Here is a 54,775-nt window from a genome sequence, read left to right on the forward strand (position 1 = left end):
CAAGATCCCTTCGGGCGAATTCAGCGCCATGTAATTGGTAGACCAACTGCTTGAGTTTGGTTGAAGCAGTTGCGGGACTTCCCATGGCGGTGGCACTTTGCATTTGCAGGTGCTGTTGCCATGGGGAGTGTTAACTGAACCGCAGGGGCGGGCAGGCAGATCGGGCTCCCTTTGGGAGCCCTTTTTGTTGGCGCACGCGGCGTCGGCTGGCTACATGGCACTTACCGAGCTTGCCTGGCGCCTGCCGGAATGGACCATCCCTCAAGGCACCGGAAGCGCCCCTGCAACGTCGCTTACAGCGACGGGTCGATCAATACCTTGGCACCAGTATTGCGCGGGCCGTAGAACGCAATGGACTCGGCACTCAGCGCGCCTGCCAGCGACACGGTGCGCGCGTAGTGGCTGGCAAAGGTGGTCTTCAGCTCGGCCGCCACGCGCTGGCGCAGCGCCTGGGTGGCCTCTTCGCCAATCTTCTGCAGAAACGGGAACAGCAGCCATCCCCCCATGCCCCAGGCCATGCCAAAGGTGCGGTGCACTTCGGTCGGGCGCGTGTCCAGGTGGCCGTACAGATACACCTGCTTGTGCACGGCCGAGCCGTAGCGGCTGTATTCCTTGGCCTTGCGGTTGATGGCCGCCTCCATGCACTGCAGGATCTGCCCCGCCAGCGTGCCGCCGCCCGTGGCATCAAACGCAATGGTGGCGCCAGTGGCGGCCAGCGCGTCGGTCAGTTCGGCCATGAAATCGGGCGCACTGCTGTCGCACACGTACTGGGCGCCCAGTACGCGCAACAGTTCCGCCTGCTCGGGCTTGCGCACGATGTTGACCAGGCCGACACCATCCTTCTGGCAAATCTTGAGCAGCATCTGGCCCAGGTTGCTGGCCGCAGCGGTGTGCACCAGCGCGGTGTGGCCTTCGCGCTTCATGGTTTCGACCATGCTCAGCGCCGTCAGCGGATTGACAAAACACGACGCGCCCTCAGCCGCCGTGGTGCCGGGCGGCAGCGGCAGACACTGCGCTGCAGGCATGGCGCGGTACTGCGAATACATGGCGCCACCAATCACTGCCACCGTGCGGCCCAGCAGCGCCTGCGCAGCGGGCGATGCACCCGCAGCCACCACCAGACCTGCGCCCTCGTTGCCCACGGGCATGCTCTGGCCCAGGCGTGCCGCCATGCCGGGCATGGCGCGCTCGGGGATGCGGGCCGTGGCCACCGGCCGCTCGGCCGTGCCCGTGACCTGCACGGTGGACAGATCAGCCGGGCCCAGCAGCAGGCCAATATCCGATGGGTTGATAGGCGTGGCCTGTACCTGAATCAGCACTTCGTCAGGCCCTGGCGTGGGCACGGGTGTCGGCTCCAGGCTGATCTGCAAGGTGCCATTGGCTTGTACAAGCGAGCGCAGCTGCAGCGCGGTGGTAGGGATGGATGGGTTCATGGAGGACTCGCAGTGGGGTGATGGAAATGGAGCCGCGCACATGAAGCGGCGCGACGTGGGGGGAGGCTGGGGTGCCAGCAGGTCACAGCCTCTCCACCTGCCGCGCCATTTTTCACCAGGACGCCGGGTTTTGCTGTCCCCTCGGTTTTGCACCCCACATCGCCGTCAGTTTGCTGGCGCGCAATGCACGCGTTCACCCCATCTCCTTCAACCTTCAACTACCGACAAAAGCACGGCCCTCGGCCCTGCCAGAGCGCCAGGTCAGCAAGACCAGCAAAGCGGCCACCAGCAACAAAACAGCGCTGACGACAAAGGTGCTCTGGTATCCGCTGCGGTCAAACAGCAGGCCCCCCACCGTGGAGCCCAGGCCGATAGCCAGTTGGACCACCGCCACCATGAGGCCGCCTCCGGCTTCAGCGTCTTTCGGCATCGACCGGGTGAACCATGTCCACCAGCCCACCGGTGCTGCCGTGGCCACCATGCCCCATACACCCAGCAAGGCCGTGACAGCGGTGAGCTGGTCACCCAGACAGATCAGCGCGATGGCGATGAGCGCCATCAAGACGGGTGCCGTGAACAGCGTTGGGTAGAAGCCTCTGGCCAGCGCCGCGCCGACGAGCGTGGTGCCCACAAAGCCCGCCACCCCGATCACTAGCAGGATGAACGACAAGGTGAACCCACCCACATGCGTGACGGTCTCTAGAAATGGCCGCAGGTAGGTAAACAGCACAAACTGTCCCATGAAAAAGCTGCCCACTGCCAGCATGCCCACGGCAATCATCCGGCGCCGGAGCAGTCTGAAAACAAGGCCAGGGGCCCCAGAGCGCCGGGGCCCGGCAGGTATCGGCGGCAGGCTCACCCACTGCCAGATGAAGGCCAGTACCGCCACCGGCACCAGGCAAAAGAAAGCCCCACGCCAGCCAATCACGGCCCCCAGATAGCTGCCGAGCGGCGCCGCCACCACCGTGGCCAGCGCGTTGCCACCATTGAAGATGGCCAGGGCCCGTGGCACCTGCTGCGCGGGCACCAGCCGCATGGCCGTGGCGGCCGACATCGACCAAAAGCCTCCCACCACCACCCCAATGAGCGCGCGCCCCACCATGTACACCGCGTAGTTCGGCGCCAGTGCAATGACCGCGCCAGATAAGCACATCAGCGCCGTAAGGCCCAGAAGCAGGGTCTTGCGGTCCATCCTGCCTGCCAGCGCTGCAATGCTCAGGCTGGTGAGCACGGCGAAGGCGCCCGATATCGCAATGCCCTGCCCGGCCCAACCCTCACTGACACCCAGGTCTGCGGCCATGGGTGTGAGCAGGCTGACTGGCATGAACTCCGACGCGATCAGCGCAAACACGCAGAGCGTCATCGCAAAAACGCCGCTCCAGCGCGCGGGCTGCGCCGCCGCCCCGTCTTCACCGCCTGTGTGGTGCGGCGGGGCGTCGCAAACCTGGGTGGTCATTGCTTAAGCCAGGTGTTTGCCAAAGAACGCCGTCAACTTGCCCCATGGGATCAGGTTCACACGGTCATACAGATCCACATGGCCCGCACCGGGGACGATGTGCAGCTCCTTCGGCTCGGCAGCGCGCTTGAAGGCGTCTTCGCTGAACTCCTTGGAATGCGCCTGGTCACCCGTGATGAAGAGCATGGGGCGCGGAGAAATCGTCTCGATGTCATTGAACGGGTAGAAGTTCATGAACTTGACGTTGCTGGTCAGCGTGGGGTGGGTGGTGGTTTTGGCTGAGCCGCCCTTGGGCGTGACCTCGCCACGCGGGGTGCGGTAGAAGTCATAGAACTCCCGCTGAATGGGGTGTGTGTCTGCCGTCAGCTCGTGCACCGTGCCACCGGTGTACTGGATGGCCCCGCCACTGAACTCCACGTAGCGCTGCTCGGCAGCGGCGGCAATGATCTGCTTGCGCTGCTCCACAGTCTGCGAGTGGTTCAGCGCATCACGGTTGGCAGCACCCATGTCGTACATGCTGACGGTGGCGATGGCCTTCATGCGCGGGTCGATCTTGGCGGCGCTGATGACAAAGCTGCCGCTGCCGCACACGCCAATGGCCCCAATGCGCTCGCGGTCCACCATCGCCTGCGTGCCCAGAAAATCCACCGCTGCGCTGAAAGCCTCGGCATAGATGTCTGGCGCCACCGCGTTGCGCGGCTGGCCCTCGCTCTCACCCCAGAAAGGCAGGTCCAGCGACAGCGCGACAAAACCCTGCTCTGCCATCTTGGTGGCATACAGGTTGGCGCTTTGTTCCTTGACTGCGCCCATGGGGTGGCCCACAAGAATGGCCGGATTTTTCTTGCTGCGGTCCAGGTTCTTGGGCACAAACAGGTTGCCAGCCACCGCCATGCGGTACTGGTTCTTGAAGGTCACCTTGCGCACGGCCACCTTGTCGCTTTGGTAGAAATTGTCGGCGCCGATGAGCTTGCCGGGCGCTGGCTGCGGCCCCGCTGCCATCGCACTACCACCCGCGGCAGACAGCCCGCCCCATACCGCCGCACCGAAGCCCGCCCGGATGAGGAAGTCGCGCCGGTCCGAGGTGAGGGGGGCTGTGCCGGGTATTGGGTGCCGCGCGTGGATGGTGGAGAGTGTGTTGTGCATGTTCGATGCTCCTGGGGAGGTAGGAAATTGGGAAAGGACGAGAAATCGAGAAATGAAGGCGGGGGTCGAGGGCGCGCCTTCGTGGGACGCTCCAATGCTTTGTCTGCGCGTCAATCGCAGGCGCGTTCGATACGCACCTTCAAAGGCCCCTGGTGCTGCAACGCGGGCAGGCCCGTGTCCACTCTGCCCAGCCGCACCAGGCCGCGTGCATAGGCGTCATCGCCCACGAAAATCGCCAGATTGCCCCAGGGCGCGTAGTAGTTGATGTCACCTGTTTTGGGGGTGATGCCCGCCGGTGCCCCATCCACCGACAGCTTGCGCGGCAGGGTGGCGATGCGTTCGATCTCCGCGTAGTTCTGCAACGTCAGCGACAGCGGCAGTTGGGCCACAAAATCGCGCGCTGCGGCGTTGTTGTCCAGGGTGGCGGTGGCAATGGCACCATCGATATGCAGATGAATTTCCATGGGGCCCTGCTGTGCAAAGGTGGTGGCGGGCATCACCCCGGCTGCCAGGGTGAATGCCAAGGCGACACCCACCAGGGCGCGGCGTTGGAAGGGGTGGGTGCTGATGCGTTGTGCCATGGCAAGAAGTTTGCCCAGCATTGCTTGCGCCGACTAGATAATGAATGGCGAATGGGTTTATAAGGCTGGCTAACCAATCAATCCAGAGAATCAGACATGGCGAGACGCAACCTGAACGATCTGCTGGCCTTTGTCACCGTGGCGCGCGAGGGCAGCTTCACCCGGGCCGCAGCCACTCTGGGCGTCACGCAGTCCGCGCTGAGCCAGACCATCCGTGGCCTTGAAGAGCGCCTGCAGATCCGGCTGCTCACACGCACCACGCGCAGCGTCTCGCCCACACCAGCGGGCGAACGCCTGATGCAAGCCATCGGTCACCGCTTTGACGAGATTGAGGCCGAGCTGGATGCGCTGACCGCACTGCGCGACAAACCCGCAGGCACTGTGCGCATCACCTGCGGCGACCACGTCATGCACACTACGCTGCTGCCCAAGCTCATGCCACTGTTGCACGACAACCCCGACATCACGCTGGAGTTCGACATGAACTACGGCTTTCGCGACATCGTGGCCGACCGTTTTGACGCCGGGGTGCGCCTGGGCAACACCATCGACAAGGACATGATTGCCATGCCCATCGGCCCGCCGCTTCGAATGGCCGTGGTCGCATCGCCCAGCTACTTTGCCGCCCATCCCATTCCCAAAACCCCGCACGACCTGACGGCGCACCGCTGCATCAACCAGCGCATGCCTACCTCGGGCGGCCTGTACGTGTGGGACTTTGCGCGCAAGGGCAAACAGGTCAACGTGCGGGTAGATGGCCCGCTGATCTTCAACACCGCCCCGCCCCAGGTCGATGCAGCGTTGGCCGGGCTGGGCATTGCGCTGCTGCCCGAGGACGAACTGGCCACCCACATCGAAGACGGCCGCCTGGTCCGAGTGCTGGAAGACTGGTGCCCATCGTTCGCGGGCTACCACCTGTACTACCCCAGTCGGCGCCAGCCATCGCCTGCGTTTTCGCTGGTGCTGCAGGCGTTGCAGCTGCGGTGAAGAGACTGCTTGCAAGCACGCGGGCAGCTAGAGATCACGAGGCTGCGAATACGAACAAGGGTTAGACAGCGGCCTGTTGCGACCCCTTGTCACGTTGGAACGATTCAGTGCTTGACTTAGAGTGCACTCCAACTTTCAGAATCGTTCCCATGGCATCCCTCCTCACCATTGCCGAAGTCGCCGAACGCACGGGCCTGACCGCGCACACGCTGCGCTACTACGAGCGCGCGGGGCTGATTGCGCCCGTGGCGCGCGCGCCGGGTGGCCAGCGCCGCTATGCGGCTTCGGACATGGAATGGATCGGATTCCTGCTGCGCCTGCGCGAGACCCAGATGCCCATCGGGCAAATGCAGGCCTTCGCGCGGCTGCGCAGCGAAGGGAACACCACCGCCCCCGAACGGCGCGAGCTGCTGGAGCATCACCTTGCTCAGGTGCTTGCAACCATCACCGCCATGCAGCAAGCCGCACAGGCGCTGCAAGCCAAGATCGCGCACTACCGGGATCTGGAGGCTTCCCTTCGCCACACACCCTCGTCACCCCGCCAAGGAAGCACCCATGTCCCCCGAAACCAATCCCCGTTATCTCCAGGGCCTCGCCAAGCTGCGCGAAATCGACGGCCACGCGGGTGAGCGTGTCGTCGCCAGCCTGGCCGACATTGCCCCCGATTTCGCCCGGTACCTGATCGAGTTTCCGTTTGGCGACATCTATTCCCGACCCGGACTGGACCTGCGCAGCCGCGAAATTGCAGTGATCGCTGCTTTGACTGCGCTGGGCAACGCGACACCACAGCTCAAGGTGCACTTGCAGGCGGCGCTGAACGTGGGCGTCACCCGCGAGGAGATCGTGGAAGTCCTCATGCAGATGGCTGTTTACGCAGGCTTTCCGGCCGCGCTGAACGGACTGGCCGCTGCCCGCGAAGTGTTTGCGGCGGGCGATGCGGAAACGGTGGCAGCATGAGGTGCCTGAGCCGCTACCTGCTCCGCGCGACGTCTGCGGCTACTTCCCCGCCCCCACAGGCGGCGGCCGCACCAGCCGCACGGGCAGCTTGCTGGCCCGCGCCGCATCGCCCCGTGCCTCGCCGGTGGACAGGTTCACGGCCCAGCCGTTGATCATGGCAGCCTGCCGTACGCCATCGCCCGCGCGGCCTTGCGCGATGTTGCCGTAGGTGTATGGATTGACGCTGGGCGCGCTCACGTTGCTGGTAGACGACCAGTGCCATTGGCCTGGCGCGGCGGGGAACAGGATGGGGTTGAGGCCCGGGGGAGACAGCGACTTGTCCACCAGCCGCTGCAGTTCCGCCGCGCGGGGAAGGCGCCAACCCGCGCCCTCGGCCTTCCAGCGGTCGGTGGCCAGGGTGGTGGCTTCGGCGCGGTCCAGCAGCAGGGGCTTGCCGGTGCAGGTCTTGCCCGTCCACTGCATGCCTTCCACACAACGCGGCCAGGCCAGGCCTGCGCGCACATCAAGTACATAGGCGCCATCGGCCGACAGAGACCAGTCTTGGGCTGCGGTGGAGTCGGTAGCCAGCACCGGCAGGGCTGTGAGGGCGCAGGCCAGCGCGACAAAAAGCTGCGAAAGTGGTTTCATGGGTAAAAGCCTGGTCTTGGCAGGGTAGCGGAAGAAGGCGGGCAAAACGGACTGGGATGGCGACACCCTACCCGCACAGCGACACCAGCGCCACCCCGCAGATCAGGAAACCTGCATTGCGCTTTTACCCAGCTTACCCAGCTTACCCAGCTTGCCCGGCTTGGTCGGCTTGGCGGGCACAGCGGCCGGTGCCCCCGACGCTGCCAGCGCCTCGGCCAGAAACCCCACAAACGCCTGCACGCGGGTGGAGAACTGGTGCCGCTGCGGGTACACCGCATAGATATCGGCCGCCGGGGTCTGGTAGTGCGGCAGCACGGGCTCCAGCAGGCCCCGGGCCAGGTGGCGGTTCACGTCCCACTCGGCGCGCATCACGATGCCGTGGCCCTGCAGTGCCCACAGCACGGCGATCTCGCCGTCGTTGGTGGTCAGGTTGCCGGTGATCTTGATCGACTCGGTGTGCGCCTTGCTGCCGCGCCCGGTGGTCAGGCGCCACAGGCCATAGGCCTCATCGCCCTGGCGGATGCCGATGCACTGGTGCTCCATCAGGTCGCGCGGCACGCGGGGCCTGCCGTGGCGGTCGAGGTAAGCCGGTGCGGCGCACAGCACGCGCCGGTTGGGGGCGATGCGGCGGGCGATCACGCGGCCGTCGGGCGGCTCGCCGAAACGCACGCACACGTCGTAGGCATCGTCGGTGATCGGCGGCGGGTGCACCGACAGCTGCAGCTGCACATCCACCTCGGGGTACTGGCGCACAAAGTCCGAGATCACGGGGGCGATGTGCATGCGGCCAAAGCCCAGCGTGGCGTTCACGCGCAGCAGGCCCTTGGGGCTGGCCTTGGACTGCACGATGAGTTCATCGAGCGCATCGATCTCGCGCAGGATGCGGCGCGCGTGCTCCAGCAGCAGCTCGCCCTCGGGCGTGAGGCTCATGCGGCGCGTGGTGCGGTTGACCAGCACCACACCCAGGCGCTTTTCCATCTGCGTGAGGTGCTTGCTGACCGCCGCCGTGGAGACCCCCATTTCGCGCCCTGCGGCGCTCAGGCTGGGGCTGGCGGCCAGCGCAGAAAAGAAGCCCAGTTCTGCGGGCTGGATGGTGGAACTCATCGAATAGCTCTTAACTGCAGGTTAACGATGGATTCACTTTAGCGGCGTTCTTCAAAGGCGTCCAGGCCTACAGTCCCCCTACCGTTTGGTTTCTCCTGTGTCTCTCTTTCACGCCTGTGCCTTGCTGCACAGGCATTTCCAGACCCTTTCACCCAGGCATCTGCATGACAACCTATCAAATCGCCACCATCCCCGGAGACGGCATCGGCAAGGAAGTGATTCCCGCGGGCCAGCGCGTGCTCGAAGCCCTGGCCGCCCGCCACCCCGGCCTGCAGTTCGAGTTCGAAAATTTTGGCTGGGGCGGCGACTGGTACCGCGCCCACGGCGTGATGATGCCGGCCGATGGGCTGGATGCCCTGCGCGGCAAGGACGCCATCCTGTTTGGCTCGGCCGGTGACCCGGACATCCCCGACCACATCACGCTGTGGGGCCTGCGTCTGAAGATCTGCCAGGGGTTCGATCAGTACGCCAACGTGCGGCCCACGCGCATCCTGCCGGGCATTGATGCGCCCCTGAAGCGCTGCACGCCCAAGGACCTGGACTGGGTCATCGTGCGCGAAAACTCCGAGGGCGAATACTCGGGCGTGGGCGGCCGCGTGCACCAGGGCCACCCCATCGAGGCGGCCACTGATGTGTCCATCATGACCCGCGTGGGCGTGGAACGCATCCTGCGCTTTGCCTTCCGCCTGGCGCAGTCGCGCCCCCGCAAGCAGCTCACCGTCATCACCAAGAGCAACGCGCAGCGCCACGCCATGGTGATGTGGGACGAGATCGCCGCGCAAGTGGCGGCCGAGTTCCCCGATGTGAAGTGGGACAAGGAGCTGGTGGACGCCGCCACGGCCCGCATGGTCAACCGCCCCGCCACGCTCGACACCATCGTGGCCACCAACCTGCATGCCGACATCCTCAGCGACCTGGCCGCCGCGCTGGCAGGCAGCCTGGGCATTGCGCCCACCGGCAACATCGACCCCGAGCGCCGCTACCCCAGCATGTTCGAGCCCATCCACGGCTCGGCGTTCGACATCATGGGCAAGGGCCTGGCCAACCCCATCGGCACCTTCTGGTCGGTGGTGATGCTGCTGGAGCACCTGGGCGAGGTGGACGCTGCGCGCGCCGTGATGCAGGCCATCGAACAGGTCACCGCCAACCCGGCCCTGCACACCCGCGACCTGGGCGGCACGGCCACCACGGCGCAGGTGACCGATGCGGTGTGCGCGCTGATCAGCGACGCACCAGCCGCGCGCAAAGCCGCCTGATCGCCCCCCACGGCCCGCCAAGGCGGGCTTGTGAGAGCCCGGCGGGCAGAACCACAAGGCCGCACAGGCCACACACCCGCCGCACCACCATCCTTCAGGAGACAAACCATGCACCGCCCCAACCCCGGCCCCACCCACATTGCTCCCCCGCTGCGCCGTCAACACCTGATGGCACTGGCGGCGCTGGCCGCAGCCGCCTGCCTGCTGCCCGGCAAAGCTGTCCACGCACAGGCCTGGCCTAGCAAACCCGTCACCCTCGTCGTGCCGTTTGCAGCGGGCGGCACCACCGACGTGCTGGCGCGCGCGCTGGGCGAAAAGCTCAGCACCGCGCTGGGCCAGCCCGTGATCGTGGAAAACCGGGGCGGCGCAGGCGCCACCATTGGTGCCGACTACGTGGCCAAGGCCGCGCCCGACGGCTACACGCTGCTGATGGGCGCAGTGCACCACACCATTGCCACCAGCGTCTACAAAAAGCTCAGCTACGACTTTCAAAAGAGCTTTGCCCCCATCACCACCGTGGCCCTGGTGCCCAACGTGCTGGCCGTGAGCGCCACCACTCCCGCCAAGGATGTGAAGGAACTCGTGGCCCTGATCAAGGCCGCGCCCGACAAGTTTTCGTATGGCTCCAACGGCGCGGGCACGGCGCAGCACCTGATTGGCACGCAGTTCTCGACCACCATCGGCCAGCCTGTGCTGCATGTGCCCTACAAGGGCAGCGGCCCGCTGACCACCGACCTGCTGGGCGGCCAGGTGTCGATGTCGTTCGACACCATCACGCCCGTGCTGCCGCACATCAAGGCCGGCAAGCTGCGCGCGCTGGCCGTCACCACGGCCAAGCGGTCCTCGTCGCTGCCCGACGTGCCCACGCTGCAGGAGAGTGGTTTTGCGGGCTTCGACATCGGCACCTGGTTTGGCGTGCTGGCACCGGCACGCACACCCGCCGATGTGGTGGCCAAGCTGAACGCCGAGATGGTCAAGGTGATCCAGTCGCCCGACTTCAAGAAGCGCATGCAGGACATTGGCGCCGAGCCGATTGGCAACACACCCGCGCAGATGGCCGAGCAGATAGCCGGCGACACCACACGCTTTGCCAAGCTGGTGGCCGACCACAAGATCACCACCGACTGACTACGTGCCCGAGGGGTGGGTTGGTATAACACCTGCCATGACGCCCACCACCATCGAGCCCACCGTCCCCGCAGCCCTGATCCGCGCCCTTGAAGAACGCGCCTTCAACGCCTGGCCAGCGCGCCAGACGGTGTTCCACCGGGGCTGGGTGTTCCGGCTGTCGGGCGGCTACACCAAGCGTGCCAATTCGGTCAACGCGCTGTTGCCCGGCGCGCCGTTTGATGGGGTGCGCGAAGCGGCTGCAGTGCTGTACGCACGGCACGGGCTGCCCGCCGTGTTCCGCATCTCGCCCCTGGCCCCGCCCGAGGCCGACCTGGAGCTGGCCGAGGCGGGCTACCAGCACTTCGACCCCTCACTGGTGTTGCACCGGCCGCTGGCCCTGGGTTCGGTCGGCAAGCCCGATGGCAGCACCCATATCAGCACCACGCCCACTGCCGCCTGGCTGGAGGGCTTTGCCGCCGCCAACAGCGTGCCAACGCACCACCGCGCGCTACACAACAGCATGCTGGACCACATCGCCCACCCTGCCGCGTTTGCCCTGCAGCACGACGCCCAAGGTCAGCCCGTGGGCTTTGGGCTGGCGGTGCTGGAGCGCGGCGCCGTGGGCCTGTACGACCTGGCCGTGGCGCCCGAGCACCGGGGCGGCGGGCGCGGGCGCGCGCTGGTCACCGCCTTGCTGCACTGGGCCGCCGAGGCCGGGGCAGCCAGCGCCTACCTGCAAGTGCGCGCGCAGAACACGCCAGCGCTGGGGCTGTACCAGTCGATGGGGTTCAAGACGGCGTATAGCTACCACTACCGGGTGCCGGGTTGAGGGGGTTTTTCAGGCTCCCTCGCCCCTCGCGGGAGAGGGTTGGGGAGAGGGGGTAAATCGATGCACTGTGCCTATGCACCCCCTCTCCCCCGCCCTCTCCCACAAGGGGAGAGGGAGTAAAGACCAGCGCCGCCGTTGGCTCAAAGCAAAGGGGCAAAAATATGTATTAAATTAGCCCTTGGCGCTTAAATATCAAGCACCGGCAGCTATCTATTCAATAGCAAAAAAAATGCAAATCAACGGTGGCTCAACCTGCGCACCGCCCAGTCGCCCATGCTCTGCACGGCCTGCACAAAGAAGATCAGCACCAGCACCACGGCCAGCATGATCTCGGGCAGAAAGCGCTGGTAGCCGTAGCGGATGCCCAGGTCACCCAAACCACCGCCGCCAATCGCACCGGCCATGGCCGAGTAGCCGGTCAGGCTCACGAAGGTGATGGTCAGGCCCGCCACGATGCCGGGCAGCGCCTCGGGCAGCAGCACCTTCCACACGATCTGGCTGGTGGTGGCGCCCATGGCCTGAGCAGCTTCGACGAGGCCGTGGTCCACCTCGCGCAGCGCGGCTTCAACGAGGCGGGCCACGAAGGGTGCGGCAGCAATCGTCAGCGGCACCACGGCGGCGGCGGTGCCGATGGACGAGCCCGTGATGAAGCGCGTGAAGGGGATGATGGCCACCAGCAGGATGATGAAAGGCGTGGAGCGCACGGCATTCACCAGCCAGCCTACGAGCTTGTTGACGGGGCCGTTCTGCAACACGCCGCCGTGGTCCGTGAGGCGCAGGAACACGCCCAGCGGCACGCCGATGAGGCCACCCACGATGCCGGAGATGCCCACCATGATGAGCGTCTCCCACAACGAGGAGGCAAAGAGGTCCAGCATGGCCGGAGTGAAATGGTCGAACATGGCTTTCCTCCTCAGATCTCGATCGTGACTTCTTGCACTGCCACGCCGCCTGCGCGCAAGTGCTCCACCGCGCCGCGCACCTGCATGGGCTCGCCGCTGGCGTACACGGCCAGCGAGCCGAAGGTCTCGTCTTGGATCTCGTCCACCTGGCCATGCAGGATGCTCATGTCCACACCAAACTCGCGGATCAGCTGCGACAGGATGGGCTGGTAGGCGCTGTCGCCCGAGTACGACAGCCGCAGCAGCCGCCCCGCGTGGCCGGGCGCCGTGGTGGCCAGCTGGCGGGTGAGCTTGCGCACATGGTCAAGCACGCTCGCAGGCAGCTCTTGCGGCAGGATTTCGTCGATCAGGCTCTTGGTGATGGCCTGCTGCGGGCGCGTGAACACATCGAGTACGCGGCCCTGCTCCACGATGCGGCCCGCCTCGATCACGGCCACGCGGTCGGCCACCTGTTTGATGACCTGCATCTGGTGGGTGATCAGCACCACGGTGAGGCCCAGCTCGCGGTTGACCTGGCGCAGCAGGTCGAGGATGGAGCGGGTCGTCTCCGGGTCCAGCGCCGAGGTGGCCTCGTCGCTCAGCAATACCTTGGGGCGGCTCGCCAGCGCGCGCGCAATGCCCACGCGCTGCTTTTGCCCGCCGCTGATCTGCGCGGGGTAGCGGTCGGCCAAGTGGGCCAGGCCCACCAGTTCGAGCAGCGGGTTCACGCGCTCGCGGATCGCGGCCTTGTCCATGCCCGCCAGTTCCAGCGGCAATGCGGCGTTGTCGAACACGGTGCGCGACGACAGCAGGTTGAAGTGCTGGAAGACCATGCCGATCTCGCGCCGGGCCTCGCGCAGTTGCGCGTCGTTCAGCTGGGTCAGGTCACGGCCGCCCACGATGACCTGGCCCGTGGTGGGCCGGTTGAGCAGGTTGATGACGCGCACCAGCGAGCTTTTGCCCGCGCCGCTCTTGCCGATGATGCCGAACACTTCGCCCGGCTGGATGGTGAGGTCGATGCCACGCAGGGCTTCGACGGGGCCTTGTGGGCCCTGGTAGGTTTGGGTGATACCCCGTAAATCGATCATAGAAAGCAGTGCGCGGCAGCGGCCCCACAGTGAGTGGCCGCTGCCGCGCGGGTCTGGAAAAGGATGGGCGACTGTATCGGCGAATCGTAAGTTCACAAACGATTTAAAAATCGGGTGATTAGATCGCCGAGTTATGAAGACCGTGGTACACAGACTTCAGTAACTATGAAATTCATAGCTATCAGGGCAATACCATAGCGCGCAGACTGCCATTTTTCCTTGAATTTTCCTGACGACTCCAGAAACTTCCCCAGGCCATACTTCTATATTTCAACTTTTGTTGTATGATCGAACCATGCAAGAAACCGATGTCATCCGATCCCTCGCCGCCCTCGCCCAGGAAGTGCGCCTGCGGGTGTTCCGCGCCCTGGTGGTGGCGGGCCAGGAAGGGCTCACGCCCGGCGGGCTGTCCGAGCAGCTGGGCATTGCGCCCAACACGCTGTCGTTCCACCTCAAGGAGCTGACCCACGCGGGCCTGGTGAGCCAGGAGCGCCAGGGCCGCAACCTGATCTACCGCGCCTCGTTTGCCACCATGAACGACCTGCTGGCCTACCTGACCGAGAACTGCTGCCAGGGCGCTGCCTGCCTGACCGACGAGGCCACCGCCGCCTGCCAGTGCTGATCGCCCCCCAACAACTTCCACCCCACGACCCACAGCCGAAAGGAAACCACCATGAAGCGATTCCACGTCCACATGCATGTCGATGACCTTGCCAAGAGCATCGCGTTCTATTCCAGGCTGTTCGCGGCCGAGCCTGCACGTGTCGAGACCGACTACGCCAAGTGGATGCTCGAAGACCCGCGCGTGAACTTCGCCATCTCCACCCGGGGCGACAAGCCCGGCGTGGACCACCTGGGCTTCCAGGTCGATGAGGCCGACGAACTGGCCGAGCTCAAGGCCCGCGCCCAGGGCGCCGACATGGCCCTGCTGGACGAAGGCGCCACCACCTGCTGCTACGCCCGCAGCGACAAGCACTGGATCACCGACCCGCAGGGCGTAGCGTGGGAACACTTCCACACGCTGGGCAACATTCCCGTGTTCAACGAAGCCGCTGCACAGCAGCCAGCCAAGACCACGCAGCAGCCAGCCCAGGCCGCGTGCTGCCCCACGGGCGCGCCGTCGGCCCCCGCGCCAGGCCAGGCCGCGTGCTGCGGCCCCACCGCCAACAACCCCAACAAGTGCTGCTGAGCCTGGAGCCACGATGAACGCCACCCCACAACGTCCTCCTTTGAACGTGCTCTTTTTGTGCACGCACAACTCCGCCCGCAGCATCCTGGCCGAAGCCCTGCTCAACGCCGTGGGCCAGGGCCGCTTCAAGGCTTACTCTGCTGGCAGCAGCCCGCGCGACAACCAACAGCCCCACCCGCTGGGCCTGCAGGCGCTGGCCCACGCGGGCATCCCCACCGAGGGGCTGCGCAGCAAAAGCTGGGATGAGTTTGCCGCCCCCGGCGCGCCGCACATGGACCTGATCATCACCGTGTGCGACAACGCAGCGGGCGAGGTCTGCCCCTTCTGGCCCGGCCACCCGGCCACGGCGCACTGGGGCTATGCCGACCCGTCAGCGGGCGATGGCTCGGACGCCGACAAGGCCGAGGCCTTCCGCAAAACCCTGCACGCCATCAAGCAGCGCCTGGAGCTGCTGGTGAACCTGCCCGACGACAAGCTCGCCGCCACCGCGCTGCAAGCCACGGCCCGCAACCTGCCCACGCAATAAGATGAAACACCCCCTGAGTCGCTTCGCGCCTTCCCCCTCTCTCGCCTCGCTGCGCGAGCCGGGAGGGGGACGCCCCCAGCGCGGCGGGGCGGCCCTTGCGCGGGGGCGCTGGTTTAGAGCGCGCCAGTTGCATGCATCGGGGGTGGCGCGCAGCGCAATGGATAACTGAATGGACCACTGAAATGACCCTGCCACCAAGCCCTTTACAACGTGCTGCTGTCAGTGCGCTGCCCCCCTCCCCGGCCGCCGGCATGGCGGTGTTCGAGCGCTACCTCACCGTCTGGGTGCTGCTGTGCATCGTGGTGGGCATTGCGCTGGGCCAGTGGCTGCCCGGCGCGGCGCGCGCCGTGGGCGCGCTGGAGGTGGCGCGCGTCAACCTGCCGGTGGGTCTGCTCATCTGGGTGATGATCATCCCCATGCTGCTGAAGGTGGACTTTGGCGCGCTGGCCGAGGTGCGCCAGCATGTGCGCGGCATTGGCGTGACGCTGTTCGTCAACTGGCTGGTCAAGCCGTTTTCGATGGCGCTGCTGGGCTGGCTGTTCATCCGCCACTGGTTTGCGCCGTACCTGCCTGCCGACCAGATCGACAGCTACATAGCAGGGCTCATCCTGCTGGCCGCAGCGCCCTGCACGGCCATGGTGTTTGTGTGGAGCCGCCTCACCGGCGGCGACCCGCTGTTCACGCTGTCGCAGGTGGCGCTGAACGACAGCATCATGATCGTGGCGTTTGCGCCGCTGGTGGCCTTTTTGCTCGGTTTGTCGGCCATCACCGTGCCGTGGGACACGCTGCTCACCTCGGTGGTGCTGTACATCCTGATCCCCGTGGTGATCGCCCAATGGCTGCGCAAGCGACTGCTGCGCAAGGGCCAGGCCGCCTTCGACGCCGCCGTGGCGCGCACCGGGCCCTGGTCCATCGCCGCCCTGCTGGCCACGCTGGTGCTGCTGTTCGCCTTTCAGGGCGAAGCCATCCTGCAGCAGCCGCTGGTCATCGCCCTGCTGGCCGTGCCCATCCTCATCCAGGTGCTGTTCAACTCCGCCCTGGCCTATGGCCTGAACCGCGCCGTGGGCGAAAAGCACAGCATTGCCTGCCCCTCGGCGCTGATCGGAGCATCCAACTTCTTCGAGCTGGCCGTGGCCACGGCGATCAGCCTGTTTGGTTTCCACTCCGGTGCGGCACTGGCCACGGTGGTGGGCGTGCTGATTGAGGTGCCCGTGATGCTGGCGGTGGTGGCCGTGGTCAATCGCAGCAAGGGCTGGTACGAGGCGCGGGGCTGACAACCACTGGCGGGGTGGTCACGCGCCTGCCACCACCCCACGCGCCTGCACCCGGCGCGAGATCAGCAGCCCCAGCACAAACACCCCCACCGCCGCCGCCGTGAACACTGGCGGCAGCCAGCCCCGGTCCACACTGAAAGCCACCAGCAGCACGCCCGTGGACTGGCCCAGGAACAGCAGGCACGCGAACAGCGTTACTGCTGTGCCCCGCGCCTCGGGCGCCATCTGCGTGGCCTGCACCTGCAGCGTGTTGTGCAGCATGTAAAAGCCGATGCCCGCCAAGAAGCAGCCCAGCATGGCCCAACCCACCGCAGGCGCCCAGGCCAGCGACAGCAGGCCGATGGCAATGAAGCTGGCCCCCAGCACGGCCAGCCCCCGCTCGCCCAGCGCCGCCAGCCAACGCCGCGCAAACACGCTGTAGATCAGCCCGCCCACGCCATACAGCACCATCACGCCGCCAGCGGCAGAGGCCGACAGGCCAAACCCATCGACCATGCGCGCAGGCACAAAGGCCAGCGTACCAAACGCCAGTGCGCCTTCAATCGCCACCACCGTCAGCACCCAGCGCACGCGCGGGATGCGCAGCAGCGCCAGGGTGCCCGCCAGGTAGTTGGCCAGCGAAAACGCTGGTGCACCCAGCACCACCACCCTGAGCAGCGCCCCGCTGGCGCGCGCATGGCGCAACAGCAGCGTGGCCGCCGTAAAGAAAAGCACGGCCAGCACACCCAGCGCCGCACGCCAGCCCAGCGTTTCGGTGGCAAAGCCGCCAAACCACTGGCCCGCCATCATCCCGGTCACCGTGGCCACCATCAGCCGCGCCAGGGTCTCTTGCCGCTGCTCGTAGGCCACCTCGTCGCCAATCCACGCCATCGACAGCGGAATGATCCCGGCCGCCGCCGCCCCCATGGCCGCCCGCGCCACCACCAGCACCGAAAAGCTGGGCGCCAGCGCCGTCATGGCGCTGAATACCGCACAGGCCGCCGTGGCGCCAATGATCACGCGCACCTTGCCCACCCGGTCGCCCAGCGGGCCATATACCAGCTGCAGCACGCCATAGGCCACGGCAAACGCGGCAATCACCGCCGAGGCGTCGCCCGTGGTGATCTGGTATTCCACAGAAAGCGCCACCAGCATCGGGTCGCACACGCGCATGGACGCCATGCTGCAAAAGGCCGCCAGGCTGATCAGCCGCAGCATCGTCGAAGAAGAAGTCATGGGCCCGATTGTGGTGCGGCACGCGCCTGCGCGCTGGCGGGGAGCACCATGCACCCTGGGGGTTGAAGGCCACAGGACACGCATGCCACACGGCACACGCAGAACGCGCGGCACGTCCACACAGGTACTGACACTTTTTTGGGTGGCAAGCGCCAGTCCTGCGCTTACCATGCGCCCCGGATTGATGCGCCCATCCATCGATCAACCAACCAAGCAAGCATCACACGAGGAGAAACCGAGCATGAACAAAAGAAACTTTGTGGCTGCCAGCGTCGGCCTGGCAGGCCTGTGGACCGCCACCACCAGCAGCCACGCCGCCCCACCCGCCAAAACATCCGCCAGCCCCGCCCTGCTCACCATCAGCGGCGCCATCACCCAGCCCAACCGGGGCGCGCTCGATGCCACCATCGACCAGATGATGGGCAAACACGGCATCCAGTTCGACAAAGCCCACGCGCTCGACGCCGCCGCCCTGCAGCGCATGCCCGCCGTCACCATCAAGCCCACGCTCGAATACGACAGCAAGCCCCACACGCTCAAAGGCCCTCTGCTCACCACCGTGCTGGCCGCTGCCGGTGTGGCCGCTGGCAGCCCCGTGCAGCTGGTGCTGCGCGCGGTGGACGGCTACAACGTCACCATCAGCATGGCCGAGGTGCAGGCCTACCGCATGATCGTCGCCACCCACATCGACGGCCAGCCCATGGCCCTGGGCGGCCTGGGCCCGCAGTGGGCGGTGTACGACGCGGACGTGCTGCCCGCCTTCAAGGACAAGCCGGTGAAGGAACGCTTTGGCCTGTGCCCCTGGGGGCTGTACCACATTGAAGTGAAGAAGGCCTGAGGCCACCGGCAAGGTAGCCAGCAAAAAAAGAAAGAGCGGCTCCCGGGCCGCTCTTTTTTTGATAGCTACTAGCGCCTACCCATCAGGCGGCAGAGCCTTTTTTATTCAAATCATCCTACCCGCCGCGCCACCCGCACCCCCAGGGCCGCCAGTGACGACACGGTGGCCAGCCCCACCACCCCCAGCCAGCCCCACTGCGCCAGCACCAAAGCGCCCAGCGCCGCCCCGGCCGACATGCCGATGAACATGCCCGTGAACAGCAGCGCATTGAGCCGGCTGCGCGCTGCGGGGTCGATGCCATACACGATGGTCTGGTGCGCCACCAGCGTGGCCTGCACGCCAAAGTCGAAGCCAATGGCACTGACCACAATGAGCCCCAGCTGCGCCTGCGCAGGCAGCAGCGGTGCCAGCGCCATCACCGCAAACGACACGGCGGCCAGCCCGGCGCCGTAGCGCGTCACCACCTCGGGCCCGCGTTTGTCGGCCAGGCGCCCGGCCAGTGGGGCAGCCAGTGCACCCGCCGCCCCGGCCAGACCAAACGCGCCCGCCGCCGCCGTGCCCAGCCCAAACTGGCTGTGCAGCATCACCGCCAGCGTGGACCAGAACGCGCTGAAGCCCACGGCCAGCAGCCCCTGCGCCCAGGCCGCACGGCGCAGCGCCGCGTGCTGGCGCCACAGCGCCACCATCGAGCCAATCAGCGCGCCATAGCCCAGCTGCGTGGTGGGCGCAAAGCGCGGCAGCCCGCGCCACACCGCCACCGTCAGCAGCGCAATGGCCACTGCCGCCGCCACATACACCGTGCGCCAGCCCCACTGCTGTGCCACAAAGCCGCTGACCACGCGCGACAGCAAAATGCCCAGCAGCAGCCCCGTCATCACCGTGCCCACCATGCGCCCGCGCTGTGCGGCCGGGGCCAGCGTGGCGGCGGCGGGCACCACGTCTTGCGCCACCGTGGCCGCCAGGCCCACGGCCAGGCTGGCCGCCAGCAGCGCACCCATGCCGGGCGCCAGGCCGCTCAGCAGCAGCGCCAGCATCAGCGCGATGGACTTGATGACGATGATGCGGCGCCGGTCAAACCGGTCACCCAGCGGCGCCAGCAGCAAGATGCCCAGCGCATACCCCAACTGCGTGAGCGTGGGCACCAGCCCCACCACGCGGCTGTCGGCCTGCATATCGGGCCCCAGCACGCCCAGCATGGGCTGGCTGTAATACAGCGACGCCACGCTCAGCCCCGCCGTGGTGGCCAGCAGCAACAGCAGCGGCGCGCTCACCGCGCCTGCCGCACTCTCTTCAGCCAGCGCCACCGGGGCCCGCCCCGCCACACCCCTTGCATGCACATTTTGAATGGAAGACATCACAACACCATCGGTTTAAAAGGAATGGTGCGATTGTTCTATCCCGTCGCCGCGCTGGGTAGTAGGCTGAATTGCAGATTCGTTATACGCTTTGCGTATGACCAACACCCTCCCGGCCCTCCCGACCCAGCCGCCCGGCGCCGACCGCATCGAGCTGATGCAGACCTTTGTCCGCATCGTCGAGGCCGGCAGCCTGTCTGCCGCCGCCCAGCAGTTGGGCACCAGCCAGCCCACCGTGAGCCGCCGCCTGCAAGCGCTGGAGCGCAGCCTGGGCATCAAGCTGCTGCAGCGATCCACCCATGTGATGAAGTTGACGGAAGACGGCGACCGCTGCTTTGCCCACGCCAAAGCCCTGCTGGAAGACTGGCGCGCCATGGAAGACGACCTGCGCGGCACGGCCGACACACCGCGCGGCACCTTGCGCGTGCTGGCGCCCCACGCCTTCGGGCAAAACCAGCTCATCCCCCCGCTGATGGACTACCTGCGCCGCTACCCCGATGTTTCGGTGGAATGGATGCTGCACGACCGCCGCCCTGACTTCATCGCAGAAGGTATCGACTGCGCCATCCAGGTGGGTGCGGTGGAAGACCCCTCGGTGGTCGCCATTCGCCTTGCCGAAGTGCCGCGCATCGTACTGGCATCGCCCGCCCTCATGGCAAGTCGGCCCACACCGCAACACGCGCAGGATCTGAAGGATCTACCCTGGCTGGCGCTCAGCACCTTCTACCAGCGCGAAGTCACATTGACCCACCAGCACAGCAGCGAGGCCAGCACCTTCGCCATCACCCCCCGGCTGGCCACCGACAGCCTGTACGCCCTGCGCAGCGCCGCCCTGGCCGGGCTCGGCGCGTGTATTGCATCGGCGTGGATCGTAGATGCGGATCTGCGCGCAGGCGGCTTGCTGCACTTGGTGCCCACCTGGCAGGCCCCCTCGCTACCGGTGTATCTGGTGTATCCACATGCGCGGTTTTATCCGGCGCGGTTGCGGTTGTTTTTGGAGGGGATGCGGGGGGCGATGCCGGGGTTGGCGGGGATGCGGGGGGTGGTGTCTTGAGCGGACGACGACTGCCGGCCAATAGCGGACATCGCATTGGTCCCGCTTGATTCAAAAGCTATGTATCAGCGTCTGTTATGTCAAATCGTTTGCGCTTGGTAGTCGCAGTCTTAACTCTCACTCTCGTTTTCGGCGGCTCCATTGCCTTTGAGCAAATGCTCGCTGACAAAACGGTTGAAGGGACCGAAACGCATATTCATTTGGCGGAGCACAAGATGCGAACGTGTGGCGTAGAGACGCTTCGCTCTAGTGGGAAAGCGGTCGCGATTACTGATGATGGGATGGGTGGACTTATCGTTTCATTCTCGGGAACGACGCACATGACGCTGCACGTTGTGGCGATATCTGAGGACAGGATAGGAATTCGCTCATCTTGGCCAGCTTCGCAGGCCTCCCCGGATCTCCGCAATTCGTACGAAAACCTTAGCAGCCAAGTTGCTGAACTCCTTCTTCAATGCAGCCACAAGTGAGCCTGTTGCCGATGTGATACCTGCCCTGACTGACTTGCCATCTACAGCTATATACGTAGGTGATGCCGTGGCCGCAGCTGCGTAGACTTGCCCATTTTGAAAGGCCGTAGGACCGCTTGGGAGAAAGCCCTGCGACCGCTTTGGGCCCGTTGCCGTCGTTCAGCACTCGCGTGCAACTGTCTGCTTTGCAGAGGTTGCTGTCATCCGATCTGCGTCGTTGAACGCGTACTGTCGGCCAAAAAGCGGCCACTCCTGGTGGCAGTCAGTAGGCTAGGCGCTTCCAGCGCTGCGATCACAAGGCGGAGGACACCCGCTCGATGAGCCCACGCATCCACGCCTGCGCCGCGTTGGCGTCGGCCCGGCGGTGCCAGATCAGGTTAAGAACGATTTCCGGCAAGGCGACCGGCGGAGGGAAGAAGGCCAGTTCCTTGCTGGCCAGCGCATGCGACGCCACACGCTTCATGACCGTGGCGGCCAAGTCGGTGCGGGCGATGACGGCCGGCAGGGCGAACATCTGCGGCAGGGTCAGGCTCAGGGTGCGTTGCTTGCCGTGCAGCGCTAGTGCCTCGTCAACCAGTCCGTGGCGCTGGCCTTCCGGCGAAGCCAGGGCATGGGGCAGCGCGAGATAGGTTTTCAAGTTCATGCCGCGTCTTGCCGCCGGGTGGTCGCGGCGGAGAATGGTGATGAACTCGTCCCGCAGGATGGGGCGCGCCAGGATGCGTTCTTCCGACTGGGTGGGCGTGATACCGATGGCCGCGTCGATGGCACCGGCATCGAGCAGACTCACCGCATGGTCCCGGTCGTGGTAGCCATGCACTTGTACGCAGATGTCCGGCGCCTCGGTGCCCAGCACCTGCATCAGCGGCGGCAACACGACGAAGGCAGCGTAGTCGGTCAGGCCCAAGTTGAAGGTCAGCCGGGCCTCCGACGGCACGAAGCCCGGTTGACGCACCAGGGCAGCCCGGATGACGCCCAGCGCTTCCTGGATAGGCGCTGCCAGCTCGCGCGCCCGCGGTGTTGGCAATAGGCCGTCGGAGCTGCGGTGGAACAACGGGTCGCCCAACAGCAGGCGCAGCCGGGATAGGGCTGCGCTCATGGCCGGCTGGCTAACCCCCACATGCGCCGCAGCACGGGTCACATTCCGCTCAGCCATCAGTGCGTCGAAGGCCACCAGTAAATTCAAATCGACGCCATGAAAATCCATAAATCAAATAATCATATATATCAGATATCTGTTGGACAGATTTTATCCTGGCATCAAAACTACAGGTCTTCCAAACCTGAAAGTAATAGCCATGATCACCCAAGACCTCGACATGACCGAACGCCTGCGCACCGAACGCCTGGCCGTCGAGACCCTGTACCGCGCCTTCAGCGAACAATCTCCAGACCTCGTTGACACCGTGCTCGCCCCGGACTGGGACGACATTCCGCTAGCACCCGGCCAGGAGTCCGGCCCCGCAGGCATCAAGCCCATCATCCAGAGCGTGGCCAAGGCCTTCCCCGATGTGCGCGTCGTCATCCATGACGTCATCCAGGCGCCCGGCCGCGTTGGCGTGCGCGCCGAGATCACCGGTACGCACCTGGGCGAGCTGTTCGGCATTGCCGCTACCGGCAAGAAGGTCAGCTTCCGCCTGCACGAGTTCCACACAGTCGAGAACGGCTTGGTCAAGACGACCTGGCACATGGAGGACTGGTTCGGCCTGTTCCTGCAACTCGGCCAATTCCCGCTGCAGGCCTGAGCCTAGGAGTACCCCCATGAAAGCAGCCATGATTTCCAGCTTCGGCGGACCTGATGTCATCACCACCGGCGAACTGTCGTTGCCCAGCCTGCAGCCTGACGCGGTGCACATCCGCATCGAGTCCGCAGGCCTCAACCCGCTGGACGTGAAGATGATCGCTGGCTACCTGCAGCAGGTCTTCCCGGTCACCCACCCCTACGTACCGGGCACTGACTTCAGCGGCGTCATCGTCGCCGTTGGCGCCCAAGTGCAGCACCTGCAAGTGGGCGAGCGCGTCTACGGCCGCACGTCCCCGGTCGTCGGCGGCGCCTTCGCCTCCGAATTGATGATCGCGGCCACCGAGGTTTGTCCCATCCCGGCTGACATGTCCTTTGAGCAGGCCGCATCCCTGCCTACCACCTTCGGCACCGCCCACCAGGCGCTGTTCGCTGTCGGAGAACTGGCCGCCGGCGAACGAGTGCTGGTACACGCGGCGGCCGGCGGCGTCGGCAACATGGCAGTGCAACTAGCTCGCCAAGCCGGCGCCCATGTCATCGCCACGGCCTCGGAGCGCAATGTGGAGCTGGTCAAGAGCCTGGGCGCCCACGAGGTCATCGACTACCGCACGCAAGACTTCAGCGCCCTACGGGACATAGACCTTGTGCTGGACCCGCTGGCTGGCGAGACCCTGGAAAAGTCTTGGGCGGTTTTGCGTGCGGGTGGCCGCATCGCCAGCCTAGTGGAGTTCGGCATCCAGGACCGCGACGGGAAGATCGGACGCTCGGTGTTTTTCGTCAGCGCGGCACCGACCCTCGCACTGGCCGTGGTGCACTTCCAGGCCGGTCAACTGCAGATCATCATTGACTCCGTCTACCCGCTGGCCGAAGCCCGCGCGGCGCTTGAAAAGCAGGCCACCGGCCACGCACGGGGCAAAGTGCTGATTCGCACCCCCGGCTGAACAAGGAGGTCAACCATGACAACCAAGAATCCGGAAGTGGTTTTGGTCACCGGCGCTGGCTCCGGCATCGGACGTGCCATTGCTCTGGCACTGGCGCGCGCTGGACACAAGGTGGTCGCCAGCATGCGGGAACCTGAAGGCCGCAACGCCGGGCGCAGCCTGGCTCTGCGCCAGTTGGCCGAGACGGAGGGGCTACGCCTGCAGGTACTCGAACTCGACGTGCTGTCGGAGACAGCGTGTCGCGCCGCAGTGGACGCCATCGAGGCCGAACACGGTCGGCTCGACGTGGTGGTCAACAACGCCGGCATGCTGATGACCGGCGTTACCGAAGCTTTCTCGGTGGAGCAGGTGGCCCGCATCATCGACACCAACGCTCTGTCCTGGCTGCGGGTCAACCGCGCGGTATTGCCGGTGATGCGGCGCCAGGGCCGTGGTGTACTGATGTATGTCGGCAGCACCACCTCGCGCCTGCACGAGCCCTTTATTGGCCCTTACGTGGCCAGCAAGGCTGCCGGTGATGCTTTGGCCGAAGCCATGGCGATGGAGGTCCGGCCCATGGGTATCGAGAGCATCATGCTGGTTCCGGGCGCGTTCACGCAGGGCACGGAGCATTTCGCAGATGCTCATAGTCCAGCCTATCCTGCCATCGTCCGGCAATACGGCCCCTTGGCTGAACGTCTGCAAACGCTCGGCGGCAAGCTAGACGCTATAGACGCAAAACTCGGCGGTGCACTGGATGTATCGGCCGTCGGCAGGGCGGCCGTGCATGCACTGGCCCATCCGCGCGGCAGCCGACCGTATCGCGTCACTGTGGATGGGCAGCAAAAGGGCACGGAGGCCATCGATCGCGTTTACCACGAGAAGCAAAGCGCATTTCTGCAGCGACTCGGCCTGGGAGATATGGTCCTGCCATGCGCCTAGGCACCACTCCTAAACCAACCAAATTTACAAGAAGTTCTCCATGAGCCCACCCTCCACCCGCGCCGCCATCGTGACCGGTGCGTCACGCGGCATCGGCCGTGACATCGCCTTGCGGCTGGCGCAAGACGGCCATGCCGTGGCTGTCGGCTATGCGCACGACCCGGCAAAGGCACAGGAAGTGGTAACCGCCATCGTAAACGGCGGTGGTCGTGCCCTCGCCATTCAGGCCGACGTGTCCGCGCAGGACGATGTCGAACGCCTGTTCTCAACCGCTCAATCGGCCTTCGGCCGGCTGGATGCGGTGGTCTGCAGTGCCGGCGTCATGGGTATGGCAACGGTGCGAATGGAAAACGTCGCGGATTTCGACTCCATGATGGCGGTCAACGCCCGCGGCACCTTCCTGGTGCTGGCGAAGGCTGCGGAAACGCTGGCCGAAGGCGGACGCATCGTGGCGCTCTCAAGCAGCGTCATTGCCAAGGCCTCGCCCGGCTATGGTCCATACATCGCGTCGAAGGCTGCCGTGGAAGGCTTGGTCCATGTGCTGGCCAACGAGCTGCGCGGGCGCGGCATTACCGTCAATGCCGTGGCACCTGGACCGGTCGCCACCGAGTTGTTTTTTAAGGGCAAGACCGAAGAGCAGGTGGCGATGCTGTCCAAAATGGCGCCGCTGGAGCGGCTGGGTGAACCCACAGACATCGCAGGCGCCGTCTCGTTCCTTTTGGGCCCTGACGGCGGCTGGGTGCATGGGCAGGTGCTGCGGGTAAACGGCGGATTCGCCTAAAGCCGCGCCCGTTCGCCCACTTCACCAATGTCTGCTTTGGACCGATTGCGTATGTCCAATGACAGCTGATCAACGACAGCAATCAGCCTGTAGCAGACAGTCGAACGGGTAATGCGACCGACTGCTCTTGGCCGATAGTAAGCGTTCAACGACGAAGCGCGGATGACAGCAACCGCTGCTGGGCGATCATCTGCCGGATCTCCTCCATGGGCCGTTTCGGGCCGAAAGCGCCCCACCTCTACCCTTCGTCAGAGAGCCCTCTTACCCCGCCACCACCCGATTCCGCCCCGTGTTCTTCGCTTCATACAGCGCCGCATCCGCCCGCGCCAGCAGCTTGTCCATCGAGTCGTTCTGCGGCAGGCTCAGGGTGACGCCGATGCTGACGGTGCAGCCCACCTCGTTGCCCTGGGGCACGCAGGCGGCGCGGATGCGTTCGGCCACCTGCAGGGCGGCGTCCAGGGGGGTGTTGGGCAGCAGCAGGGCAAACTCTTCGCCACCAAAGCGGCCCAGCAGGTCTTTGCTGCGCAGGCAGCGCTGTACCTTGGCGGCAAACTCCACCAGCACGCGGTCGCCGGCCTGGTGGCCGTGGGTGTCGTTGATGGTTTTGAAATGGTCCAGGTCCAGCATCAACATGGCCAGGGGCTGGCCGGTGCGGTGGCTGCGCTCCAGCTCGATGGCGCAGGCTTCGTCCATGTAGCGCCGGGTCAGGGTGTTGGTGAGCGAGTCGCGGGTGGCCAGCAGCTCCAGCTCGGCCCGCAGGCGGTCGCCAGCCATCAGCACGGCGCCCACCGAAAACAGCAGGACGGACACGGAAAAACTGGCGATGAACAGCACGTGCTGCGGCGTGCCGCTCAAGATGGTGTCGCCCATGGGCAGGAAGAACGTGGTGGCAAGCCGCACCAGCTGAATCACGGCGATGTACACGATCACCCCCACCGTGAGCCAGCGCGAAAAGCTGCCCATGCCCTGCCGCACGATGAACCAGGCGTGCATGGCAAACATCACGGCCAAGAGTGCCGTCACAAGCCGCAGGCGGGCTGTGTAACTGGGGTCGCCCAGGGCAAACCAAAGGGTGCCCAGCGTGACGGCGACAGTCACTGCCAGCCAGCGCCAGGTGGCTGGGCGCACGCCGTAAAAACGCTGGGTGCCCGCATACAGGCCATACACGCCCCAGCACAGCAAGAAATTGGGCACGGCCGTGGTGAGGATTTCAGGCAGTTGCCCACGCGAGGCCGCCAGGATGCCGCCCACCACAATGATCAACAGCGCCTGCGCCCATTGGCCCAGACCCTGAATGCTAGGCGGGTAGCTGCGCTTGAGGGCCCACAGCACCAGCGCCATCAGGGCACTCATGGCGCTGATCAACACGATGGCGGTGCGCGGGTCTATCACGTTCATGGTGGTGCCAGTTTGCCGGAATCGTTCCAGTTTGGGGGATGGGCTGCACAGGCCAAGGCGACAGAGCATGAGGGGCGCCATGCACCACCACTTGCAGCCTACGCCCCGCTGCGGATGACGTTAAGGGTGTGGGCAGGCGCAATGGGCAGCAAGCGGGTAAACCACGGGCCGTTGCGGCCCGGCCGGTGTTCTGCATATGCCCAAGGTCGATTGCTCACTATTTGATAGCTTCTGGCGCTTGTCCATCAAGCGCCAGAGCATATTTCAACCAAATTTTCGGCGTTTTACGGCATGCGCCCCGGCCTTCAAGGCGTGAAGGCACGCACGCACCGCGTCTGCAGGTTTTGGGTCTTGGGGATGGTCACCGGATTGCCGATGGAAAAATCATTGATCCATGCGTCGGTCAGGGGCGAAGCCGAGCCCTCGGTGGAGCTCCAATAGAGGGCGTTGGCGAAGCCGCCTACCGCCACCCTGTTGGTATACAGCGCCGCGAGCTGGTTGCGGGCGGGCAGGAACCAGTCGTTGTAGCAGGTGTTGCCCGCCTGGCAGGGCGTATTGCCTTGCGAATCGACCTGGTAGGTGCTGCACAGTTGCGCGGCATAAACGCCCGCACCCAGGGCCACTCCGACGGCGGCGGTGTTGCTGGCGCCGTCGGTGTCGCTTTGCGCACCCGGCCCCACGGCCGTGCCGAAGCCACCCCACCCGATCCCGGTGCTGTTGTCTGCGGTGGCCGCAATCAGGTTGTTCAGCCCGCCGCCCAGCGCAGCAATCACGCCGCCGCCACTGCTTTGCCCCACAGCGGTGGCCAGGTAGGTATAGCCATTAGCGAACTGAGCGGCCCCGGCCGGGGTGAAAACCGCCACATTGGCGGCACCCGCTGCATGCGCTGGCGTGACCGCCGTGATGGTGGTGGCGTTGACCACGTTGACCGAGGTAGCGGGCACACCGTCAAACGTGACGCTGGTGGCGCCGGTGAGCCCGGTGCCGGTCAGCGTGACGCCGACCCCACCCGATGCAGTGCCAGAGGTGGGGCTGATGGCGGTCAGCGTGGCGCCCGAGACGTAGAGGCTGCGGCAGATGGCCTCGACATCCACCCGGCAGGTGGCACCATTGGCCAGCATGGCCCCCACGCCGCAGGCGGGATGGGGCGATGGCGTGGGAGGCCCGGGGGGCAGCAAGGTGTTGGCCGGGTTGGTGGCAAAACACTGGGCCAGGTCGGGCGGGTCGATGGCGGCAATTCGCAGCGCAGCGCCGGAGTTGTTGCTGAAGTCCGCAGGCTGAAAGCCTGTGAAGCCACCCGCCGTGATGGGGCTGACGGTAATGGGCAGTGTCTCGCCCGCAGGTTGGGTGAAGGCACTGACAACCTGCGCCATCAAACCCGCCCCCTGCCCCGCCAGGCCCACCACTGCGGCCACCAGCAGCAGCGAAGCCACACGCCGCACGCCGTGACTGCGGCGCAGCGACCACCACCCGGCCAGCGCAACAGCCACCAGCAAGGCGCCCAGCGCCAGGGGGTTGTCCACCGGCACATTGGCCACGGCAGGAGCGCCGCTGGAGATCGTTTGGGCCGACGCGGCAAAGGGCAGCGTGGACAGCAGCATCAGCATGGCCAGCGGTGCAAACGGACCAGCGCTTCCAGGTTGGGTGTTCTTCATCGGTTGATCGTCCCTGCGGGGTGGTTGAGGTGGCGGTCGGATAGTTGCAAATTATCACAACCTCAGCAGGGCGGACGGGGGCGCATGGGGGTGACCGAAGGCAACAGCCCGAGCCGTCCTGAACCAGGCTTTTGCAGGGGCCGCTGCCCCGCCAGACTGGCATCATCATGACCCCATGAAGTTGTTGGAACCCTCCGAGTACCAGGCAGCCGCTGGTGCCGTATATCTGTCCGTAGTGCAAGAGATCGCCCAGCTCCTACCCCATGCGCAGGTGGAGCACATTGGTGCCTCCGCCATTCCTGGTGCGGTGTCCAAGGGCGATCTGGACATTTGTGTGCTGCTGGCGGCTCAAGAGCACGCGCGGGCCGTTCAGGTGCTCCAGGGCGCAGGCTACGTGGCCAAAAAGGACACCTTGCGCACGCCAGAGCTGTGCATGCTGCTGTCGCCACGCACAGACACGGACGTGGCATTGCAGGTGGTGGCCAAAGGATCGGAGTTTGAGTTCTTTCTGCACTTTCGCGATGCCTTGCGTGCAGACCCGTGCCTGGTGGAGCAGTACAACCTGCTCAAGCAGCGTTTTGCGCCCTTTGGCATGGAGCGCTACCGTGAGGAAAAATCACGCTTCATCACCAACGTTCTGACCCCTCAGGTGCTACCCGGCCGCTGCGCGGAATCTGCACCGGTTGCAGGCGGGGCTTGCAACCTTGACTGACCAGGAGACCTCATGAGCACTGCAAAAACCCCCGAAGGCCCGCCCGCATCGGTGCTGATCGACCAGCGCATCGCCGACCTGAACGATTGGCGCGGGCAAGCACTGGGCCGCATGCGGCAGCTGATCCATGAGGCGGCGCCCGAGGTGTTGGAGGAATGGAAGTGGAACGGCACGCCCGTGTGGTCGCTGGGCGGGATTCTGTGCACGGGCGAGTCGTACAAGTCAGCGGTAAAACTGACCTTTCTGAAGGGCGCTTCGTTACCAGACCCGGCGAAGCTCTTCAACGCCAGTCTGGACGGCAACGCCCGGCGTGCCATAGACATCCACGAAGGGGACACCGTGGACGCGGAGGCCTTCAAGGCGCTGATCCGCGCAGCGGTGGCCCTGAATGCCGGGGGTGCGAAGGCCAAGGCGAAGTCGGCACGGGGTGCACGCACGGCCAGTTAGGTGCAGAAAGCCCGTGGAGCCAGCTGTGTCTGAAAACTATTATTTCGATAGCAAACAACCGATAACCATTAAGCGCTAGGGCCAATTTCAATCAAAATCTACTGCCCCACATCCACCTCACTCACGCAGCTGCTGTAGCGCCACTGCACGCGCAGCGCCATCGATTCCCCCTGCGCCAGCGTGCGCAGGCCGGGCTGCCCGGGCTGATGGAAGGCGTCGATGGGTTGTGTGATGGGCTCAAAGCAGAATGCCGGGCCCTGTGGCGGTCGGTAGATCAGGCAGTAGTGCTGGTCGGTACCGCCGTCTTGCGCAAAGTCCGGCATCTGGGCGGTCAAGCGCAGGCCCCGCTCGGGCCAGTCGATCTGGGCCGTGCCGCCCCAGCCGGTGTAGGCGTTGTCGATCAGGCCGCCATTGGCGGGAGCGCCGCTGTTCAAGTCCCAGCCGGGCGGGAAGTGCTGCGTGTGCTGTGTGGGCAGAGGGTCATCGCCACACAGCCACACGCCCTGCACCGGCGCCGTGATGCGCGTGCGGGGCGTGCGCGGAAACCAGGGGTGCAGGCCCAGGCCGTAGGGCAGCGGCTGCGCGCCCAGGTGCCGCACTTGCACCGACTGGTCCAGGCCGCCGTCCATCAGGCGGAAGGTCTGTACACATTCGTACTCGTAGGGGTTGTCGTCAAAGCGCTCGGAGCGAAGTTGCATCTGCAGCGTGTCGGGTGCGGGCTGGGTAAGTTGCCAGGGCTGCAGCCAGCCATCGCCGTGAATAGGGTACGGCTCGCCCACGCGGTTGGTGCGCATGGGGTGGAACTGGCCCGCGTGCTCAAACCCGCCGCCGCTGATGCGGTTGGACCAGGGCACCATGGCAAACGACGCGAGCTGGTACAGGTCGGGCGTGGCGCCGTCCCACGGGCGCCACAGGTCGATGCGTGCGCCAGCCTCTTGCGGGTCGTCGATCTGCCAGGCTGCCACGCTGCCGCCCAGTGTGGGCACCAGGCCCAGGTGCTGCCCCGCGTGGTGCAGCCAGACGATGGGGTGGGAGGATGCGGCCTCGGTCATGGGCGGTGTGCTTTCTTTGGGGTGTTGACAGGGATTGCGGGTTGGCAGAGCGCGCGGGGCTGCGTTCGGTGCTTGGAGCGGATAACAAAACCCAGCGAAGCGGTTCTGGCCAGGCGCCGCATCGCAGGCAGTACGAGTAGTACGACAAGACGCGGCAACGACGCCAGAAGGGTTTTGTGAGCCGCTCTCAGCCGCCAAATGGATGGGCGGGCAGGCCCAGGCTGTCGGTGTCCACCGCAAACAGCGCCCCGGCCAGCGGCTCGGCCGCCAGTTGCTCGGGCGTGAGGCCTACCCGCGCGGAGCTGATGAACAGTGTGCGCAGGTCTGCGCCGCCAAACGCGCAAGTGGTGACCTGGCTGACTGGCAAGCGCACGCGGCCCAGTTCGGCGGCGGTGACCGGGTCGTGGCAGGTCACGCACCAGCCGCCCCAGTGCGCAATCCACAGGCGGCCCTGCGCGTCGGTGGTCATGCCATCGGGCAGGCCGTCTTCGGGTAGCCAATGCTTCCACAACGTTCTGTTGGACACGGTGCCTGCGGCCAGATTGCTGTCGTAGCGGTAGGTGTTGCCTTCGATGGTGGCGTTGAAAAACATGGCCGCGCCCTGCCCCGTGCCAGACCAGGTGGGGCCGTTGGTCACGGCAAAGCCGTCGTCGTGGCGGGTGCAACTGCCGTCAGGGTCATAGCGGTAGAGCGCGCCCGTGAGGGCCTCGCACGCAAAGTCCATGGAGCCCGCCCAGAAGCGCCCTTGTGCATCGCACTTGCCGTCGTTGAAGCGGTTGCCCGCGCGGTCGGGCTCGGGCTGGTGCAGGTAGCGCGGGGCCATGTCGGTGGCCGGGTCGAACAGCGCAAAACCCCGGCGCAGCGTGACGATGAAGCCCGGGGCGTGCGCGCGTTCGGCAATGGCGGAGATCTCTTCGTCAAACGTCCAGCCCTGGTGGGCGCCGGTGGCCGGGTCCCAGCGGTGCAACTCGCGACCAAGGATGTCCACCCAGTACACGGCCTGCTCGCGCACCGACCACAACACGCCTTCGCCCAGCGCGTTGCCCAGTGCGATCACGCAGCGCACGGCGCCGGTGATGGGCGCGTAACAGGCAGCGCCCTCGGGCGAAGAGAAGGGGGTATCCAGCAAGGGGCGCATGCGTGTCTCCGGTCTTTTTTTGTATCGGCCTGCCGCCAGGCACTTGACGAACGGCATCTTATCAACGCCAATTGATGCTTGAAATGAAATTTTTTTCAATTGATTGATTGCAATATTTATATGTCAAAGGTTTTTACCCCCTCCTCTTCCTCGACCGATGCCACCGGCGCCCCCCAGGGCCTGGCGAAGTTCCCCAGCCTGCAAGGCCGTGCCGTGTTTGTGACGGGCGGCGGCAGCGGCATTGGCGCGGCCATCGTTGCGGCGTTTGCCGAACAAGGCGCCCGCGTGGCCTTTGTGGACGTGGCGCGCAACGCCAGCGAAGCCCTAGCCCAGCACATTGCCGACGCAGGCCTGCCCCGCCCCTGGTGGCGTGTGTGTGACGTGCGCGATGTGAACGCCCTGCAGGCCTGCGTGGCCGAAGCGGCGGCCGAGCTGGGCAGCGACTTTGCGGTGCTGGTGAACAACGTGGCCAGCGATGACCGGCACACGCTCGAATCCGTGACGCCCGAGTACTACGACGAGCGCATGGCCATCAATGAGCGCCCCGCCTTCTTCGCCATCCAGGCCGTGGTGCCAGGCATGCGCAGGCTGGGCGCGGGCTCGGTGATCAACCTGGGCTCCACCGGTTGGCAGGGCAAGGGCACGGGCTACCCCTGCTATGCGATTGCCAAGTCGTCGGTGAACGGCCTCACGCGCGGGCTGGCCAAGACGCTGGGGCAGGACCGGATCCGCATCAACACGGTGTCGCCCGGCTGGGTAATGACGGAGCGGCAGATCAAGCTGTGGCTGGACGCCGAAGGCGAGAAGGAATTGGCGCGCAACCAGTGTTTGCCAGACAAGCTGCGGCCGCATGACATTGCGCGGATGGTGTTGTTTTTGGCGTCGGATGATGCGGCGATGTGTACGGCGCAGGAATTCAAGGTGGATGCGGGGTGGGTTTGATTTTTTTGAAGTCTTTTTGGGCTCTGGCGCTTATCCATCAAGCGCTAGCAGCTATTGTTTTTGCAGTCCTGATGACTCCCGCCCGTTCGGGCTGAGCCTGTCGAAGCCGGGGGAAGCTCGTTCTCTGGTTTGGGCGGCGTGCTTGGGTTGGAGGCGGAGGCCGGGTTGTCGCCCCGGCGGGCGAGTCCCTTTCTTTCGCATCGCCGAAAGAAAGGAACCAAAGAAAGGGCGACCCTGCTGTCTGCGACCCCTGCGCTGCGCTCCGGGGCAACCTGGGGTGCTCGGTCACGGGGTGCACCGCAGAACTCGCTGCGCGCCTGCGGCGCTCCGCTCGAACAACTGCGGTGAGTCAGTTCACGAAGCATGCGCGCTCCGACGCGCATGCCACCCCGCGCCCTGCGCGCCCCAGGCGCATCCAGAAGGGAACCCGCGAGTCGGACATCCACACGGGCCATTGCTGCGCCCGGCCCAGCCTGCGCAGCGCGAGGCGCTTGCGCCCGCGAGATGGGGCCGAGCAAAGCAAAGGCCCGTGGGGCTGTTTGGATGTTCGGCTGCCCACCCCCTGCTGGCTGCGCCTGCGGCGGGGCGGTTGTGGGGTGGCACATGGGCGTCGAAGCGCCCATGCTTCGTGAACTGACTCGCCGCAGTTGTCCGAACGGAGCTGCGAAGCAGCGCAGTGAGTTCTGCGGCGCACCCCGCAACCGCCCCGCCGCAGGTTTGCCCCTTCGCTCCGCGAAGGGGTCGCAGACTGGGGGTCGCCCTTTCTTTGGTGACTTTCTTTCGGCGACGCGAAAGAAAGTAACTCGCATGCCGGGCGACTCCCGGCCTCCGCCCTGAACCCAAGCATGCTTTTCCGACCAGCACACCAAGGCTTCGACCAGCTCAGCCCGAACGGTTCGCAAGCCACATGAACTTCGACAGACCCGCCCCTCACAACCAGAAGGTATCCACTACAAAAACAATAGCTATCAACGCTTTACCAGCAGGCGGCGGAAGCGATTTTCACCCAAAAATCAATCCCCCACCTCCAACCTACGCCCGTACTGCACCAGACTCGTCTGCTTCAACGCCTTCATCATCACCTTCGCCGCCGGCGACAACAGCCTGTCCGACCGCGTGATGATCCCGAACGCATCCATATGGCACGGCATCGCCAGCGGCAACACCGTCACGATCCCATGCGCCGCGTAATAGCGCGCCACATCCTCCGCCACCACCGCAATCATGTCGCTCTGCTGCAGCATGCGCGTGATGAACAGCAGGGCCGATGTCTCCACCGTGTGCAGCGGCGGCGCCAGCCCGTCCTGCTGGAACATCAGGTCAAACCGGTGGCGCAACACGCTGCCAGCAGGCGGCACGATCCAACTGGCCGACACCACATCGCGCAGCGTCAACCCGGTCATGCTCGACAGCGGGTGGCCCGGGCGTGTCATGGCGCAGACCAGTTCTTCCGTCAACGACTCGTAGCGCAGGTTCTCCTTGTCGTGCTCCTCGTACAGGCGGCCCACCACGATGTCGAGCTTGCCCTGCTCCAGCCGCTCCAGCAGCACGGGGCTGGTTTCGATGTCGAGCGAAATGCGCAGGCTGGGGTGCTCCTGCTTGACCAGCGCCACGGCGGCGGGCAGCAGGCTCAGCCCGGGTGAGGTGATGGCGCCGATGCCCACCTGTCCGTAGTGCCCGCGCTTGAGCGCACCGATCTCGTCGTGCGCCTGGTTCAGGTTGGCCAGGGCCATGCGGGCGTGGCGGATCATCGTTTCGCCGTACCAGGTGGGGCGCATGCCACGCGGCAGGCGGTCAAACAGCGACACCTCCAGCACGTCCTCCAGGTCCTTGAGCAGCTTGGAGGCGGCCGGCTGCGTCATGCTGAGCACCTGGGCGGCGCGGTGGATGTTGCCCTCTTCGGCCAGGGCCACCAGCAGCAGAAGCTGGCGCGTCTTAAGGCGGGCGCGGATGAACCAGTGGTTGTAGGTGCTCATGAATGGGAGGACGGGAAAAGGGAGGGGTTTTCCAGAATGCAAAGAACGATATGTATTTTGTCTAAAAAACGATTGGATTGATATCTAAACCTTCCATAGACTTCGCCGCAACTGCAACAAAGGCCTCTCTCCATGAAGCTCGGCGACCTCCAGCTCAGCCCCCGGCACCTGATCAACGGCCGGTGGGAAATCGGCACCACCACCGGCATCAGCACCAATCCGTCGGACACCCGCGAGGTGGTGGCCGAATACGCCCGCGCCGACCGCAACCAGACCGAGCTGGCCGTGCGCGCTGCGGCCGACGCCCTGCCCACCTGGAGCCAGAGCACGCCCCAACGCCGCGCCGACGTGCTGGACATGATCGGCAGCGAGCTGCTGGCACGCAAGGACGAGCTGGGCGCACTGCTGGCCCGTGAAGAAGGCAAGACGCTGCCCGAAGGCATCGCCGAGGTGGCGCGCAGCGGGCAGATCTTCAAGTTCTTTGCGGGCGAGGCGCTGCGCATCCAGGGCGAGCTGCTGGCCTCTGTGCGCCAGGGCGTGCAGGTGGACGTGACCCGCGAACCTGTGGGCGTGGTGGGCATCATCGCGCCGTGGAACTTCCCGTTCGCCATCCCGGCCTGGAAGATCGCCCCGGCCCTGGCCTACGGCAACACCGTGGTCTTCAAGCCCGCCGAGCTGGTGCCCGCCTGTGGCTGGGCGCTGGCCGAAATCATCAGCCGCAGCGGCCTGCCCGCCGGTGCCTTCAACCTCGTCATGGGCAGCGGCCGCGAGGTGGGCCAGACGCTGGTGGACCACCCGCTGGTCAATGCGCTGAGCTTTACCGGATCAGTCGCCACCGGCGACCGCATCCTGCGCGCAGCATCAGCACGGCGCGCCAAGGTGCAGCTGGAGATGGGCGGCAAGAACCCGCTCATCGTGCTGGCCGATGCCGACCTGGACCAGGCGGTGGACTGCGCGCTGCAGGGCTCGTATTTTTCCACCGGCCAGCGCTGCACCGCATCGAGCCGCCTCATCGTCGAGGCCGAGGTGCACGACGCCTTTGTGGCCCGCCTGCGCAACCGGCTGGCCAGCCTGAAGGTGGGCCATGCGCTGGAGCGCGGCACCGAGATGGGTCCGGTGGTGGACGACAACCAGCTGGCACAAAACCTGGATTACATCGACATTGCGCGCAATGAGGGGGCGGAGCATGTCTGGGGTGGCGAGCGCCTGGAGCGCCCCACCCCAGGCCACTACATGAGCCCCGCCCTCTTCCTGGCCCGCCCCGAGCACCGCGTGGCGCGCGAGGAAATCTTTGGCCCCGTGGCCTGCGTGCTGCGGGCTGACGACTACGAGCACGCACTGGCCTTGGCCAACGACACGCCCTTCGGCCTGTGTGCGGGCATCTGCACCACGTCGCTCAAGCGCGCCATGCACTTCAAGCGCCACGCCGCAGTGGGCATGACCATGGTGAACCTGCCCACGGCGGGTGTGGACTTCCATGTGCCTTTTGGCGGCCGCAAGGAATCGAGCTACGGCGCCCGTGAGCAGGGGCGCTACGCCGCTGAGTTCTACACCACGGTCAAGACGGGCTACATGCTGGCTTGAGCCCTGCCCTTTTCGAGCGTTCCTTCTTTCCATCCCGCAACCATCGTCAACCAACCATTAAAGACAGGAGACAAGATGATGAAAATGAACCGCCGCACCGTTGCTGCCGCCTTGGCCAGCGTGCCCGTGGCCGCCTTGCTGCCCGGCGCCGCCTGGGCGCAAAAGCCCGTCGTGCTGGGCTTCAGCCAGGTGGGGGCCGAGAGCGAATGGCGCACCGCCAACACCGAGTCCATCAAGTCGGCCGCCAAGGAGGCGGGCATCGAGCTGAAGTTCTCGGACGCGCAGCAAAAGCAGGAGAACCAGATCAAAGCCATCCGCTCGTTCATCGCGCAGAAGGTGGACGTGATTGCGTTCTCGCCCGTGGTGGAGTCGGGCTGGGAGCCCGTGCTGCGCGAGGCCAAGGCCGCCAAGATCCCCGTGGTGCTGACCGACCGCGCGGTGAATACGAAAGACACGTCGCTCTACGTGACCTTCATGGGCTCGGACTTCGTGGAAGAAGGCCGCAAGGCGGGCCGCTGGCTGGTGGAAAAGATGAAGGACCAGAAGGGCGAGGTCAACATCGTCGAGCTGCAAGGCACCGTGGGCTCGGCCCCTGCCATCGACCGCAAGAAGGGCTTTGAAGAAGTCATCAAGGCCGACCCCAAGTTCAAGATCATCCGCAGCCAGACCGGCGACTTCACCCGCGCCAAGGGCAAGGAAGTGATGGAAGCCTTCCTGAAGGCCGAGGGCAAGAAGATCAACGTGCTGTACGCGCACAACGACGACATGGCGATTGGCGCCATCCAGGCCATCGAAGAGGCCGGCATGAAGCCCGCCAAGGACATCGTGATCATCTCCATCGACGCAGTGAAGGGCGCCTTCGAAGCCATGATCGCCGGCAAGCTCAACGTGAGCGTGGAATGCAGCCCCCTGCTGGGCCCGCAGCTGATGAGCGCTGTGAAGGACATCAAGGCAGGCAAGGCCGTGCCCAAGCGCATCGTGACGGAAGAAGGCATCTTCCCGATGGAAGTGGCGGCAAAGGAATTCCCGAACAGGAAGTATTGATCCATTGCCCCCTGAGCCGCCTGCGGCGTCTTCCCCCAAGGGGGACGCCACCAGCGCGGCGGGGCGGCTCTTGCGCGGTGGCACTGGTACTAGATCGCGCCAGTTTCATACGGCCTCCAAGCTACCTAAATTTAGAACAACACCAGGAGACAGACTCAAATGAAGCGTGCAATTTTCAAGGCCGTGTTGGCCACCATGGCCTTGGCTGCCATGGGCGCCACGTCCGTGGCATCGGCCCAGGACAAGGGCACCATCGGCATCTCGATGCCCACCAAGTCTTCGGCGCGCTGGATTGCCGATGGCGACAACATGGTCAAGGTGCTCAAGGACCGGGGCTACAAGACCGACCTGCAGTACGCCGAAGACGACATCCCCAACCAGCTCGCGCAGATCGAGAACATGATCACCAAGGGTGCCAAGGTGCTGGTGATCGCGTCGATTGACGGCACCACGCTGTCCAAGGCGCTGCAAAACGCGGCCGACAAGGGCGTAAAGGTCATTGCGTACGACCGTCTCATCAAGGGCTCGAAGAACGTGGACTACTACGCCACGTTCGACAACTTCCAGGTCGGCGTGCTGCAGGCCACCTCCATCGTGGACAAGCTGGGCCTCAAGCAAGGCAAGGGCCCGTTCAACATTGAACTGTTCGGCGGCTCGCCGGACGACAACAACGCCTTCTTCTTCTACGACGGCGCCATGAGCGTGCTGCAGCCCTACATCGACAGCGGCAAGCTGGTGGTGCGCAGCAAGCAGACCGGCATGAACAAGGTGGGCACCCTGCGCTGGGACGGCTCGGTGGCCCAGGCGCGCATGGACAACCTGCTGTCGGCCTACTACGGCAAGGACAAGGTGCATGCGGTGCTGTCGCCCTATGACGGCATCTCCATCGGCATCCTGTCCTCCCTCAAGGGCGTGGGCTACTGCACCGCCCAGCAGCCCTGCCCCGTGGTCAGCGGGCAGGACGCTGAGGTTCCTTCCATCAAGTCCATCCTCAAGGGTGAGCAGTCTTCCACCGTGTTCAAGGACACCCGCGAGCTGGCCAAGGTGGCCGCCAACATGGTGGACGCCGTGCTGACAGGCAAGCAGCCCGAGATCAACGACACCAAGACCTACAACAACGGCGTGAAGGTGGTGCCCTCGTACCTGCTCAAGCCCGTGTCGGTGGACGTATCCAACTGGAACACGGTGCTGGTCGGCAGTGGGTACTACAAAGAGTCCCAGATCAAGTGAGCGGGGCGCGGCTCAAAAAACTCTTCTGGCGTTGTTGCTGCGTCTTGTCGTACTGACCGTACTGCCTGCGACGCAGCGCCTAGCCAGAACCGCTTCGCTGATTTTTGTGAGCCGCTAAGTGCAACGTGTGGAAGGGCTTAGGAGCGCTGATCGATGCTCCTGCCCCCTCCCCTCTGAGATTCCAGAGGACATACCCATATTTCCCCAACGAGCCCGAGCAATGCTTCTTGAAATGCGGAACATCCGCAAAACCTTCCCCGGCGTGGTGGCGCTGAACCAGGTCAACCTGCAGGTGCAGGCCGGGGAGATTCATGCCATCGTCGGCGAAAACGGGGCGGGAAAATCCACGCTGATGAAGGTGCTCTCGGGTGTGTACCCGCACGGCAGCTACAGCGGCCAGATCCTGTTCGACGGGCAGGAGCGCGAGTTTGCGGGCATCCGCGACAGCGAGCACCTGGGCATCATCATCATTCACCAGGAGCTGGCGCTGGTGCCGCTACTGTCGATTGCCGAGAACATCTTTCTTGGCAACGAAACCGCACGGCACGGCGTCATCGACTGGATGGCCGCCCACAGTCGCGCCCAGGCGCTGCTGCACAAGGTGGGCCTGCGCGAGTCGCCCGACACACCGGTGGGCCAGCTGGGTGTGGGCAAGCAGCAGCTGGTGGAAATTGCCAAGGCGCTGTCGCGCAAGGTGCGCCTGCTGATCCTGGACGAGCCCACCGCCAGCCTCAACGAGAACGACAGCCAGGCCCTGCTCGACCTGCTGCTGGAGCTGAAAGCCCAGGGCATCACTTGCATCCTGATCTCACACAAGCTCAACGAAATCTCGCGCGTGGCCGATGCCATCACCGTGCTGCGCGACGGCAGCACCGTGCAGATGCTGGACTGCCGCGAAGGCCCGGTGAGCGAAGACCGCGTGATCCAGGCCATGGTGGGCCGCGAGATGAGCGACCGCTATCCGCAGCGCCAGCCGCAAGTGGGCGACATTGTTTTTGAGGTGCGCAACTGGCGCGCCCACCACCCGCAGCGCAGCGACCGCGAGCACCTCAAGGGCATCGACCTGAATGTGCGGCGCGGCGAGATTGTGGGCATTGCAGGCCTGATGGGCGCAGGCCGCACCGAGCTGGCCATGAGCATCTTCGGCCGCTCGTGGGGCCAGCGCATCAGCGGCGAAGTGCGACTGCACGGCCAACCCATCGACGTGAGCACGGTGGAAAAGGCCGTGCGCCACGGCCTGGCCTATGTGACCGAAGACCGCAAGGGCAATGGCCTGGTGCTGAACGAAGACATCCAGTTCAACACCTCGCTGGCCAACCTGCCGGGCGTGTCGTTCGCCAGCGTGATCGACAGCGGTCAGGAACACCGCGTGGCACAGGACTACCGCGAGAAGCTGCGCATCCGCTGCTCGGGCGTGGACCAGAAGACGCTGAACCTATCGGGCGGCAACCAGCAAAAAGTGGTGCTGAGTAAATGGCTGTTCACCAGCCCCGAAGTGCTCATCCTCGACGAGCCCACGCGCGGCATCGACGTGGGCGCCAAGTACGAGATCTACACCCTCATCGCCCAACTGGCGGCCGAGGGCAAATGCGTGATCGTGATCTCCTCCGAAATGCCCGAGCTGCTGGGCATCACGGACCGCATCTATGTGATGAACGAAGGCCGCTTGGTGGCCGAGATGCCAACTTCAGATGCCTCGCAAGAAAAGATCATGCGAGCCATCGTGAGTGCCCCCCCTGAGGCGCTTCGCGCCATCCCCCCCAAGGGGGACGCCGCCCGTGCGGCGGGGCGGCCCTTGCACGGCGGCCGCGCGTAGCTGCAGCGCCCCTCTTCAGCGCCTGATGAACCGCACAACGCATTGAACTGATGACCGAAATGAGCCAGACCACCCATCCCCCCGCCAGCACGCTGGCCGACGGCAGCCCGACAGCAGCGGCGCGGCACGACAAATCGCTGTTGCAGCACCTGCAGCACAACCTGCGCGAATACGGCATGTTGATCACGCTGGTGGCCATCATGGCCTTTTTCCAGTACATGACCGAGGGCACGCTGATGCAGCCCTTGAACCTGACCAACCTGGTGCTGCAGAACAGCTATATCGTCATCATGGCGCTGGGCATGCTGCTGGTCATCGTGGCCGGGCACATCGACCTGTCGGTGGGGTCGGTGTGTGGCTTCATCGGCGCACTGGCAGCGGTGCTGATGGTCGAATACAACTGGCACTTTGTGCCCGCCACGCTGGTGTGCCTGCTGTGCGGCGGCCTCATCGGCGCCATTCAAGGCGGGTTTGTGGCCTTCTCGCGCATTCCGTCGTTCATCGTCACGTTGGCGGGCATGCTGGTGTTCAAGGGCCTGGCGCTGGCGCTGCTGGCTGGTCAGTCGGTGGGGCCGTTCCCCTCGGCGTTCCAGATGCTCAGCTCGGGTTTTATCCCCGACCTGTTCAGCGTGGAGGGGCTGCGCCTGACCTCGCTGCTGCTGGGCGCGGCCGTGGCAGCGGCCCTGGCCGTGGGCGGCCTGCGCCAGCGCGCCAACCGGCTGCGCCACGGCGTGCAGACAGAGCCTGCAGGTCTGTTCATCGCCCGCACCATCGTTTTTGGCGGGCTGCTGGTGTACTTCAGCTACCTCCTGGCCTCATACAAGGGCCTGCCCAACGTACTCATCGTGATGGCGCTGCTGATCGTGCTGTTCGACTTTGTTACCAGCCGCACGACCATCGGCCGCCGCATCTACGCCATGGGCGGCAACGAGAAGGCGGCCAAGCTCTCTGGCATCAAGACCGAGCGGCTCACGCTGTATGCCTTCATCAACATGGGCGTGCTGGCAGCGCTGGCCGGTCTGGTGTTTGCGGCGCGGCTCAACACCGCCACGCCCAAGGCGGGCCTGGGTTTTGAGCTGGACGTGATTGCGGCCTGCTTCATCGGCGGCGCCTCAGCCTCGGGCGGCGTGGGCAAGGTGATGGGCGCGGTCATCGGCGCCTTTGTGATGGGCGTGATGAACAACGGCATGTCCATCCTGGGCATCGGCATCGACTACCAGCAGGTCATCAAGGGCGTCGTGCTGCTGGCCGCCGTGCTCGTGGACGTTTACAACAAGAATAAAGCGTGATGACCCCCATGGACGCGTCCACCGCTCACGCCCCCGCTGCCGCGCCTGTGCTGCAGCTTTCGGGCATCCACAAGCAGTTTGCGGGCATTACCGTGCTGCGCGATGTGCAGCTCAACCTCTACCCTGGCGAGATCCATGCGCTGATGGGGCAAAACGGTGCGGGCAAGTCCACACTGATCAAGGTGCTGACGGGCGTGCTGGAGGCCAGCGGTGGGCAGATGCGGCTGGGTGGAGAAGCCGTGTGGCCCGACTCGCCCCTGGCCGCGCAGCGCCTGGGCATCAGCACCGTGTACCAGGAGGTCAACCTCTGCCCCAACCTCTCGGTGGCCGAGAACATCTTTGCGGGCCGCTACCCGCGCTGCGGCATCGCGCAGGGCTTCCGCATCGACTGGGCCACGCTGCACCAGCGGGCCCGCGAGCTGGTGGCGCGCATCGGACTGCAGATCGACGTGACGTGCCTGCTGTCGGACTACCCCGTGGCCGTGCAGCAGCTGGTGGCGATTGCGCGCGCACTCAGCATCGAATCGCGCGTGCTGATCCTGGATGAGCCCACCTCCAGCCTGGACGAAGACGAGGTACAAAAGCTCTTTGAGGTGCTTCGGCGCCTGCGCAGCGAGGGGCTGTCCATCGTCTTTGTGACGCATTTCCTGAACCAGGTGTATGCCGTGTCCGACCGCATCACCGTGCTGCGCAACGGTAGCTGGGTCGGCGAGTGGCTGGCCAAAGACCTGGGGCCACAGGCGCTGATCGCCGCCATGCTGGGCCGCGGCCTGGCCGCGGCGTCGGAGCAACCCGCACCAGCGCCCACCGTGGACAGCCGTCAAGCCACGCTGCTGCAAACCGAGGGCCTGGGGCAAGACACGCAACTGCAGCCGCTGGACCTGCAGATCCGTGCCGGCGAGGTAGTGGGCCTGGCGGGGCTGCTGGGCTCGGGCCGCACCGAGCTGGCGCGTCTGCTGTTTGGCCTGGAGCAGCCCGACCGGGGCGCGCTGCGCATCGACGGGCAGGTGGTGAAGTTTGCCAACCCCATGGATGCGATCCGCCATGGCCTGGCCCTGTGCCCCGAAGAGCGCAAGACCGACGGCATCGTGGCCGAGCTGTCGGTGCGCGAGAACATTGCGTTGGCGCTGCAGGCGCGCATGGGTGTGAGCAAGTTCCTTTCGCGCGCCGAGCAGACGGCGCTGGCCGAACGCTATGTGAAGCTGCTGGGTATCAAGACCGAGACGGTGGACAAGCCCATCGGCCTGCTATCGGGTGGCAACCAGCAAAAGGCGATCCTCGCGCGCTGGATGGCCATCGAGCCGCGCCTATTAATCCTGGACGAACCCACACGCGGCATCGACGTGGCCGCCAAGCAGGAAATCATGGACCAGATCCTGCGTCTGGCCCAGGCGGGCATGGCCGTGTTGTTCATCTCTTCCGAAATGAGCGAGGTGGTGCGCGTGGCGCACCGCATCGTGGTGCTCCGCGACCGCCGCAAGGTGGGTGAGCTGCCTGCGGGCAGCAGCGAAGACGCCGTCTACGAACTCATCGCCGCAGAACATGCTTGAAATAAAGAACACCCCCCTGAGCCGCTTCGCGGCTTCCCCCCGCTCTCGCACCGCTTCGCGCTGCGGGCAGGGGGACGCAGCCCTCGCTGCGGGGCGGCCCTTGCTTGGCTGCCCTCGCCTGGACCGCGCCAGTATCGGGCGCAGCGCCGTGGATGACCTGTATGTCTGAACGTAGCACCTCCTTCGCTGTTTCCGCGCTGCTGCGCCATCGCCTTGCTTGGCCACTGATCACGCTGGCACTGCTGCTCATCGTGAACACGGTGTTCAACAGCAGCTTCCTGCACATTGAATGGCGCGACGGCCACCTGTACGGCAGCCTCATCGACATACTGAACCGCGCCGCACCGCTGGTGCTGGTTTCGCTGGGCATGACGCTGGTGATCGCAACGCGCGGCATCGATATTTCGGTGGGCGCGACGGTGGCCATTGCAGCGGCCGTGGCAGCGTGGCTGATCGGCGGCTCGGTGTCGGGCACCGAGAGCCGGTTTCCACTGCCCGTCGCCATCCTGGGCGCCATCGGCGTGGCACTGCTGTGCGGCTTGTGGAACGGCGTGCTGGTGGCAAAGGTGGGCATGCAGCCCATCATCGCCACGCTGATCCTCATGGTGGCAGGCCGGGGCATTGCCCAACTCATCACCGACGGGCAGATCATCACCATCTACTACACGCCCTACTTCTTCATGGGCGGCGGGTACTTGGCAGGGCTGCCGTTCTCTGTGTTCGTAGTGGCCGCAGTCTTCGTGGTGCTGTACCTCGCCATCACGCGCACTGCGCTGGGCCTGTTCATCCAGGCAGTGGGCATCAACCCCACGGCGGCGCGGGTGGCGGGTGTGCAGGCGGGGCGGCTTATCGTGGCGGCCTATGTGTTCTGCGGCGTGTGCGCGGGCATTGCGGGGCTGCTCATCAGCTCCAACGTGAAGAGCGCGGATGGCAACAACGCCGGGCAGCTGCTGGAGCTGGACGCCATCCTGGCCGTCACGCTGGGTGGCACCGCCCTCACGGGCGGCCGCTTCAGCCTGGTGGGCAGCGTGATTGGCGCACTCATCATCCAGACGCTGACCTACGCCATCTATTCGCTCGGCGTGCCGCCCGAGATCAACCTGGTGGTGAAGGCCGTGGTGGTGTTCATCGTGATGCTGCTGCAGTCGCCCGAGTTCCGGGCGCAAGTGGGCGCCCTGGCACGTCGCCCCGGCGCGGGAGCTTTGCAATGAGCGCCGTACCCAAAACCGCAGGCTTCGGCACCGTGAACCACCCTGCCCCACAGGCCACGGCCGCGCGCGCGCGGTTCAACCCCAAGTACCTGCCGCTGGCAGCCACCATCTCGCTGTTCGTGGCCATGGCCACACTGGGTTCGGTGCTGTACACCGGGTTCTTCTCGGCCCAGGTGTTCCTCAACCTGCTGATCGACAACGCCTTCCTCATCATCGTGGCGGTGGGCATGACGTTCGTGATCCTGTCGGGCGGCATCGACCTCTCGGTGGGCTCGGTGGTGGCGCTGACCACCATGGTGCTGGCCGCGCTGGTGGAACACCGGGGCTGGAACCCTATGGTCGCCATCCCGCTGGTGCTGCTGATGGGCACAGCATTTGGCGCGTTCATGGGTTTCCTCATCGAGCGCTTTCGGCTGCAGCCCTTCATCGTCACGCTGGCGGGCATGTTCCTGGCGCGCGGGCTGTGCTACCTCATCAGCATCGACTCCATCAGCATCACACACGAAGGCTATTCGGAGCTGGCGCAATGGCGACTGCCGCTGTGGGAAGGCGCATCCCTTTCGCTGGGGGCGCTCATCGCCATCGCCGTGCTGATGGTGGCCCTGTTCGTGGCGCACTGCACGCCGTTTGGCCGCAGCGTGTATGCGGTGGGCGGCAGCGAGCACTCGGCTGTGCTCATGGGCCTGCCGGTGCGCCGCACGCTCATTGGCGTCTACACGCTCTCGGGCTTTTGCTCAGCGCTGGCGGGCGTGGTGTTCACGTTCTACATGCTGTCGGGCTATGGCCTGCACGCCGTGGGCATGGAGCTGGACGCGATTGCCGCCGTGGTCATTGGCGGCACGCTGCTCACGGGTGGCGTGGGCTATGTGGCGGGCACGCTGTTTGGCGTGCTCATGCTCGGAATCATCCAGACCCTGATTTCCTTCGACGGCACGCTCAGCTCCTGGTGGACACGCATCGTCGTTGGTGTGCTGCTGTTCGCTTTCTGTCTGCTGCAGCGGCTGCTTTCGCGCCGCTCGGGCAAAGCCCGTTGACTCTTCATTTCTCCTCTTTCTCTCGCACCCCACCATGACCACCCCCAAGCGCAAACTCCGCTCCGCCGAATGGTTCGGCACGGCCGACAAAAACGGCTTCATGTACCGCAGCTGGATGAAGAACCAGGGCATCCCCGACCATGCGTTCGACGGCCGCCCCGTGATCGGCATCTGCAACACCTGGTCCGAGCTGACCCCGTGCAATGCTCACTTTCGCAAGATTGCTGAGCATGTGAAACGCGGCATTTACGAGGCGGGTGGCTTCCCGGTCGAGTTCCCGGTGTTCTCCAACGGCGAATCCAACCTGCGGCCCACGGCCATGCTCACGCGCAACCTGGCCAGCATGGACGTGGAAGAGGCCATTCGCGGCAACCCCATCGACGCGGTGGTGCTGCTGGTGGGCTGCGACAAGACCACGCCTGCGCTGCTGATGGGCGCGGCCAGCTGCGATGTGCCTGCCATCGTGGTCACGGGCGGGCCCATGCTCAACGGCAAGCTCGACGGCAAGGACATCGGCTCGGGCACGGCCGTGTGGCGCCTGCACGAGTCACTGAAGGCGGGCGAGATCAACGAACACCAGTTCTTCGCGGCCGAGGCCGGCATGTCACGCTCTGCCGGCACCTGCAACACCATGGGCACGGCCAGCACCATGGCCTGCATGGCCGAGTCGCTGGGCACATCGCTCCCGCACAACGCAGCCATCCCGGCGGTTGACTCGCGCCGCTATGTGCTGGCCCACATGTCGGGCAAGCGCATTGTGGAGATGGCGCACGAAGGGCTCACGCTCTCCAAAATTCTCACGCGCGAAGCCTTCGAGAACGCCATCCGCACCAACGCCGCCATCGGCGGCTCGACCAACGCTGTCATTCATTTGAAAGCCATCGCGGGCCGCATCGGCGTGCAGCTGGACCTGGAGGACTGGACCCGCATCGGCCGTGGCACGCCCACGCTGGTGGACCTGCAGCCCTCGGGCCGCTTCCTGATGGAAGAGTTCTACTACGCGGGCGGCCTGCCCGCCGTGCTGCGCCGCCTGGGCGAGAACGGCCTGCTGCCCCACCCCAACGCCCTCACCGTCAACGGCAAGAGCCTGTGGGACAACGTGCGCGAAGCCCCGCAATACAACGACGAGGTGATCCGCCCGATCAGCAACCCGCTGATTGCCGACGGTGGCATCTGCATATTGCGCGGCAACCTGGCGCCGCGTGGCGCGGTGCTCAAGCCCTCCGCCGCCTCGCCCGAACTGCTCAAGCACCGGGGCCGCGCCGTGGTGTTCGAGAACCTGGAGCACTACAAGGAGCGCATCGTCGATGAAAACCTGGACATCGACGCCAGCTGCGTGATGGTGCTCAAGAACTGCGGCCCCAAGGGCTACCCCGGCATGGCCGAGGTGGGCAACATGGGCCTGCCGCCCAAGCTGCTGCGCCAGGGCGTGAAGGACATGGTGCGCATCTCCGACGCCCGCATGAGCGGCACCGCCTACGGCACCGTGGTGCTGCACGTGGCGCCCGAGGCGGCAGCCGGTGGCCCGCTGGCTGCCGTGCGCGATGGCGACTTCATCGAGCTGGACTGCGAGAACGGCCGCCTGCACCTGGACATCAGCGACGAGGAACTGGCAGCACGCCTGGCCGCATTGGCTGGCGCGGACAACGGCGGACGCGGCGGCTACCAACGCCTGTATGTGGACCACGTACTGCAGGCAGACGATGGTTGCGACTTTGACTTTCTGGTGGGTTGCCGTGGTGCGGCGGTCCCGCGTCACTCTCATTGAAGGACGCCCCCGAAGTCGCTTGGCGCCTTTGCCTCGTCAGCCACAGAAAAATGCTACACATTTGATAGCTATCAGCGATTAATGGACAGGCGACAGAGCCTCATTTCACTCAATTTTTTACCCATGCCCGCCATGCCCGCCACCCATTCCCTCCAGAACCCTCGCTACCGAGGCATCTTCCCCGTGGTGCCCACCACCTTCCATGAAGACGGCACGCTCGACCTCGACAGCCAGAAGCGTTGCCTTGACTTCATGATCGATGCGGGCGTCGATGGCGTCTGCATCCTGGCCAACTTCTCCGAGCAGTTCTCGCTGTCGGATGCCGAGCGCGAAGTCCTCACCCGCACATCGCTGGAGCACGTGGCAGGCCGGGTGCCCGTCATCGTGACGACTACCCACTACGGCACCCGCGTGTGCGCCGAGCGCAGCCGCGCCGCGCAGGACATGGGCGCGGCCATGGTGATGATCATGCCGCCCTACCACGGCGCCACCTTCCGCGTTCCGGAAGCGCAGATTTACGAGTTCTATGCCCGTGTGTCGGATGCGATCCGCATCCCGATCATGGTGCAGGACGCGCCCGCCAGCGGCACCGTGCTGTCGGCCCCCTTCCTGGCCCGCATGGCGCAGGAGATCGAGAACCTGGCCTACTTCAAGATCGAAGTGCCCGGTGCCGCCAGCAAGCTGCGCGAGCTGATCCGCCTGGGTGGAGACGCCATCGAAGGCCCGTGGGACGGCGAAGAGGCCATCACCTTGCTGGCTGACCTGGATGCCGGCGCCACGGGCGCGATGACGGGCGGTGCGTTCCCCGACGGCATTCGCCCCATCATCGAGGCGCACCGCCAGGGCGACATGGACCAGGCGTTTGCGCTCTACCAGCGCTGGTTGCCCCTCATCAACCACGAAAACCGCCAGGGCGGCATCCTCACAGCCAAGGCACTCATGAAGGAAGGTGGCGTGATCACCTGCGAGGCAGGCCGCCACCCCTTCCCGGCCATGCACCCCGAAGTGCGGCGCGGCCTGATCGACATCGCACGGCGGCTTGACCCGCTCGTTCTGCGCTGGGCACGTTAATCAGGACACCCATGGCGCCTGCACGTTATCTGGTGCCCGCCGAGGCGGGCCTTATCGCCCTGGACTGGGGCACCAGCGCATTGCGCGCCTTCCGCATGGGCGCGCATGGCGAGGTGCTGGAGACGCGGCACCGCCCCTGGGGCATCATGAACCTGCCCCCCGCCACTGCAAGCGTGGCAGACGGCGAACCCAGCGCCGCATTTGAACGCGCACTGCAAGACACCTGCGGCGACTGGCTGGCCGCCACACCTGGCCTGCCCCTGCTGGCCTGCGGCATGGTGGGCAGCGCCCAGGGCTGGCGCGAGGCCAAGTACCTGCCAACGCCCACCTCGCTCGATGCACTGGCGCGGGGCCTGACGCTGGTGGAGCGGCGCAACGGCCCGCCGCTGCACATCGTGCCGGGCCTCTTGCAGAAGGGTGCACTGCCCAACGTGATGCGCGGCGAAGAAACCCAGGTGCTGGGCGTGCTGGCGGGCCTTGCGCTGCCTGCGGATGCGCCCGTGCTCATCGGCCTGCCCGGCACCCACAGCAAATGGGTGCTGGCACGGCAAGGCTGCATCGAACAGTTTCACACCTTCATGACCGGCGAGGTGTTTGCTGCGCTGCGCGGACACACCATTCTGAGCAAGACCATGCAGGCTGCAGCGGCCCCCGACGACGATGCCTTTGCGCGCGGGCTAGAGGTGGCGCGGGGCAGCGATGCCGCGCTGGGACTGCTCTCGCACATTTTCAGCACACGCACGCTGGGGCTGACCGGAACACTGGCGCCTACCGCGCAAGCGGACTACCTCTCCGGCCTGCTGATCGGGCATGAGGTGGCGAGCCTGAGCCGCGCACAGGATCAAACCCCGACAACACCACCAACGCTGGTGCTGTGCGGCGAGCCCGACCTGTGCCGCCGCTACGCCGTCGCAATGCAGGCCTACGGCTTTGCCGCCCCCACCATCGCCACGCAAGCCACGGCCACCGGGCTGTGGCAGATCGCATTGGCGGCAGGGCTGGTCGTTGCGCCCGCACCCGCCCCCTCACACCCCTTCACCGCCGGGAGTCTGGCTGCATGAACCCCATCGACAAAGCCCTGTTCCACATCCTGCAGCGCTGCGGGCTCATCGCCATCCTGCGCGGCGTGCAGCCGCACGAGGTGGTGGCCATCGGCCACGCGCTGTACGACGCAGGGTTTCGCATCATCGAAGTGCCGCTCAACTCCCCAGAGCCGCTGGCCAGCATCCGCGCGCTGCGCTATGCACTGCCTGCCGACTGCCTAGTGGGCGCAGGCACCGTGCTCTCCATCGATGCCGTGGCCGACGTGGCCGCAGCCGGTGGGCAGATCATCGTCATGCCCCACAGCGACCCCGACGTGATCCGCGCCGCACGCGCCGCCGGCATGGCCTGCGCGCCCGGCGTGGCCACGCTGACCGAGGCCTATGCCGCGCTGGCCGCCGGGGCCAATATGCTCAAGCTCTTCCCGGCCGAGGCGCTGCCGCCCCATGTGCTCAAGGCCTGGCGCGCCGTCATCACGCCGCCCATGGCACTGGTGCCCGTGGGCGGCATCGTGCCCGAGAGCATTGCCCCCTATGCGGCAGCGGGCGCCAGCGGCTTTGGCCTGGGCTCGGCCCTGTACCGACCCGGCGACCAGGCTCCCGAAGTCGCGCACAAGGCTGCAGCGTTTGCGCGGGCCTGGCAGGCATCCTTTGGCACAGCGCCCGCCACGGCCTGAACCGCCCCCTACTCGTTCCAGACAACCCAGCACTTCTGAACCGACTGCCCATCCCCCATGAAGATCACCCGACTCACCACGTTCATCGTCCCGCCGCGCTGGTGCTTCCTCAAAATCGAAACGGACGAAGGCATCACTGGCTGGGGCGAGCCCGTGCTGGAGGGCCGCGCGCACACCGTGGCCGCTGCGGTCGATGAGCTGGCAGACTACCTCGTCGGCAAGGACCCACGCCACATCGAAGACCATTGGACCGTGCTGTACCGGGGCGGCTTCTACCGGGGCGGCGGCGTGCACATGAGCGCGCTGGCCGGCATCGACCAGGCGCTGTGGGACATCAAGGGCAAGGCGCTGGGCGTGCCCGTGTCCGAACTGCTGGGCGGCAATGTGCGCAGCCACATCAAGGTCTACAGCTGGATTGGCGGAGACCGCCCCAGCGAGACCGCCGCCGCTGCCCAGGCCGCCGTGGCGCGCGGCTTCACGGCCGTGAAGATGAACGGCACTGAAGAGGTGCAGTACGTGGACAGCTACGACAAGGTGGAGCGCTGCCTGCAGAACGTGGCCGCCGTGCGCGAGGCCGTGGGCCCGAACGTCGGCATTGGCGTGGACTTTCACGGCCGCGTGCACCGCCCCATGGCCAAGGTGCTGGTCAAGGAGCTGGAGCCCTACAAGCTCATGTTCATCGAAGAGCCCGTACTGAGCGAACACGAAGAGGCGCTGAAGGAGATTGCCCGCATCTCGTCCACCCCCATCGCCCTGGGCGAGCGCCTGTACTCGCGCTGGGACTTCAAGCGCGTGCTGCAAGGCGGCTATGCGGACATCATCCAGCCCGACCCCTCGCACGCAGGCGGCATCACCGAGACCCGCAAGATCGCCAGCATGGCCGAGGCCTACGACGTAGCCCTGGCCCTGCACTGCCCGCTGGGGCCCATTGCCTTGGCGGCCAACCTGCAGCTGGACGCGGTTTGCTACAACGCCTTCATCCAGGAGCAGAGCCTGGGCATCCACTACAACCAGGCCAACGACTTGATGGACTATGTGTCCAACCCCGAGGTGTTTGCGTACCAGGATGGCATGGTGGCCATCCCCACCGGGCCCGGGCTAGGGATTGAGGTGAACGAAGACTATGTGCGCGAGCGGGCGCAGGAGGGGCACCGGTGGAGGAACCCGGTGTGGCGGCACCGGGATGGGAGCTTTGCGGAGTGGTGAGGGGATTGGGCGCCTTGTTATTGATGCGGCGCGGTTTACTCCAGAGTATCGATGGCGCTGTACCTCAGCTTGCCCAGGGCTTCGGCAGCCTCGGCTCGAACGGGGCTCATGAATGGATGCGCCAGATCAATAGGCCAGGAGCAGTCGCCCAGTTTCATCTTTCGAACGCTTGCTAGGTGCTTGGAAGACTCATTCCAGCTTAGAGAAAGTCAGAGCGGCTTGGGCAAATCACAGGCGGTAAAAAGCGCCACACGAGCTTCGTCAAGCACCTCGACAAGCTCATCTGCAACAAACTGTCTGCTTCCGATTTCAAGCAAATCTCCGCCTTGCAACACATGTGCCAGCCGGTAAGCCCGCTCTAACAAGGCTGCAGCTTCAAGCAACTCCTTTTGTCCGCTCATGCTGTGTCAGTGTGCCTGGATCAGGTTGGCTGCACCCAATCCGAGGAACACCATAAAAAGTGCCTTCTGGAAGACGGGACCGACAAGGCGGCTACGTAGCAGCTCACCAAGCTTGAGCCCGCTCAATGCGCCGATCAATGCTCCACCGACTGCAATAGCAACAGACGACGAGATCAACCCCAAAGGGGCGGACATCTGCACTTTCACAGCGAGCGACAGAGTGGCCACGGTGAATGAAAGGCCCAGCGCTTGCACCATCTCGTCCTTGCCCAGCCGCAGCGTCTGCAAGTAGGGAACCCAGGGCAATACGAAGACGGCCGTGAGTGCCGTCACGAACCCAGTGGCCGCGCCGGTCGGCAGGCTGAGCCATTTGCTGGTGAGTGAAAGATCGGGCAGCTGAGGTCGCCACAAGCCCCAGATGCCATAGGCCATGAGAATCCCGCCCAGCCAGCCCTTGGTCGTTTGTGCGGAAACGGCGTCCCCCAGACCGGGCGCGCTCACAGTCACGATCGCGATTGCCAGCCAACCAGGCCACAGCCGGGATACCAGTGAGCGCAGGTGAGGGCCACGGCATTGCGCGATATTGGTTGCCAGCGAGGGTATGACCAACAGTGCGGCCGCTTGCACCGGGGGCATCCACAGCCCGAGCAAGCTCACGGCCACTGTAGGCAGCCCCATGCCGGTGACGCCCTTCACACCACCGGCCAGAACGAAAACAACGACCACCATCAAGAGCTGCAATATGTCCATGCCCTATGGTGTGTGCATGGCCCAAGTGCTGTCCATCGGATAGCAGTGAACAGATCCTTCGCATATTCCGTAGGATGGCGGTCATGAGTACCCCTAAGCGCCGCACCACGGATTACCGCGTTGATCCGTTTGACCTGCACCTCTTTGCCGCCGTGATGGAGCATGGAACCATCACTGCCGCTGCTTCGTCCGTGAATCTGTCGTTGGCTGCGGCCAGCGCTCGCCTCAAGGGTCTTGAAGACGCGACCGGTTCGCGGTTGTTGGAGCGGTCCAAGTCGGGCGCAATACCCACCGATGCGGGACGCGCTCTGCTGCGCCATGCCAACCGCGTGCTGGCTGAGCTCGAATCGCTGCATGTAGAGATGGCGAGCTTTGGTCATGGATTGCGCGGGACCGTTCGGCTGCTGTGCAACACAGCCGCCATGTCCGAGAGCCTTCCGCGCACGATTGGCCAATTCTTGGTGAAGACCCCTGATCTTGATGTGGATGTGCAAGAGCTTTCGAGCGAGGCGGTTGTAGAGGCATTGCGCCGTGGCACCGCCGACCTGGGCATCGTCGCCGATTACGTCGACACCTCTGGGCTGCTTGTGCAGCCATGGGTCGATGACCGTCTGGTGGCACTCTTGCCAAAGCGCTGGTCTTTGGGCCGCCGCCGCTCCGTGGCATATGGCGAATTGCTAGAGCATCCCTTTGTGGGTTTGGCCCGGGAGAGTGGACTCAGCCGCTTTCTGGCAGCCCAGGCCAGTCGCAGTGGCCGGGTCCCGCGCCATCGGGTGCGTCTGGGCGGATTTGACACTGTCGCGCAATTGGTAGCCGAAGGCGTGGGGGTGGCGGTGATGTCCGAAAGCGCGGCTGTGCGCTTTGCCAAGTCAGGCACCCAGATCCTAGGGCTATCTGATGCTTGGTCTCGGAGAAAGCTGCTCGTTTGCATGACACCGGCAGGCAGTGAACTGCCCAGCGTGAGCGCGCTGGCCAATGCGCTGCTGGGGGCGCATCCGCAGATTGGGAGCCGGTGAGCAGAGGACGTTGGCAAGGTATGGGATAAGGATTGCAGTTGCCCGGGAGTCTGCTATCAGCGTCAGAAATCTGACCGGCCACAAACGCTACGTTTTAGCCTCACGCAACCGCTTCCAATTTTCCTGCGGCATAGACGGCCACGCGACAACAACTTCCGGTTGTTAGCCCAATGGCGGGCAGGAGCGTCCTCATTCAGGCCCCTGGTGACTCATTGCTTCTCCCTCGGAATGTCACCGTGGGGATGCTCACATTTCAATAGCTGTTAGCACCCACCCATATTGCGCCAGGTGCCGATCACACCCCCAACTCCTCTGCAACCCTGTTCTACCCTTGTCCAAAAAACAGTCCCTCCCAGACACTGTGATTAAAATCAGTGTGACGCCAGCCCACCCACCCTGCCATGACGGCGCTGCCCTCCCCCACTTCGGACTCCCCGCCCTCCACCCCGATCACCCGCTTTCACCGCACCCGCCTGATGCAGATCTGGCGCTCGGCAGGCTGGCCGTGCAAGGATGGGCTGGAGATTGACCTGCTGGCTGCGGGCCTCATCAGTCTGCACATTGCGGCCGATGGTTACGAATCCCTGCGCCTCACCGACGAAGGCATCCGCACCCTGGCGCAGGCCCGCCAGCGTGGCGTGCGGGCGCTGAGCCTGCACGACCGGCTGGGGCAGAAGTTTGCAGCGCAGTTGCTGGCTTCGGGGCGCATCGTATGGACCGAACTGTCACTGCGCGCGGTGATCGACACCGTGCCGATGGGGGATGTGCTGCTGCCTGCGGCCACGGCCGATGCACCCACCAACACCGCGCCCGCCGTGGCGCCGCTGTGGGCCGAGGATGACCACGCCCCCGCTGCCCGCGCCGCCGCCAACGTGTGGCGCATGGCCCGGCCTGATCTTTTCTCGGTGCGCAACACCTCTGTGCCCGCCTACCTGCAGCCCATGGTGCATGAGGTGAAGGCCAGCCGGGCCGACCTGCTGTCGGACCTGCGGCACGATGCCAAGCGGCAGGCCT

General features: G+C 65.3%; 52 protein-coding genes (1 of these 52 cut by a window edge). 34 read left to right on the forward strand and 18 right to left on the reverse strand.

All coding sequences use genetic code 11. The annotated features are described in order from the left end of the window. Positions 1-293: 293 nt before the first annotated feature. The 4 genes from ACODS0_RS18535 to ACODS0_RS18550 all read right to left on the reverse strand — a co-directional run bounded on the left by ACODS0_RS18535 (position 294) and on the right by ACODS0_RS18550 (position 4,613). On the reverse strand, positions 294-1,433 hold the full coding sequence (locus tag ACODS0_RS18535) for a zinc-binding dehydrogenase (RefSeq protein WP_488836349.1): 1,140 nt from the start codon (positions 1,431-1,433) through the stop codon (positions 294-296). Between the two features lie 214 nt (positions 1,434-1,647). Continuing rightward, positions 1,648-2,889 carry an MFS transporter gene (locus ACODS0_RS18540; protein WP_488836350.1) on the reverse strand — a complete coding sequence of 414 codons (1,242 nt, stop codon included), beginning with the start codon at positions 2,887-2,889 and terminating at the stop codon, positions 1,648-1,650. Positions 2,890-2,892: 3 nt separating this feature from the next. After that, positions 2,893-3,888: an alpha/beta hydrolase gene (locus ACODS0_RS18545; protein WP_488836507.1), complete on the reverse strand. Its 996-nt coding sequence runs from the start codon at positions 3,886-3,888 to the stop codon at positions 2,893-2,895. Positions 3,889-4,142: 254 nt separating this feature from the next. Further along, positions 4,143-4,613 carry a cyclophilin-like fold protein gene (locus tag ACODS0_RS18550; protein ID WP_488836352.1) on the reverse strand — a complete coding sequence of 157 codons (471 nt, stop codon included), beginning with the start codon at positions 4,611-4,613 and terminating at the stop codon, positions 4,143-4,145. A 96-nt stretch (positions 4,614-4,709) separates the two neighbouring features. Here ACODS0_RS18550 and ACODS0_RS18555 point away from each other — a divergent pair, with 96 nt between their 5' ends. The 3 genes from ACODS0_RS18555 (at position 4,710) to ACODS0_RS18565 (ending at position 6,557) form a co-directional block, all read left to right on the forward strand. Further along, a complete protein-coding gene (locus tag ACODS0_RS18555) occupies positions 4,710-5,600 on the forward strand; it encodes a LysR family transcriptional regulator (RefSeq protein ID WP_228894988.1) in 891 nt (296 codons plus the stop codon). Between the two features lie 149 nt (positions 5,601-5,749). After that, positions 5,750-6,229, forward strand: coding sequence for a MerR family transcriptional regulator (locus tag ACODS0_RS18560; RefSeq protein ID WP_488836354.1), 480 nt, complete (start codon positions 5,750-5,752; stop codon positions 6,227-6,229). Beyond that, the gene (locus ACODS0_RS18565; RefSeq protein WP_488836356.1) at positions 6,156-6,557 is read left to right on the forward strand and encodes a carboxymuconolactone decarboxylase family protein; all 402 of its coding nucleotides are present in this window, start codon (positions 6,156-6,158) and stop codon (positions 6,555-6,557) included. Before ACODS0_RS18560 ends, ACODS0_RS18565 begins: the two co-directional genes overlap by 74 nt. Positions 6,558-6,596: 39 nt before the next feature. On the opposite strand, the gene ACODS0_RS18570 is transcribed toward ACODS0_RS18565, so the two are convergent. Next, positions 6,597-7,184: an Lcl C-terminal domain-containing protein gene (locus ACODS0_RS18570; RefSeq protein WP_488836358.1), complete on the reverse strand. Its 588-nt coding sequence runs from the start codon at positions 7,182-7,184 to the stop codon at positions 6,597-6,599. A 102-nt stretch (positions 7,185-7,286) separates the two neighbouring features. Next, positions 7,287-8,288 carry a LysR family transcriptional regulator gene (locus ACODS0_RS18575; RefSeq protein WP_488836360.1) on the reverse strand — a complete coding sequence of 334 codons (1,002 nt, stop codon included), beginning with the start codon at positions 8,286-8,288 and terminating at the stop codon, positions 7,287-7,289. A 164-nt stretch (positions 8,289-8,452) separates the two neighbouring features. On the opposite strand from ACODS0_RS18575, the gene ACODS0_RS18580 reads away from it, so the two are divergent. The 3 genes from ACODS0_RS18580 (at position 8,453) to ACODS0_RS18590 (ending at position 11,483) form a co-directional block, all read left to right on the forward strand. After that, positions 8,453-9,544 (forward strand): tartrate dehydrogenase, encoded by a 1,092-nt coding sequence (locus ACODS0_RS18580; protein WP_431152811.1) that lies wholly within the window; start codon positions 8,453-8,455, stop codon positions 9,542-9,544. Positions 9,545-9,712: 168 nt separating this feature from the next. Next, on the forward strand, positions 9,713-10,672 hold the full coding sequence (locus tag ACODS0_RS18585) for a Bug family tripartite tricarboxylate transporter substrate binding protein (protein ID WP_488836509.1): 960 nt from the start codon (positions 9,713-9,715) through the stop codon (positions 10,670-10,672). A gap of 37 nt (positions 10,673-10,709) precedes the next feature. Next, on the forward strand, positions 10,710-11,483 hold the full coding sequence (locus tag ACODS0_RS18590) for a GNAT family N-acetyltransferase (RefSeq protein ID WP_488836363.1): 774 nt from the start codon (positions 10,710-10,712) through the stop codon (positions 11,481-11,483). Between the two features lie 236 nt (positions 11,484-11,719). On the opposite strand, the gene ACODS0_RS18595 is transcribed toward ACODS0_RS18590, so the two are convergent. Further along, positions 11,720-12,385 (reverse strand): methionine ABC transporter permease, encoded by a 666-nt coding sequence (locus tag ACODS0_RS18595; protein WP_488836365.1) that lies wholly within the window; start codon positions 12,383-12,385, stop codon positions 11,720-11,722. A gap of 11 nt (positions 12,386-12,396) precedes the next feature. After that, the gene (locus ACODS0_RS18600; protein ID WP_121419886.1) at positions 12,397-13,452 is read right to left on the reverse strand and encodes a methionine ABC transporter ATP-binding protein; all 1,056 of its coding nucleotides are present in this window, start codon (positions 13,450-13,452) and stop codon (positions 12,397-12,399) included. 295 nt (positions 13,453-13,747) lie between these two features. On the opposite strand from ACODS0_RS18600, the gene ACODS0_RS18605 reads away from it, so the two are divergent. From ACODS0_RS18605 to arsB, 4 genes are all read left to right on the forward strand, one after another. Continuing rightward, positions 13,748-14,074 (forward strand): ArsR/SmtB family transcription factor, encoded by a 327-nt coding sequence (locus ACODS0_RS18605; protein WP_055397556.1) that lies wholly within the window; start codon positions 13,748-13,750, stop codon positions 14,072-14,074. Positions 14,075-14,125: 51 nt separating this feature from the next. Continuing rightward, complete coding sequence (locus ACODS0_RS18610; RefSeq protein WP_094290567.1) at positions 14,126-14,641, forward strand: ArsI/CadI family heavy metal resistance metalloenzyme; 516 nt, start codon at positions 14,126-14,128, stop codon at positions 14,639-14,641. Between the two features lie 13 nt (positions 14,642-14,654). Next, on the forward strand, positions 14,655-15,167 hold the full coding sequence (locus tag ACODS0_RS18615) for an arsenate reductase ArsC (RefSeq protein WP_488836368.1): 513 nt from the start codon (positions 14,655-14,657) through the stop codon (positions 15,165-15,167). A 251-nt stretch (positions 15,168-15,418) separates the two neighbouring features. After that, positions 15,419-16,441, forward strand: a complete 1,023-nt coding sequence (gene arsB, locus ACODS0_RS18620; RefSeq protein WP_142150574.1) for an ACR3 family arsenite efflux transporter — start codon at positions 15,419-15,421, stop codon at positions 16,439-16,441. An 18-nt stretch (positions 16,442-16,459) separates the two neighbouring features. Here the strand turns inward: arsB and ACODS0_RS18625 are convergent, their stop codons facing one another. Beyond that, positions 16,460-17,656, reverse strand: coding sequence for an MFS transporter (locus ACODS0_RS18625; RefSeq protein ID WP_488836370.1), 1,197 nt, complete (start codon positions 17,654-17,656; stop codon positions 16,460-16,462). A gap of 241 nt (positions 17,657-17,897) precedes the next feature. Here ACODS0_RS18625 and ACODS0_RS18630 point away from each other — a divergent pair, with 241 nt between their 5' ends. Further along, positions 17,898-18,494 (forward strand): putative pterin-binding protein, encoded by a 597-nt coding sequence (locus tag ACODS0_RS18630; protein ID WP_488836372.1) that lies wholly within the window; start codon positions 17,898-17,900, stop codon positions 18,492-18,494. Positions 18,495-18,604: 110 nt separating this feature from the next. On the opposite strand, the gene ACODS0_RS18635 is transcribed toward ACODS0_RS18630, so the two are convergent. Next, positions 18,605-19,849 (reverse strand): MFS transporter, encoded by a 1,245-nt coding sequence (locus ACODS0_RS18635; RefSeq protein ID WP_488836374.1) that lies wholly within the window; start codon positions 19,847-19,849, stop codon positions 18,605-18,607. 97 nt (positions 19,850-19,946) lie between these two features. Here ACODS0_RS18635 and ACODS0_RS18640 point away from each other — a divergent pair, with 97 nt between their 5' ends. Next, a complete protein-coding gene (locus tag ACODS0_RS18640; RefSeq protein ID WP_218299659.1) occupies positions 19,947-20,903 on the forward strand; it encodes a LysR family transcriptional regulator in 957 nt (318 codons plus the stop codon). Between the two features lie 762 nt (positions 20,904-21,665). On the opposite strand, the gene ACODS0_RS18645 is transcribed toward ACODS0_RS18640, so the two are convergent. Beyond that, positions 21,666-22,577 carry a LysR family transcriptional regulator gene (locus ACODS0_RS18645; protein ID WP_488836377.1) on the reverse strand — a complete coding sequence of 304 codons (912 nt, stop codon included), beginning with the start codon at positions 22,575-22,577 and terminating at the stop codon, positions 21,666-21,668. Between the two features lie 91 nt (positions 22,578-22,668). On the opposite strand from ACODS0_RS18645, the gene ACODS0_RS18650 reads away from it, so the two are divergent. The 4 genes from ACODS0_RS18650 to ACODS0_RS18665 are packed head-to-tail and all read left to right on the forward strand — an operon-like array spanning position 22,669 to position 25,754. Continuing rightward, a complete protein-coding gene (locus ACODS0_RS18650) occupies positions 22,669-23,115 on the forward strand; it encodes an ester cyclase (protein ID WP_440597352.1) in 447 nt (148 codons plus the stop codon). Positions 23,116-23,131: 16 nt separating this feature from the next. Further along, positions 23,132-24,052, forward strand: a complete 921-nt coding sequence (locus tag ACODS0_RS18655) for an NADP-dependent oxidoreductase (RefSeq protein WP_488836379.1) — start codon at positions 23,132-23,134, stop codon at positions 24,050-24,052. A 15-nt stretch (positions 24,053-24,067) separates the two neighbouring features. Beyond that, a complete protein-coding gene (locus ACODS0_RS18660; RefSeq protein ID WP_488836381.1) occupies positions 24,068-24,973 on the forward strand; it encodes an SDR family NAD(P)-dependent oxidoreductase in 906 nt (301 codons plus the stop codon). Positions 24,974-25,013: 40 nt separating this feature from the next. Continuing rightward, entirely contained in the window at positions 25,014-25,754 is a 741-nt protein-coding gene (locus tag ACODS0_RS18665) for an SDR family oxidoreductase (protein ID WP_440597349.1), read from the forward strand. Positions 25,755-26,015: 261 nt separating this feature from the next. Here the strand turns inward: ACODS0_RS18665 and ACODS0_RS18670 are convergent, their stop codons facing one another. After that, complete coding sequence (locus tag ACODS0_RS18670) at positions 26,016-27,152, reverse strand: GGDEF domain-containing protein (protein WP_121506637.1); 1,137 nt, start codon at positions 27,150-27,152, stop codon at positions 26,016-26,018. Positions 27,153-27,457: 305 nt separating this feature from the next. After that, positions 27,458-28,807 carry a midcut-by-XrtH protein gene (locus tag ACODS0_RS18675; protein ID WP_488836384.1) on the reverse strand — a complete coding sequence of 450 codons (1,350 nt, stop codon included), beginning with the start codon at positions 28,805-28,807 and terminating at the stop codon, positions 27,458-27,460. 175 nt (positions 28,808-28,982) lie between these two features. Here ACODS0_RS18675 and ACODS0_RS18680 point away from each other — a divergent pair, with 175 nt between their 5' ends. Next, complete coding sequence (locus tag ACODS0_RS18680; RefSeq protein ID WP_488836386.1) at positions 28,983-29,519, forward strand: GrpB family protein; 537 nt, start codon at positions 28,983-28,985, stop codon at positions 29,517-29,519. 12 nt (positions 29,520-29,531) lie between these two features. Continuing rightward, a complete protein-coding gene (locus ACODS0_RS18685) occupies positions 29,532-29,966 on the forward strand; it encodes a DUF1801 domain-containing protein (RefSeq protein WP_426304255.1) in 435 nt (144 codons plus the stop codon). A gap of 98 nt (positions 29,967-30,064) precedes the next feature. On the opposite strand, the gene ACODS0_RS18690 is transcribed toward ACODS0_RS18685, so the two are convergent. Further along, positions 30,065-31,018 carry an aldose 1-epimerase gene (locus ACODS0_RS18690; protein WP_488836389.1) on the reverse strand — a complete coding sequence of 318 codons (954 nt, stop codon included), beginning with the start codon at positions 31,016-31,018 and terminating at the stop codon, positions 30,065-30,067. Positions 31,019-31,205: 187 nt separating this feature from the next. Further along, positions 31,206-32,156 carry an SMP-30/gluconolactonase/LRE family protein gene (locus tag ACODS0_RS18695; protein ID WP_488836391.1) on the reverse strand — a complete coding sequence of 317 codons (951 nt, stop codon included), beginning with the start codon at positions 32,154-32,156 and terminating at the stop codon, positions 31,206-31,208. A gap of 120 nt (positions 32,157-32,276) precedes the next feature. On the opposite strand from ACODS0_RS18695, the gene ACODS0_RS18700 reads away from it, so the two are divergent. After that, positions 32,277-33,098, forward strand: a complete 822-nt coding sequence (locus tag ACODS0_RS18700; protein ID WP_218299652.1) for an SDR family NAD(P)-dependent oxidoreductase — start codon at positions 32,277-32,279, stop codon at positions 33,096-33,098. Positions 33,099-34,111: 1,013 nt separating this feature from the next. On the opposite strand, the gene ACODS0_RS18705 is transcribed toward ACODS0_RS18700, so the two are convergent. Then, positions 34,112-35,074: a LysR substrate-binding domain-containing protein gene (locus ACODS0_RS18705; RefSeq protein ID WP_108497702.1), complete on the reverse strand. Its 963-nt coding sequence runs from the start codon at positions 35,072-35,074 to the stop codon at positions 34,112-34,114. Between the two features lie 132 nt (positions 35,075-35,206). Between ACODS0_RS18705 and ACODS0_RS18710 the strand changes: the two genes are divergently transcribed. The 13 genes from ACODS0_RS18710 (at position 35,207) to dgoD (ending at position 51,594) form a co-directional block, all read left to right on the forward strand. After that, the gene (locus ACODS0_RS18710) at positions 35,207-36,658 is read left to right on the forward strand and encodes an aldehyde dehydrogenase family protein (RefSeq protein ID WP_055396888.1); all 1,452 of its coding nucleotides are present in this window, start codon (positions 35,207-35,209) and stop codon (positions 36,656-36,658) included. A gap of 78 nt (positions 36,659-36,736) precedes the next feature. Then, on the forward strand, positions 36,737-37,702 hold the full coding sequence (locus ACODS0_RS18715) for an ABC transporter substrate-binding protein (protein ID WP_488836394.1): 966 nt from the start codon (positions 36,737-36,739) through the stop codon (positions 37,700-37,702). Between the two features lie 159 nt (positions 37,703-37,861). Continuing rightward, on the forward strand, positions 37,862-38,932 hold the full coding sequence (gene chvE, locus ACODS0_RS18720) for a multiple monosaccharide ABC transporter substrate-binding protein (RefSeq protein ID WP_488836396.1): 1,071 nt from the start codon (positions 37,862-37,864) through the stop codon (positions 38,930-38,932). A gap of 220 nt (positions 38,933-39,152) precedes the next feature. Then, positions 39,153-40,748 carry a multiple monosaccharide ABC transporter ATP-binding protein gene (gene mmsA / locus ACODS0_RS18725; protein ID WP_488836398.1) on the forward strand — a complete coding sequence of 532 codons (1,596 nt, stop codon included), beginning with the start codon at positions 39,153-39,155 and terminating at the stop codon, positions 40,746-40,748. Positions 40,749-40,807: 59 nt separating this feature from the next. After that, positions 40,808-42,037, forward strand: coding sequence for a multiple monosaccharide ABC transporter permease (gene mmsB, locus ACODS0_RS18730; protein WP_488806145.1), 1,230 nt, complete (start codon positions 40,808-40,810; stop codon positions 42,035-42,037). Then, positions 42,037-43,587: a sugar ABC transporter ATP-binding protein gene (locus ACODS0_RS18735; protein WP_488836400.1), complete on the forward strand. Its 1,551-nt coding sequence runs from the start codon at positions 42,037-42,039 to the stop codon at positions 43,585-43,587. Before mmsB ends, ACODS0_RS18735 begins: the two co-directional genes overlap by 1 nt. A 161-nt stretch (positions 43,588-43,748) precedes the next feature. Next, entirely contained in the window at positions 43,749-44,798 is a 1,050-nt protein-coding gene (locus ACODS0_RS18740) for an ABC transporter permease (RefSeq protein WP_488836402.1), read from the forward strand. Next, entirely contained in the window at positions 44,795-45,832 is a 1,038-nt protein-coding gene (gene yjfF, locus ACODS0_RS18745) for a galactofuranose ABC transporter, permease protein YjfF (protein ID WP_192421274.1), read from the forward strand. The genes ACODS0_RS18740 and yjfF overlap by 4 nt, the downstream gene beginning before the upstream one ends. Positions 45,833-45,866: 34 nt before the next feature. Continuing rightward, positions 45,867-47,600, forward strand: coding sequence for an IlvD/Edd family dehydratase (locus ACODS0_RS18750; RefSeq protein WP_436130083.1), 1,734 nt, complete (start codon positions 45,867-45,869; stop codon positions 47,598-47,600). 132 nt (positions 47,601-47,732) lie between these two features. After that, entirely contained in the window at positions 47,733-48,671 is a 939-nt protein-coding gene (locus tag ACODS0_RS18755; RefSeq protein WP_488836512.1) for a dihydrodipicolinate synthase family protein, read from the forward strand. 11 nt (positions 48,672-48,682) lie between these two features. Next, positions 48,683-49,732: a 2-dehydro-3-deoxygalactonokinase gene (locus ACODS0_RS18760; RefSeq protein ID WP_488836405.1), complete on the forward strand. Its 1,050-nt coding sequence runs from the start codon at positions 48,683-48,685 to the stop codon at positions 49,730-49,732. Next, the gene (locus ACODS0_RS18765; RefSeq protein ID WP_488836407.1) at positions 49,729-50,388 is read left to right on the forward strand and encodes a 2-dehydro-3-deoxy-6-phosphogalactonate aldolase; all 660 of its coding nucleotides are present in this window, start codon (positions 49,729-49,731) and stop codon (positions 50,386-50,388) included. Before ACODS0_RS18760 ends, ACODS0_RS18765 begins: the two co-directional genes overlap by 4 nt. Before the next feature lie 57 nt (positions 50,389-50,445). Then, positions 50,446-51,594, forward strand: coding sequence for a galactonate dehydratase (dgoD, locus tag ACODS0_RS18770; protein ID WP_488836409.1), 1,149 nt, complete (start codon positions 50,446-50,448; stop codon positions 51,592-51,594). A gap of 209 nt (positions 51,595-51,803) precedes the next feature. Here the strand turns inward: dgoD and ACODS0_RS18775 are convergent, their stop codons facing one another. Then, positions 51,804-51,995 carry a hypothetical protein gene (locus ACODS0_RS18775; RefSeq protein WP_488836411.1) on the reverse strand — a complete coding sequence of 64 codons (192 nt, stop codon included), beginning with the start codon at positions 51,993-51,995 and terminating at the stop codon, positions 51,804-51,806. 6 nt (positions 51,996-52,001) lie between these two features. Beyond that, positions 52,002-52,745, reverse strand: a complete 744-nt coding sequence (locus ACODS0_RS18780; protein ID WP_487257089.1) for a sulfite exporter TauE/SafE family protein — start codon at positions 52,743-52,745, stop codon at positions 52,002-52,004. An 83-nt stretch (positions 52,746-52,828) separates the two neighbouring features. On the opposite strand from ACODS0_RS18780, the gene ACODS0_RS18785 reads away from it, so the two are divergent. Then, positions 52,829-53,761, forward strand: coding sequence for a LysR family transcriptional regulator (locus ACODS0_RS18785; protein WP_488836413.1), 933 nt, complete (start codon positions 52,829-52,831; stop codon positions 53,759-53,761). A 401-nt stretch (positions 53,762-54,162) separates the two neighbouring features. Further along, on the forward strand, positions 54,163-54,775 hold the 5' portion of the coding sequence (locus ACODS0_RS18790) for a hypothetical protein (protein ID WP_488836414.1). It continues 281 nt past the right edge of the window; 613 of the gene's 894 nt are visible here — the first part of the coding sequence; its start codon is at positions 54,163-54,165; its stop codon lies beyond the right edge, outside the window.

This window comes from Acidovorax sp. FG60 (genome assembly GCF_057808995.1).

What these genes read in the sequence shown, in the direction of transcription:
- ACODS0_RS18610 (WP_094290567.1), top strand. Translation starts at nt 14,126, where the DNA reads ATGAAGCGATTCCACGTCCACATGCATGTCGATGACCTTGCCAAGAGC.
- ACODS0_RS18565 (WP_488836356.1), top strand. Translation starts at nt 6,156, where the DNA reads ATGTCCCCCGAAACCAATCCCCGTTATCTCCAGGGCCTCGCCAAGCTG.
- mmsB (WP_488806145.1), top strand. Translation starts at nt 40,808, where the DNA reads ATGAGCCAGACCACCCATCCCCCCGCCAGCACGCTGGCCGACGGCAGC.
- ACODS0_RS18755 (WP_488836512.1), top strand. Translation starts at nt 47,733, where the DNA reads ATGCCCGCCACCCATTCCCTCCAGAACCCTCGCTACCGAGGCATCTTC.
- ACODS0_RS18740 (WP_488836402.1), top strand. Translation starts at nt 43,749, where the DNA reads ATGTCTGAACGTAGCACCTCCTTCGCTGTTTCCGCGCTGCTGCGCCAT.
- ACODS0_RS18635 (WP_488836374.1), bottom strand. Translation starts at nt 19,849, where the DNA reads ATGTCTTCCATTCAAAATGTGCATGCAAGGGGTGTGGCGGGGCGGGCC.
- ACODS0_RS18735 (WP_488836400.1), top strand. Translation starts at nt 42,037, where the DNA reads ATGACCCCCATGGACGCGTCCACCGCTCACGCCCCCGCTGCCGCGCCT.
- arsB (WP_142150574.1), top strand. Translation starts at nt 15,419, where the DNA reads ATGGCGGTGTTCGAGCGCTACCTCACCGTCTGGGTGCTGCTGTGCATC.
- ACODS0_RS18660 (WP_488836381.1), top strand. Translation starts at nt 24,068, where the DNA reads ATGACAACCAAGAATCCGGAAGTGGTTTTGGTCACCGGCGCTGGCTCC.
- dgoD (WP_488836409.1), top strand. Translation starts at nt 50,446, where the DNA reads ATGAAGATCACCCGACTCACCACGTTCATCGTCCCGCCGCGCTGGTGC.
- yjfF (WP_192421274.1), top strand. Translation starts at nt 44,795, where the DNA reads ATGAGCGCCGTACCCAAAACCGCAGGCTTCGGCACCGTGAACCACCCT.
- ACODS0_RS18715 (WP_488836394.1), top strand. Translation starts at nt 36,737, where the DNA reads ATGAAAATGAACCGCCGCACCGTTGCTGCCGCCTTGGCCAGCGTGCCC.
- ACODS0_RS18605 (WP_055397556.1), top strand. Translation starts at nt 13,748, where the DNA reads ATGCAAGAAACCGATGTCATCCGATCCCTCGCCGCCCTCGCCCAGGAA.
- ACODS0_RS18645 (WP_488836377.1), bottom strand. Translation starts at nt 22,577, where the DNA reads ATGGATTTTCATGGCGTCGATTTGAATTTACTGGTGGCCTTCGACGCA.
- ACODS0_RS18690 (WP_488836389.1), bottom strand. Translation starts at nt 31,018, where the DNA reads ATGACCGAGGCCGCATCCTCCCACCCCATCGTCTGGCTGCACCACGCG.
- ACODS0_RS18785 (WP_488836413.1), top strand. Translation starts at nt 52,829, where the DNA reads ATGAGTACCCCTAAGCGCCGCACCACGGATTACCGCGTTGATCCGTTT.
- ACODS0_RS18650 (WP_440597352.1), top strand. Translation starts at nt 22,669, where the DNA reads ATGATCACCCAAGACCTCGACATGACCGAACGCCTGCGCACCGAACGC.
- ACODS0_RS18700 (WP_218299652.1), top strand. Translation starts at nt 32,277, where the DNA reads ATGTCAAAGGTTTTTACCCCCTCCTCTTCCTCGACCGATGCCACCGGC.
- ACODS0_RS18765 (WP_488836407.1), top strand. Translation starts at nt 49,729, where the DNA reads ATGAACCCCATCGACAAAGCCCTGTTCCACATCCTGCAGCGCTGCGGG.
- ACODS0_RS18680 (WP_488836386.1), top strand. Translation starts at nt 28,983, where the DNA reads ATGAAGTTGTTGGAACCCTCCGAGTACCAGGCAGCCGCTGGTGCCGTA.
- ACODS0_RS18550 (WP_488836352.1), bottom strand. Translation starts at nt 4,613, where the DNA reads ATGGCACAACGCATCAGCACCCACCCCTTCCAACGCCGCGCCCTGGTG.
- ACODS0_RS18630 (WP_488836372.1), top strand. Translation starts at nt 17,898, where the DNA reads ATGAACAAAAGAAACTTTGTGGCTGCCAGCGTCGGCCTGGCAGGCCTG.
- ACODS0_RS18560 (WP_488836354.1), top strand. Translation starts at nt 5,750, where the DNA reads ATGGCATCCCTCCTCACCATTGCCGAAGTCGCCGAACGCACGGGCCTG.
- ACODS0_RS18655 (WP_488836379.1), top strand. Translation starts at nt 23,132, where the DNA reads ATGAAAGCAGCCATGATTTCCAGCTTCGGCGGACCTGATGTCATCACC.
- ACODS0_RS18540 (WP_488836350.1), bottom strand. Translation starts at nt 2,889, where the DNA reads ATGACCACCCAGGTTTGCGACGCCCCGCCGCACCACACAGGCGGTGAA.
- chvE (WP_488836396.1), top strand. Translation starts at nt 37,862, where the DNA reads ATGAAGCGTGCAATTTTCAAGGCCGTGTTGGCCACCATGGCCTTGGCT.
- ACODS0_RS18615 (WP_488836368.1), top strand. Translation starts at nt 14,655, where the DNA reads ATGAACGCCACCCCACAACGTCCTCCTTTGAACGTGCTCTTTTTGTGC.
- ACODS0_RS18775 (WP_488836411.1), bottom strand. Translation starts at nt 51,995, where the DNA reads ATGAGCGGACAAAAGGAGTTGCTTGAAGCTGCAGCCTTGTTAGAGCGG.
- ACODS0_RS18570 (WP_488836358.1), bottom strand. Translation starts at nt 7,184, where the DNA reads ATGAAACCACTTTCGCAGCTTTTTGTCGCGCTGGCCTGCGCCCTCACA.
- ACODS0_RS18675 (WP_488836384.1), bottom strand. Translation starts at nt 28,807, where the DNA reads ATGAAGAACACCCAACCTGGAAGCGCTGGTCCGTTTGCACCGCTGGCC.
- ACODS0_RS18710 (WP_055396888.1), top strand. Translation starts at nt 35,207, where the DNA reads ATGAAGCTCGGCGACCTCCAGCTCAGCCCCCGGCACCTGATCAACGGC.
- ACODS0_RS18535 (WP_488836349.1), bottom strand. Translation starts at nt 1,433, where the DNA reads ATGAACCCATCCATCCCTACCACCGCGCTGCAGCTGCGCTCGCTTGTA.
- ACODS0_RS18595 (WP_488836365.1), bottom strand. Translation starts at nt 12,385, where the DNA reads ATGTTCGACCATTTCACTCCGGCCATGCTGGACCTCTTTGCCTCCTCG.
- ACODS0_RS18685 (WP_426304255.1), top strand. Translation starts at nt 29,532, where the DNA reads ATGAGCACTGCAAAAACCCCCGAAGGCCCGCCCGCATCGGTGCTGATC.
- ACODS0_RS18590 (WP_488836363.1), top strand. Translation starts at nt 10,710, where the DNA reads ATGACGCCCACCACCATCGAGCCCACCGTCCCCGCAGCCCTGATCCGC.
- ACODS0_RS18705 (WP_108497702.1), bottom strand. Translation starts at nt 35,074, where the DNA reads ATGAGCACCTACAACCACTGGTTCATCCGCGCCCGCCTTAAGACGCGC.
- ACODS0_RS18625 (WP_488836370.1), bottom strand. Translation starts at nt 17,656, where the DNA reads ATGACTTCTTCTTCGACGATGCTGCGGCTGATCAGCCTGGCGGCCTTT.
- ACODS0_RS18695 (WP_488836391.1), bottom strand. Translation starts at nt 32,156, where the DNA reads ATGCGCCCCTTGCTGGATACCCCCTTCTCTTCGCCCGAGGGCGCTGCC.
- ACODS0_RS18600 (WP_121419886.1), bottom strand. Translation starts at nt 13,452, where the DNA reads ATGATCGATTTACGGGGTATCACCCAAACCTACCAGGGCCCACAAGGC.
- ACODS0_RS18585 (WP_488836509.1), top strand. Translation starts at nt 9,713, where the DNA reads ATGGCACTGGCGGCGCTGGCCGCAGCCGCCTGCCTGCTGCCCGGCAAA.
- ACODS0_RS18750 (WP_436130083.1), top strand. Translation starts at nt 45,867, where the DNA reads ATGACCACCCCCAAGCGCAAACTCCGCTCCGCCGAATGGTTCGGCACG.
- ACODS0_RS18665 (WP_440597349.1), top strand. Translation starts at nt 25,014, where the DNA reads ATGAGCCCACCCTCCACCCGCGCCGCCATCGTGACCGGTGCGTCACGC.
- ACODS0_RS18575 (WP_488836360.1), bottom strand. Translation starts at nt 8,288, where the DNA reads ATGAGTTCCACCATCCAGCCCGCAGAACTGGGCTTCTTTTCTGCGCTG.
- ACODS0_RS18580 (WP_431152811.1), top strand. Translation starts at nt 8,453, where the DNA reads ATGACAACCTATCAAATCGCCACCATCCCCGGAGACGGCATCGGCAAG.
- ACODS0_RS18640 (WP_218299659.1), top strand. Translation starts at nt 19,947, where the DNA reads ATGACCAACACCCTCCCGGCCCTCCCGACCCAGCCGCCCGGCGCCGAC.
- ACODS0_RS18670 (WP_121506637.1), bottom strand. Translation starts at nt 27,152, where the DNA reads ATGAACGTGATAGACCCGCGCACCGCCATCGTGTTGATCAGCGCCATG.
- ACODS0_RS18780 (WP_487257089.1), bottom strand. Translation starts at nt 52,745, where the DNA reads ATGGACATATTGCAGCTCTTGATGGTGGTCGTTGTTTTCGTTCTGGCC.
- ACODS0_RS18760 (WP_488836405.1), top strand. Translation starts at nt 48,683, where the DNA reads ATGGCGCCTGCACGTTATCTGGTGCCCGCCGAGGCGGGCCTTATCGCC.
- mmsA (WP_488836398.1), top strand. Translation starts at nt 39,153, where the DNA reads ATGCTTCTTGAAATGCGGAACATCCGCAAAACCTTCCCCGGCGTGGTG.
- ACODS0_RS18555 (WP_228894988.1), top strand. Translation starts at nt 4,710, where the DNA reads ATGGCGAGACGCAACCTGAACGATCTGCTGGCCTTTGTCACCGTGGCG.
- ACODS0_RS18545 (WP_488836507.1), bottom strand. Translation starts at nt 3,888, where the DNA reads ATGGCAGCGGGGCCGCAGCCAGCGCCCGGCAAGCTCATCGGCGCCGAC.